Consider the following 48,933-nt stretch of genomic DNA (forward strand, 5'->3'; position numbering starts at 1 on the left):
TATGACAAATATTGATGAACAATTAAAAAATGCAATAATCAATAATGATATCCGTTTTTTAGAGATTAACGAATCAAAATATGATATTGACCATAGATTATATGCCTTAAGCTATCCGGGAAATGATATATACTTTTTTTCTTACTAAAGGAGCGAATGTGAATTTGGTTCAATAATAGCCCGCATAGCTTGTTTTGGGTCTTAAATGGAGAATAATATGAAAAAAATTTATTCTATTTTGATACTTACATTACTATTCTCTTGTAGTAACAAAAACAATGAGAAGGTTATAAGCAGACATATAGATTCTGCTGTAAATGAATTATTAGATTCAGAAATAAGAAAAGGAGTAAAAACATTATCAGAATTAGAAGAAGTAAGGATATCTCAAATTTCAATAAACAAAAGCTGCTTCATATTAGAATCTTGGATAGATGAAATTTATTCTGATTCAATTGTATCTCTTACTTTTAATACTTGTAGATTAGGAATTCCTGAATCTTACAAAGGGGTTATTTATGTAGATGGATATAATGTGGCAATATTTGATCATTTTAATATTCTCACTCCTTACTATAATAGTGATAGTTTACACCAAATTCCATTTGAGAACTTTATATGTTATCCATTAAACTACATTATTGAATGCCCATATAATATTAAAAATGGTGTATTAAAGGAAGGTAGGTTAAAGAAATAGCTCATATTGTTATTAACATCCCAACAAAAAAACGGTTGGGATGTTTTCTTGACATTTAATTCAGTAATGAATTTGCATGACATAATAACAGCAATCAACAATTTCGAATCCTGCAATAAACTAACCGAAACAACCAACTGGCCCAAACTTATAAAAGCCCTATTCACCCCTCAAGGAACAGAATTTTGCATAAAGAACAAGTTTGCCAGCCTTGAACAGTTTCTATCCATTAAAAATTATTGCAAAGCATATTTGTAACATTGCTAAGGAATTGGATATTCCTGTTGCTTGGGGTGGTAATTGGAAGATGAGGGATTATCCGCATTTCGAATTGGATTTATTAAAGTGGAAAATGCCTGTAGGGCATTCATATCAATAGAAAATAATATCATGACACAACTCTTAATCCCCATAGGGGATTCATATACAATCAATATACTCAATACATTATATAATTATGAACATCTACTTAAATAAATAATTATGGAGATAAAAATTCTATTAATAACAACAGTTTTATTCTTTATGAGTTGCAACAATCAGAAACAATCTCATGAAGAGGATTTAATGAATGCAATTATTGAAGTTATTGATTCAAACGCATTTCCAGAGAAAATTATAGCAGTTATAAAAAGTGAGTTTGATTATGAAGATTATCATCTTTATCGCATACGTGGTTTTAGAGACTACATGACTCCAGATCCTTATCCTTATAAAATAAAAGAGATAAAAAATAAAATAGTTTTTTTCTATTTTTCTGAAGAGGAAGAATTGGCAGAAGAACCTGTTGATAAAATCATAGAAGAACATTACGACTATGATTATTATAATATAAATTCGAGTACTGCTTTCTTTTTTGTACAATGTAAAACTACAGGCAAGAAACTTCTTCATCATGCAGTTAATGAATATATGCAACCTTATGAAATTCCTGAAATAAGAGATTTTTCTTGTTCTTCTGGGTTGATAAAGAAACAGTCTATAGAAGTTATAACGGATTTTTTTAACATATATGCTTTGGATTATCAAGGGTTGGGAAGTGATACTATAAGTAAACATCCCAAAAGTATTGATTTAGTAGTATATGTTTATAATAGAACAGACAGCTGTTTGTTTTTTGATGGCCTGAATACTTCGTTTGGAAAATTTATGTTGATAAAAGGAAATGATACACTACAATTTAATCCATCTCTATACGGTGGTAGCCGTATTATTGATGATTCTACATTCGTGGAAGATCCGGAAAAGAGTTTAGAACTGCGAATTGAATCCGATGAAAATCTATCTTTTTTCAATAAAATAAATCCAAATCATTTCCATGAGGATTTAATTTCTTTGATTCGAGATTCTTTATATTACATTCCCAATCAGGAGTTTTATGAATCGTCTAATCATCAATGTATTTCTCCTAAAGGTAAAATTAAAGTTTTTACGGCTCCGATAACAGCGTATAGGTATACAACGCCTAACTATGTGTATGCATACGGAAATGGAAAGTTTTTATGGAAAGATAAAAGGTGATACAATCAGAAACAATCTCATGAAGAGGATTTAATGAATGCGATTATTGAAGTTATTGACTCAAACGCATTTCCAGAGAAAATTATAGCAGTTATAAAATAAAAGGAAAATTATGACAAATATTGATGAACAATTAAAAAATGCAATAATCAATAATGATATCCGTTTTTTAGAGATTAACGAATCAAAATATGATATTGACCATAGATTTATTGATGAAGATAATGATACATTATTATTATATGCCTTAAGCTATCCGGGAAATGATATATATACTTTTTTTCTTACTAAAGGAGCGAATGTGAATTTGGTTAACAACGAAGGAGAAGGAGCCATACATAGCATTGTTTATTCAGGCAAATCGGAAAGACTAAGAGATTTAATAAAGAAAAAGCCCCAAATATTGGATTCAATAAATCTCCAAACAAATAATGGAACAAGCCCTTTGCTTTTATCCGTTTTATTAGAATTATATGATGTTTTTCATGTTCTATTAGAAATGGGTAGTAATATAAATTTATCAGACAACGAAGGGAATACACCTATACATCCAGCTTGTTTTCTTGGTTATGAACCAATGGTTCGCAAATTAGTAGAGAGAGGGGCCAATCTACATGTAAAAACTCATAAAGGTAATTATCCCTTGGCATTAGCAATAAATGGCGATCATGAGGAAATTGCAAAATATTTATTTAAAAGGACTTATCAAAGGATATAAAAACGATTTAAGAAATGATGATATGAAATTTTATTGGATATTTTTTTATATTATGATGTTTACAGGAACATTAAAAGCCCAAGAGAATAAATGGGAATGTATCAAGAAAAAGTTAGATCCTTTTTGTTATAGAATTCTTTGGGATAATTATTTTTATTACTATTTTGATTTTCCTAAATCAATAGAATCGTTTATAGATTTTCAAAAGGATATGTACCAAGCATATCCTAATGATTTTGTAGAAAAGTGCAAAAATGAGAATTTAATGTTTTTAATAAACTACAAAGAAGAGATTGAATTTAGAGAAGAAGATGGTGAAATTAATTTGTGGTTAGATGAATTGCAATTGTTAAAAACAAACAAACTGTTTCATCCATGCGAAGTATTTGATATTTCTGAGTCTGTTAAAGAATATTATGATTGGATAAAAAAGTATGGACCACCTCGGTTTTTTAATAAAAAAAGTGAAGCTGTCATTCATACAGAGAAACTTGATTCCATTTTTTGTTCTGAAAATAATTATTTGAAAAATAAGTTTTTGATAGATGATGAATTTACATTACCTAAATCCATTATCAAGAATGAAATGTCAAATGAAGATGAAGAATGTGTTTTGTTTACGTTTTTCATCTATAAGAGAGATGATAACTTTTATTATTTATGTGATAATAAAAAGTTTGAATCAGAGTTGTTGTATTGGAACATATTGAAAAAGTACCTCGATGTGTTTTGTAAAAACAACGAGATTGAGAAAATCATATTTGCGTCACCAGAATTTTCTCATAAATAGATTGGAAAATGGGAATAAAATTAGAAAAAAGGTTTAAATTTTTAACCAATAATATTATGGTAGGTAAAGTTTTAAAGATATTTTTTTTATTCTTATGTTTTTGCTTTAATAGTTGTGTTAATAATAACAATTCTATAATAGGGTTGATTGATCTGCAAAAATGGGAAGATATAACTGTTAATACAATCGTTGACAAATTAAGATTAGATACAATTGTTTACTATAAAGAGGGCTCACCTCCGTTATCTCCTGAATATGGTGATAGTATATATACTTTTGAAAGTCTGTTTAGAAAAGATCTTTCATTAAGAAAAGAGTTTCTGAAACAGCTAAAAGAAAATCCGATATTTGAAACTGCTAAATACATATATATTCAAGAATCTTGTGGTTCAGGAGGTGCGGCATATATTAAGACTTTTGCTGTTTTCCAGAAGCGAGGAGTTAGATATGAATTTATATATAATACGGATAAACAATGTTTTGAAATTAATGAATATCATCCAGATTATAACTATGAAAATTTCATAGGAGATACGATCTTACATGAAATGGAACATGATTTATATTCTCAATTTAATATCATAACGCTTATTGATAAGGATAAAAAGAATTTCTTGACCTACAAATTGAAATATGCTTATTTTGATTGATCTATAGTGTTGAATTTGAAAATAGCTATCCAATAGGAAAGAAAAAGTTAGAAAAAGCTCGAATTGAAAGAGAAAGAATAAGAAAGAAATGGAATGAAACCTCTAAAACTAGTTTTTCAATATATTAAAATGTTATGAAGAAATATTACTTAGTTATTGCTACCTTTATTATATCCTTTTATGGCTGTAATGGTATATATGAGAAAGTTATAGAGAATCAGGAAGAATTGATAGAATTGAGTTCGTATAAAGATATTACGAATGATGATGATGACAGGCATTATTACGAATTAATAACCTATTCTTCTGATTATAAACAAAAAAATTGGTTCGTTTTTGAAAAGCATGAAGAAAATCCTGTTTCTTATTCTCTTATACATGCCGAAATAGAAATTCCCATGGATACTGTTATTGGTATAGATATGACCTCGGAACACTATGTAACAGAAATTCTCGACTATTATGAGAAGGTATCTAAGATTATAAGATCATACAAGATAAAGAGTTTAGTTGGCAAAAGAGATCAAAGTACCCCAAATCAGAAATTAAAAATTTATTTGGAAGGGGGAGGGGGAATGAAGTATTATCCTAATGGAATAAGTGAAGCTGAAATTGAAGACATCGATGGCTACAAAGACATGGGAGGCGGTTGGTATTGTTATTGATAAACTAGTCCTAACATAAGTTGAATATTTAACATCCCAACAGACGTTTTCTGTTGGGATGTTTCTAACTCTCGAATAAAATCATGAACATACACAATACTATAACAGTAGCTCATAAACTATAGCCATACGAGAAACTAACCGAAACAACCAATTGGGCCAAACTAATCCTTTATGAACACCATAAATAAAATATATATGGATATAAGAAAAGAAGTAAGTATAAAGAGAAAACTAATAAATATATTTTTACTAGAAATGCCTAGGAATATAGTAGACATTAGTTATGAATATAATGATGTAAGTTTGAACATCCAAATTGTTTTATTGGATAAAACTGATTTGGATAAAACTTATGAAAATATTCTAAGAGAAGAATTTGATCATTTTGTTGTAAATGTAACTATTCTTTATATAGCAAAGGATGCATTTAATAAAAATATTGGTGAATGGTTACCAAGTGAGTATAATTGGCTATCAAATGTTCTATATTCAAAAGCAGAAATAATATGAAAGAAGATTTTATTACGCAGGTACAAATATGCCAGCTTGCAGACTCTTTGATAAGAAATATTAATGATAACTTTTTGAATGTATCTTTTGATATTCTCGATGATGGCTTTATACAAATTAGAATTATATTGGAAAAGTACACAGATATAGAAGATGATTATATTAATGATATTGGAGGAGAATTCTCAGCTGTACAAGGCTCTAATATAGTGAAAAAAATAGAAGTGACAACATGTAAACAAGCTTCTCCACGAGGTTATGTTGTTTATAGCAGACTGAATTCTATCTTATCCTAACTATCCCAATTGTTTAATGCGTTGGTTATGAAGGAATAAAAATAAGGATTATTGCTACAGCAAATAATATAATAACCGCATTTCCAATAAAATAATTAAGATAATTATGAAGAAGAAAAAATTATTTGAACTTTTATTTAAAGAAGCTGACAAATTAGGATTACCACAAAAAGACCTTGATGGAGCTAAAGAGTTATTCGAATATAATGAACAGGGCTTAGCTTTAGATATTATTGTCACTCAATTATTCGAGTATCAAATACCCATAAATCAAGATTTTTTCAATTTGGTAAATGAAATAGCTATTAAAATGGAATGGTCTCCTGACTTATATTTATATATAAAGGAATTAATAAAGTAAATTCTCTTATTATTGAAGCTTTAAAAATTTAATTTGTATGGTACTTTTTACTATATAGCTTGGCTATTTTAACTTTCTCAATTTTTAAATAAGATTATGAATGAAATCGTCTGAAACATTATTTAGAGTTACATAAAGGGAAATATTAAACGTATGAAAAAAGGTAATTTGATATGTCTATTTTTTATTATACTAATAATAGGTTGTAATAATCAAAAAAAGAATCAGGAAGTGGATCTGGATTTTGAAGATGAATATATTGATATTCCATTTAAATACGATCCAAAAGATTCTGTTATAGTTTCTTTGAAAATTTATGAGCCAAAAGAAGATATGAAAATCATATTAGATTCTATTGTTCAAATAGTTTGCGAATGTTCTCGGATTGATTTGAGTAAAACTGATTTTGTTTTGAAATATGATACAATTTCCTGGAAGAAACCTGTTATGAGTATATCAACAACAGAAACTAGATTTTACCATAATCCAGCCATTGACAATGGAATCTTTTATCATGAAGGTTGCCGATTCTATTACGAAGGAATTATATTAAAATCTTTTTTTAAATTCACGGGGAACTATGAGAAAGTGAAAGCTGTTAACCCCGAAGTCTTTGAAATGTTAGGAATAGATGATTCACAGTTGTATTGGAGGTATGTTGTAGTTGATGAGCAATTATTGAATTATCACTATCTCAATTGCGATACTGTCTTACCCTAACGCTTTTATTATAAATCAATCACCCAATGAAATATTTTACCCTTCCGGAACTCTGTCGCAGTGCTACAGCCCGGAAATATAAAATAAACAACGAATGTTCTCTCGACCACATTCAAAAGCTAACCAGTTTAGTAACCAACGTACTCGATCCGCTTCGCGAAGCTTGGGGCAAACCCATATTCGTAAACAGTGGATATCGATCGCTTGCATTAAACAGGAAATTGAAAGGAGCACCAAACTCGCAGCATTTAACCGGCGAAGCAGCCGATATTACTGCCGGAAGCATTGCAGGTAATAAACAACTGTTTGAGCTGGTGCAATCATTAAATCTTCCGTTTGATCAGTTGATTGATGAGAAAGGATTCAGGTGGGTGCATGTTAGTTATAGGGAAAAGGGGAATAGAAGGCAGGTGTTGGTGTTGTAAAAGACATATTTGGAAAATTCAGGGAAAGCTTATGATTAAAAAAGTATTTGTATTTAATATAGCATTAATTTGCTCATTAATATTGAAAGGTCAAAATCCGTTCATTGACTCTATATGTTGTGACAGTCTGGATGTTGTTATAAAAAACATAAAAACGGATATACCATTTATACATTCCATATATAGAAATGACTCACTTTTAATAATATGTTGTGAGCCGGACTTCTATGTTTTCTCAGATAAAGAACAAACCTTCAATAAATACCATTTGATATACAGCTCTTTTTTTGCGGTTGATTGCATACAACAAATATCAATTGTGTTGAAAGATAATACAAATGTTACCTTTTTACCATTTATTACAGCATTCGATTATATGTGTCCTATAGAGGATGCTGTGTTTGATAAAGATTTTTATGTTTTAAATATTGACTATGGTAAAATAATAGGTTTTCCGTTGCTTGATAATTTATCGGTATATAAGAAAAGAAATGATGTTTCAGAAATGAAATCAATAGTAGTAAAGAGAGTAGTAAATGCCTATAAATTTAAAAAAGGAAAAGGAATAAAAGAGTCTACGGATTAAAAATAGTTTTAGTAAGTTATATTTTTCGTATCTTTGTCAGACTTTGAAAACCTATTTTTTAAAATACACGAAGTTTGATGCAAACAAACCCCGAAATAGAATTAGCCTGGCAATGTATTGAAAAAACCGGCTCTCACCTTTTTTTAACCGGTAAAGCCGGAACAGGTAAAACAACATTTTTACGTAAACTAAAAGAACTTTCTCCCAAACGGATGATTGTGGTAGCCCCTACAGGTATAGCCGCAATTAATGCCGGAGGGGTAACCATACATTCTTTTTTTCAGTTACCCTTTGCACCCTACATTCCCGAAACAACTTTTAATACAGGGAAAACAGTATATAAGTTTGGAAAGGATAAAATTAAAATAATCCGCAGCATTGATTTACTGGTTATTGATGAAATAAGTATGGTGCGGGCCGATTTACTTGATGCTGTAGATTCTGTTTTGCGCAGATATCGGGACAGACACAAGCCTTTTGGCGGGGTACAGCTTCTTCTTATTGGTGATTTGCAACAGCTGGCTCCTGTAGTAAAGGATGAGGAATGGACGTTGCTTAGCAAGTATTATACTACTCCTTACTTTTTTGGTAGTCTTGCACTTAAAGAAACAACATTTATTACTATTCAGTTAGAACATGTATACCGGCAAAGTGATACAAAATTCCTGACCCTTTTAAACCGGATACGTACCAATGATATAGATCAGGGATTGCTTGCCGAATTGAATCAACGATACATTCCGGGGTTTCAACCGAAAGACGATGAGGGCTACATAACACTTACCACACACAACTATCAGGCTCAACGAATAAACGATAGGTATTTATCGTTATTGCCTGGGCGTTCTGTTACGTACAAAGCCGAAATCAGTGGGTCATTTCCAGAAACAGCATATCCAGCTGATGTAGACCTTACTTTGAAACCCGGTGCACAGATTATGTTTATAAAGAATGATTTGTCGAACGAAAAACGGTACTATAATGGAAAAATAGGAGAGGTGCTTTCGGCAAACGGAGATCAGATACGCGTAAGAGGAAAAGGAGAATCGCACGACTTTCTGCTTGAAAAAGAAGAATGGACAAATAGTAAATATACTTTAAATGAACAGTCGAAAGAGATAGTCGAAGAAGTAGAAGGTACGTTTAAACAATATCCTGTAAAGTTGGCTTGGGCAATTACAATTCATAAAAGCCAGGGGCTGACTTTTGAACGTGCTATTATTGATGCGTCTATGTCTTTTACACATGGACAAACTTATGTTGCCCTTAGCCGGTGTAAAACGTTAGAGGGTATGGTGCTTGGCCAACCATTAACAAAAGATGCTGTTATTTGCGATGAAACAGTGAACACTTTTACACAGAATATGGAAAAAACGGTTCCGGATAAAAATCAGCTAAATAAACTTATGAAAGCTTATTGTTATGATTTGGTATGCGAACAGTTTGACTATTCTTTCATAACAAGGCGGTTCTCAGAAATAAAACGTCTTTTTGACGAACATTTCTATAAGCTTTATCCCAAGCAATTAGAAAAATACAAGGAACATTATCAACGGTATACAGAAGAGATAGAAAAGATATCCAGTCGCTTTCAGATGCAATATTCTACATTGATTGATGGCTCGGACGATTATGGCACTGATGAAAAACTTCAGGAACGTATAAAAGCAGGTGCCAAATATTTCTTGGATAAAACAAAAGAAATTGTGCATTCGCTTCTACGCGAAACAGTTGTTGATACGGACAATAAAGAACTTGGAAAAAAGTTTACCGAATCCTATGATGCACTTTATGAATTATTGATCGTGAAAATGGGAACATTAGAACATACTTTTAGCCAAGGTTTTAATGTAACAAGCTATCAAAAGAAAAAAGCATATATCTTATTATCTATTGCTGATAAAACCAAAACCAATAGTAAAAAGCAAAAAAAGAAATCACAATCGCAATCGCAACCAGAGAAAGTAACTGTATCTGCCGATATATTACATCCGGAACTGTATGCGCGTTTGGTGCGTTGGCGAAAAGCCCAGATTGTGCGAACTAACCTTCCGGCCTATGTTATTTTGCAGCAAAAAGCATTGATGGGTGTAACCAATCTTTTACCTCTTACAGAAGATGAATTGGAAAGAATACCATACCTTGGAAAGAAGGGTGTTGAAAAATACGGAGAAGCTCTTATTGCAATAGTTGCAGGGTATGTAAAAGAATATAGTATACAAAAGAGTTAATATGAAAATGCTATGAATACACAATGGAAAATCTCATTATATAAGTGGACTTGTTATGTGTGCACTTTCTGTTTTGCACTTTTTGCTTTATATTGGATTTATGATTTTCATAAATATCAATTAATTGCTTTTCAGGAAGAAACTCAATTGTTCAGAACAGATCAGTCGTACTTATTTCATTATTTATCCATTCCGGGAGGGATATCCCGATATATTGGAAATTTTATTACGCAATATTATCAAAACCTGTTTGTAGGTTCTGTTATTCTAACACTGCTACTATTGCTGATGTTTATAATAATAATGAAATACAGCAAACGGTTGGGGAATGTTTATGCTGTTTTTATTTACCCTTTTATAGCTTATATACTATTACTGTTCTGGGTAACTGATCCTGATGTGCGACTGGGTGAGGTTTTGGGCATCTGTTTTACACTGCTTTCGTTTTGGTGTTATACAACTTTATCCGGAAAACACAGTTGGTTGCTGGGAATGGTTCTTTCTTTTGTTGTTTACTTTATTGCAGGAGGTCATTTTCTGCTTTTTCTAATGCTGTTGTTAATACATGCATTCGCCAATAAGCCTAAAGCATCCCACATTTTATGTACACTGCTGTGTGCTTTTGCAGTGCCATATCTGGCATATTTGTTTATTTATACAGTTACCTTAAAAGAAGCTTTTTTTGCATTAACCCCCTTTGAATCAAGTAGAGATAATACTATATATAAAATACTGTGGTTTTACATTCCTCTTTGTTTTTTAATATGCAGCTTATCGACACGTAAGAAGAAAAATAATCAGAAAATAGTATTCTGGAATGCAGTGTATGTATTAGCTATCATAGGCATAACCTTTGGTTGCATGTATAAAAAAGCAAACCCGGCAATAGAACATATTGCTGCAATGACCTATCATGTAGAAAAAGGTAATTGGGAAAATGTGCTTACATTGTCTCGTAAAGAAGAAAATAAGGAAAATGCATTGAAATACTACTATACCAATATTGCACTTTCCGAACAAGGATTGTTGTTGGAACAATTATTAAAATATCCGCAAATAGGACAAGCCGGATTATTTGTTAAGCGAACGCTGGCAGCCGATTTATTATATGCGCAGGGAGAACTGTATTATAGGCTAGGCTACTTATCAGCCGCCGAACAGGGAACTTATGAGGCATTGGTTAGTAATCGGTACGAATACGGTTCTAAAGCTTTAAAACGTTTGGTCGAAATTAATCTGTTGCAGCAGAATAAACAGGAGTTTAGAAAATATATTGGATTATTTAAAAACTCGCCCATCTATACAAATTGGGCTGTTGAACAGGAGAATAGATTTAATGAGATGCCGCCATATAAAAAGCAAACAGAAAGGTTTATGAACTATGGCAAACACGAAACCAATTTAACTGCTTTATTGAAGAATTGTCCATCGGATAAAAAAACATTTGAATACCTTATTGCTTCTTTACTGTTACAAAAAGAACTACGAACTTTTTTAGTAGCCATGGACCGTTATGCAAAAGATATGAATTACGATGTTTATCCACGTTATATTCAAGAAGCTTTGGTACTTTGTTTTCATAACATTGAGGGGCACGATGATCTTTTAGAAAAGTATACTATTGATGAAACAACAAACAATTTGTACCGGTTTTATGCTACTGAGTTGCAGGATATGAATAAATCTGCTGCTTATAAAGAAAATTTCAAGAATAACTTTGAAGATACTTATTGGTATTATTATCAATATGGTAAATCCATACCTTTGGAAGAAACAAAAGCAAAGGGAATATACTAAAAATATGGTTTTATGAAATACGCTATTTATTTATCGCTGTTGTTGCTGGTAGCATGCCACAATGTTTCTATACCATCTTATGTAGAAACAAACAAATATGCCATTATATATCCAGGTTATGAAGGCACTTATATACCTTATAACATTGCACCGTTAAATTTCCGTGTTGATGAAGAAGCAAATACTTTTCTTCTTCGTTTGGTAGCAGGAAAAGATTCGTTTGAAGTACAAACCAAACAAAACTTTGATATTCCACTTAAAAAATGGAAAAAGCTATTAGCAACCAATAAAGGGCAGAAATTATACCTGAAGTTGTTTGCTTTGAAAGAAAACTCATGGTACAAATACAAAGATATTGAATTTACAATTTCGGCCGATGCTATTGACCCTTATTTGGCTTATCGTTTAATAGAACCCGGGTATGAGGTATGGGGAGAAATGGGGATTTATCAGCGTTGTTTAGAAACATTTTGTGAAACTCCTATTTTAGAGAATTCACTAACAGATGGTAGTTGTATGAATTGTCATTCATTTAGAAACAATGATCCTACTACCATGACTTTTCATATACGAGGACAACATGCCGGAACCATTTTTGTGAAAAACGATGATGCTTATAAAGTAAATACTAAATCAAAATCAGCTATTTCGGCAGGAGTATATCCTCGTTGGCATAAAGATGGAAGGTATGTAGCTTTTTCTAATAATGCTACTAGCCAAAGTTTTTGGATAGATCATCCTAATAAAGTAGAAGTATTTGATGTTGAATCGGATATTTCTATTTATGACACCCGTACAAACAGGATGATAGCTAATAGCTTATTAAATTCCAAAGGCAGTTTTGAAACGTTTCCCGAATGGTCGCCTACTGGTGATTATCTATACTTTTGTAGTGCCCGGTTTACCAATATGCCTGCCAATTACGAAAATATAAAATACGATTTGTTACGAGGTGCGTTTAATACTGAAACAGCAACAGTATCTGCTATAGATACGTTGGTGTCGTCTGCAGTAACAAATAAAAGTGTATCTATGCCACGTGTTTCTCCCGATGGCAGATATGTTTTGTTCTGTATGGCCGATTATGGAACTTTTCCTATTTGGCACAAAGAAAACGATCTTTACACGCTCGATCTTCAAACCGGCGATATAACAAATCTAACCGAGGTTAATAGCGAAGATAGTGATAGTTATCATTCCTGGTCTTCGAATGGTAGATGGATTGTGTTTGCTAGCCGCAGAATGGACGGTAGGTATACACGCCCTTATATTGCGTATTTCGACGAGAAAGGACGTGCACATAAGCCTTTTGTAGTACCACAAAGTAATCCGGGTCATTATGATTTGTTACTCAAATCGTATAATATACCCGAATTTATGATTGATAAGGTGAGAATATCACCTCATGAATTGGAGAAAGTAGTGAAAGGTGAAGCCAAACGATTAGTGGAGTAATTCTTTTAAAACATCTCCTCTAATCCTTCTTCCAACCTATGTGGTGTATATCCAAGTTCGTGAGTTGCCTTTTCAATACTCAATCCACTGAAGCGGGGGCGGGGAGTTGCCTCTTTCATCTGTTCTGTAGTGACAGGAATTATCAGTGATTTATCCAGTCCCAGAAAGTTTGCTACCCGATTAGCTATCATAGCTATTGTTATACATTCAGGACCGCAGATGTGGAAAATGCCATTCTGATTGTGATTGAAAAGTTTTTCAATACCAAGCGAAATATCTCCAACATAAGTGGGGGTTCTCCACTGGTCCGATACCACTTGTATTTGCTCGCCGGCTTTTAGTTTGTTGGCTACCAATTGCACAATGTTGCCATGTTGGCCCGGAAGTGGAGCACCATAAACTACAACTACACGTACAATGGCATAGTTACTGCAAATAGATTCAATTTGCTTTTCACTTTCCCATTTGGTTATACCGTAATAATTAACGGGGTTGGGTGTATCAGTTTCGGTATATAAAGTGTTCGTATCTCCATCGAATACAAAATCTGTAGAAAGATGGATTAGCTTACTGTTATATTTTTCACAATACTGGGCAATATGTTCTACTGCTGTAACGTTTGTTGCCCATGCTTCTTCACGATGTGCTTCACAATAATCGGGAGCAGACAAAGCAGAGGTGTTGATAACTATATCCGGTTGCGTCTTTTCAAAAAGGTTGCTGATTTGTTGCTCATCTCGTATATCTGCCTGAACAAAACAATAACCGGAGGAAGGAGAGAGATCCTTGTTTAATGAACTTCCGGTTACATTATAAAGGTTGGTTTTTGCAGATAAGTCAATGAGCATTCTACGTCCGGTGAAACCATTAGCACCGATAATAAGGATTTTTTGCATATTATTAATTAAGGTAAATAAGGATTTCGTTCTCTGCGTACATCTAATCGTATGCCAAACCCATTATTGAATTTTACTTCCATACCACCAACAAATTTATTTTTATCCCATGGTAGGGCACTTCTGTCGGGAACACGATATCCATCCATGTTATATTGTCCGTAAAGCGTTATTCGGGTGTCGTTTTTCAATCGGAAAGTACTAATTTGCAACTGTTCTGTGCCTGAACTAAAACCCAATGAAGAAAATCTAGGATATGAAGTGTATAACATATTACCCTGAGTAACTGTCCATTTGGGATCAAGTTGAAAAATAGAATTGTAGTTTTTACTTATATCCGGGCCAAAAACAAACTCATGTGTTATTTGGGGCAATTGTGGCGTTTTCAATAAATTCATGTCAATAAGGAAATCACCAAATTGAATATGGTTTTCCGGTTGAAATCGTATACTGTCCGAAGGAACTTCGGATTGAGCTGAAACTGTCCCAGCAAAGCATATTAGTGATAATATAAAAACGAGTCTCTTCATTTTTTCGTCAATTGGATACATTCGGCATCAAAAGTACTAAGTTTTAATATTTTAACCGCAGAGTTTCGCGGATTAACGCGGAGTTTTTAATTTCTATGCAACATTGAATTTTAAACTCTGCGAAACTCTGTGTACTCTGCGGTTAAAAAATCAGAACTTAACAGCCCTGCCTATATGGGAAGGCCAGACGGTTATTCCTTTAACAGAATATCATTAATCGCTTGAACAAAAGTTGCTTTCGGCATAGCACCATTAGCCATTTGTGGTTTATCCTTCATTGGAACAAACAATAGGGTAGGGATACTGCGTATGCCAAATGCACTGGCCAATTCTTTTTCTTTATCTACATTGATTTTATAGATATATATTTGCCCATCGTACTCTTCGGCTAATTCTTCCAGAATGGGAGCAATTGTTTTACATGGTCCACACCAATCGGCATAAAAATCAATAATGGCAGGTTTGTCACCCAGGTATTTCCAGCTTTCGGGAGATTCTTCATAATTAGCTACTTTAGCTAAAAAATCAGCTTTGGTTAAATGTATTGTTTTCATTTTATTATCTTTTTTTTGTTGCTGAGACATTTCTGTTTTCTCAGATTTCTCATTGTCTTTTACTTTATTGTTAGCACATGATGTACCAACAATCATTATACTCACTAATACTAATGTTATTTTTTTCATTTAGGTAAATGTTATTACTCAGAAGGTTTACTCTCCTGAAAAGCATTAAAAACTACTGCTCCTAAAATAGCTCCCCAAATTGTTGTTGCTATTGGCGAAGAAGTAATTGGGCAACTTCCTGTTTGGCATCCTATATAATACCAAAATAAAAAACCTCCCATAGCTCCTGCCATTGTTCCAAGCAAAGTGAGACTATTTCTCTTTATCACTTTCTTTATCTTGTTCATAATTTACTCTTTTTTAGTTTCATTTTCCAAAATAACAAATTTCCATTGGAAAGTGTTTTATGAAATGATAAAGAATATATGTATCATTATGAACATTTAATTGATATTCTCAATATCGATGTAGATTTCCGGATTTAAAAAACAAGGAGTAAGAATACCACATCATATAGATTCCTACTCCTTATTTCTTAATTATGAATTTAGATTGTTATTTCTTCATTCGTAATACCCGGATACCCGTTATATGTTTATCGCGATCCAACTGTTTGTATAATGCAACTTGATCAACAATTACTTTTTTGTCGCGTGAAGAAGCATGTATCAGATGGAGATTACCTTTCAGGTAAATAGCAATACCCATGTGGCTGATATCTAATCCGGAAGTATTGGTGGTAAAAGCTATGATATCGCCGTTCTTGATCCAGGGAAAACCATCTTGCGGAAGTTTTTCTTTAGGAATATAGCTCACTTTTTGTCCGGAGATTTGTTTTTCGATCTGTGACATTTTAGCTACATTCTCGGGTGAGTTAGCCAAGTGTTTGTAACGATCGGGATGTGTAGACATGTAGTTTACAAATACAGGAATAACATCCTTGCTTTTTGATGCTGTAACATCTTCAATGGTTCCTTTCTTAATGTTATCGCTCACCCATTCGGTTATATAATGAAGGCGTGAAGTATAACCATCAATCTTTCCATTGCGGTAACGGATTTTTTCAAGATTTGTAGCAAAGTCACTTTCCATCATGTCATCACCTTGTTCATCGCAGAGAGCCATTGCCAGAACGTATTCAACAAAGGTTGTACAATCAACCTCGTCGGCGTTTACTATAAGCTCTTCGTTATTTGTAACATCCAATGTGTTTGCTGCATAAGGAGTATTTAAGAATAGTAAAGCGTTACTTAACATCGGATTAGCTTCCACAGTTACATCTTGTGCAATGGTATAGGTGGTGAGTGCACAAATTGCAAAAGCAGATAGAATGATTTTTTTCATAATTCTCTCATTTATTGTTATTAATTGATTATTTCTTCTCTCAACCACTTTTCCAATTCACCTGTCCATTGACGTTTGTAGATGAAATTATCGCGGAATCCCCATCCATGACCACCGATAGGGTAAGTATGGAAAGCGGCCGAAACATTGTTTTTTACTAATGCCATATAATAGTTTACTCCATTTGCAACAGGTACTGCTCCATCGTTAGAAGAAAATATTATAAATGCTTTAGGGGTTTCGGGAGTAACCTGTAATTCATTAGAAAACTTTTTAACCAGTTCTTCAGTAGGATTTTCACCTAACAGATTATTTCGTGAACCTTGATGGGTATAACCTTTATCCATGGTGATAACCGGGTACATAAGAATCTGGAAATCAGGACGGGTTTCTTTGCTGCTATAATGAGTAGCAAGTGTAGAAGCCAAATGTCCACCAGCTGATGCCCCCATAATACCTACTTTATTTGGATTGATGTTCCATGCTTCTGCATTTTTACGTGCAATCCGTATTGCTTGTTCGGCATCCGATAATGGCACTTCATAGTTACCATTTGGCATCCGGTATTTTAAAATAATATAAGTGATTCCTTGTGCATTGAACCAAGCGGCCATATCATGTCCTTCGTGATTCATTGCCAGATGGGAATATCCACCGCCGGGGCATATAATGATAGTGGGGCTATTAGCCTGTGCCGATTTATAAACTGTTAATATGGGCTGTTGTTCACTATCTGCCAGTCCGTTGCTATTAGGCAATCCGTCTGGCCAGAGAGGTACTTCGGTTTGTGCTCCTACGTTTACAGCTATACACATCATTAAAGCGAATAATACTTTTCTCATACTTATTTAGTTTTCATGCTGGCTTTTATAAAGTACCCAATCAACAGAGTATATGCAACCAATGCAAGAGCTTCCGACCATGAGTTAGCAAGCCATGTTTTATTAACCAGGTCTAATCCGGCAAAGCGTAAACCTGCACTAACAACACCCATCAATGCACCTCCAGCAATAAATCCGGAAGCAATCAGTGTGCCTTTTTCACCTCGCATTATATTTATAGACTGATCTTTGCTACGAGTTGTTACATACCAGTTAATAGCTCCACCTACAACTAAAGGAACATTCAGTTCAAGTGGAATGAACATACCTAATGCAAAAGCAAGTGCCGGAACTTTAAATAGTGTAAGGATGATAGCAAGTATAGCACCAATACCATACAACAACCAAGGAGCACCTACACCACTCATTAATGGTTCGATAACTGCTGCCATTGCATTAGCTTGTGGCGCAACAAGGGCATCCTCGCCTACAAATCCATATGTTTTATTAAGAATGATCATAACACCTCCTACTGTTGCTGCAGATACAACTGTACCAAGGAATTTCCATGCTTCCTGTTTGGCAGGAGTGGTACCAAGCCAATAACCAATTTTTAAGTCGGTAATGAATCCACCGGCCATTGATAGGGCTGTACAAACTACACCTCCCATAACCAGTGCGGCAACCATACCGCTTGTACCTTTTAATCCTACAGAAACCATAACAACAGAGGCAAGGATTAAGGTCATAAGAGTCATTCCCGAAACTGGATTGGTTCCAACAATTGCAATCGCATTGGCTGCTACAGTAGTGAATAAAAATGCAATGATAGCTACAAGCAAAATAGCAACAGCTGTATGTAGTATATTGCCTTGCATAACATCGAAATAGAAGAATAATGTGATAAGTATTAAGGTAATGATTGATCCTATCGCAATAATTTTCATGGATAAATCTCGTTCAGTACGTTTAACACTAGTCATTGCAGATGATTTGCCTCCCATTTCTTTGGCAGCTAAACCAACAGCACTTTTTATTATTCCCCATGATTTAATGATACCAATAATACCTGCCATGGCAATACCACCAATACCTATACTCTTTGCATAATTATTAAAGATAGCTTCGGGCGACATATCACCAACTGCTGTTGTTATGGCAGGGTTCCACATATTGAGTGTGGCGTCTCCCCAGAAAAGAGATATACCCGGAACAATAATCCACCATACAGCCAATGAACCAGCACAAATAATAGCAGCGTATTTTAATCCTACAATGTATCCTAAACCAAGTACAGCAGCACCAGTATTAACTTTGAATACCAGTTTGGCTTTTTCTGCCAGCATTTCTCCAGCCGGAATAACACGTGTGGTAAAAGTTTCGTTCCACCAACCAAAAGTAGCAACTATAAAATCATATAAACCGCCTACTAACCCGGCTAATAATAAAGGTTTAGCTTGGTTTCCACCTTTTGCACCCGATACAAGAACTTGTGTTGTAGCAGTTGCCTCAGGGAAAGGATATTTTCCATGCATGTCTTGCACAAAATATTTGCGGAAAGGAATGAGGAAGAGAATTCCTAATACACCTCCTAACAGTGAGCTAATGAATACTTGGGTAAAGGTTACAGTTATTTCGCTAGGATATTTGGTTTGAAGTATATATAGTGCAGGGAGTGTAAAGATTGCACCTGCTACAATTACTCCTGAACTTGCACCAATGGATTGAATAATCACATTCTCGCCAAGGGCATTTTTACGTTTGGCAGCAGACGAAACTCCTACAGCAATAATTGCAATAGGTATAGCTGCTTCAAAAACTTGTCCTACCTTTAAGCCCAGATAGGCTGCCGCAGCCGAAAATAATACTGCCATTGCTAACCCCCAAAGTATGGACCATAAGTTAACTTCGGAATATTTTTTATCAGGACTCATTAATGGATTGTACACTTCACCTGGCTTGAGTTCCCGGAATGCGTTTTCCGGTAGACCAGTGAATTTTTCTTCTTCGTGTCTCATATTATATTGAATTTTATTTCAAATAAGATTATTTATGAGGAATATTACTGCATATTTATTGTATATGCAGTCTAATTTGCAATTTGGGCTCAAAGAAAGCAAAAAAAAAGGAGAATCCGAAAGATTCTCCTTATGTTGTTATTCGTTTTAAAGCTAATTATTTTTTAGCAGTCATATCACCTTCGATATACAAACGCATCATTTCTGTTTTTGAATTGGTGCGTAATGTAATTGATTTTTTAAAATGTCCAGGGTAACGACCTGCACCATTATAAGTTACTTTAATTGTTCCTTTTTTGCCAGGTAAGATTGGTTCCTTGGTGTAGTCGGGTACAGTGCATCCACAAGAAGCAATGGCTTGATGAATAACCAATGGAGCATCTCCTATATTTGTAAATACAAATTCGTAACTAACAACAGGGTCGTTTTCTGAAAATGTACCAAAATCGTGCGTGGTGGTTTCAAATTTAATTTCTGGTCCTGATTGTGCAAATGTGTAATTGATACCTAGTGTCAATACCACAACTAAAAACAATATTTTTTTCATTTTAGGTTTTTGTTTAATACTTTACAAAGGTAAATCTTTTTTTTAAGGTATGCCTAAAGTGTACTGTTATTTTTTCTTTAACTCCAGTCCTACCATCATTCCTTCGTACGAATTGGCTAGTGTTGCAATGGCTTTTAATGTAGCGTTGTTGCTCTGTTGACTAAAGTAGTTAAGCAACAATAACAATTTATCGGCATCAAATAAAACAGTCATTTTGTTATTTGCATTTTTAACCTGAGCATCCAATGTGAAAAAGCCGGCAAAAATAAATGATGCACTTTTCGTTTCAGAGTTGTATGAATATGTACCTCTGAATGGACGGTTATTTACTGTTCCTGCAAATATATTATTCGCATTGAAAGTAAAACCAGCCAACCCTGATTTAACACCGAAACTTGCTAATTGTTCATCTAGTTTTGTTTTTAGCTGTGTGGCAGCAATAGCACCACCGGCTTTTTTAAGAAGATTATCCGATTTAAATTCAATAGCCGAACCTGTGTAAGTCCATTCGCCAACAATGGTTGTATTGTTACTTTGGGTGGTTTCGGTGGAGTTCGTAACCTTATCAAGCAAATCTTTTAAAGACTGTGCCTGAGCATCAGTAACTAATAATAAGCTACAGGCAATCAATACTATTAATTGATATCTTTTCATTATGAATTTATTTCTTTGTTAATATCTTCAATGTATTTTAGAATCTCATCTCTTCCTGTTCTGTCTTCAGCAGAAGATACAAAGTAAGGTGGTAATTCTTCCCATTGTTCTTTTAGCGCATGAAGATACGCATTTATTTGCGAACGCAATTTACCTGACTTCAGTTTATCGGCTTTAGTGAAGACAATTGAAAAAGGAATTCCATTCTCTCCAAGCCATTCCATAAATTCCAAATCAATTTTCTGGGGCTCTAGTCTACTATCAATAAGTAGGAACAGGTTCGTCATTTGTTCCCTTTCAAGAATATAGTTCTCAATGATTTGTTTTATTTGTTCCTGTCCTTTCTGACCTCTTTTGGCATAACCATATCCAGGTAAATCTACCAGATACCAGTTATTATTTATCAAAAAATGATTGATAAGCATTGTTTTTCCGGGAGTAGCCGATGTCATAGCAAGCCCTCTACGGTTGGTAAGCATATTAATCAAACTGGATTTCCCAACGTTTGATCTTCCGATAAATGCATATTCAGGCATGTTTCCTGTTGGACATTTGCTTAAATCGGTGTTACTAATGACAAATTCAGCAGATTTAATTTCCATGGTTTAAAGAATTTTGTTGTTTATAAGATAAAATGTATAGTCCGGCAAAGGTAAGCAATCCGTTTATCATAAGCATCTCATAGCCAAATTTATAAGATGTATTAGTGCGAACCACCCAGTCGGCCAGATAACAAATAACGGGCGATGCTATGGCGATGTATGGTACCCATTTGTCTTTTGTTTGTCGTTTTGTAAAAAGGCCAAAGGCAAACATACCTAATAATGGGCCATACGTATAAGATGCAATAATATAAATAGCATCAATGATACTATTGTTGTTTACTGCACGAAAAAAACAGATGAAAACGATTAGGATAACAGACATATAAAGATGTACTTTCTGTCGTTTTCTACGGGCTATCTCTTCCGGATATTTTTCTGTTTCCAGTATATCTACACAGAAGCTGGTAGTCATTGAAGTTAATGCCGAATCGGAGTTACTGAATGCAGCAGCAATAATACCTATGGTAAAGAGTACAAGAACAGCTTGACCCAAATGACCTTCGCTGGCTAACATTGGTAAAATATCATCGTTAACCGGTGGTAGATTAATGTCGGGTTGTTCTCCGAGAATTAGTAATAAAATACCCATGCACAAAAAAAGAAAGTTTAAAGGAATAAAGGCGAAACCATACCAATACATGTTTTTTTGTGCATCTTTCAAGTTACGGCAAGTAAGGTTTTTTTGCATCATGTCCTGATCTAAACCAGTCATCACAATCACAATAAAAATACCACTAATGAATTGTTTAAAGAAATTTTGGCGAGAGATCCAACTATCAAAAACAAAAATACGTGAATGCTCATTATCGCGAATAGCTTGAACCATTTCTCCGAAATTAAGATTCAACCGGCTTGAGATAGAGATTATGATAAATAGTAAAGCCAGAACAATACACATTGTTTGTAGGGTGTCTGTCCATACAATGGTTTTGATACCATTTTTTTGTGTATATATCCAAACAAGGGCAACAGCTCCGGTAGCTATAACCCAGAAAGGTATATTAAAATCGATAAAAACATAATTGTATAAAATGAGGCAAACCAAGTATAATTTGGCTGCCGTACCTAGCATTCGGGAAAGTAGAAAAAACAATGATCCTGTGCGATAGGAGCGTGTACCCAGTCTTTTACCCAAATAGGTATAAATACTTGTTAAATTGAGCTTATAATATAATGGCAGCAGTACATGGGCTACAAAAATATAACCGAAAAAAAATCCGGTAACTGTTTGCATATAGGTCATATCCATGCTTCGCACCATTCCTGGAACAGAAACAAAAGTAACACCGGATATAGAGGCACCTATCATTCCGAAGGCTACCAAATACCAGGGTGATTTATTGTTGGCCTTGAAGAAAGCGGCATTTGAACCGCCTTTACGACCTGTAATGCGGGCTATTAATAAAAGAATACTGAAATAGCAGATAATGGTAACAAGTATTATCATGTAGTGTTTTTTGGGAAAAGAAAAATCCCAAAGCGCTGAATTACAGTTCTTTGGGATTTAATTGGCGGTATGGACGGGTACACCACCCAAAACCGTTATTAGCCTATATATCAAATCATTGTAACATATCATAACCCCTATGGGGTACGAGTTAGGGATGAAACTCATTAACTCGCTGGTATTTAATATTTTAGCTCCAAAAAGGATTTTTACCCCTTTTATGCGGAACGGACGGGACTCGAACCCGCGACCGCAAAACGCATATATTCAGTGATTAAAAATCTTTTTTTGTTTATGTGGTACGAATTGGAGCAATATCCTTTTCTGCCTTATTTTCTTGGCAGTTCTGGCTGCTATTGACGCCAATTTGTCTGCATAAAACTTGGGTTCAAAGTTACTACAATTTTTGAAATCACCAAAGGTTTTGAAAAATAATCTTTTAGACGTAGTGCAAGGTGCAAGTTTATCTATATATAGATACTTGCACCTTGCACCAACAATCTCAACTGGAAAGACTTTAATACCTTAAACTAATTTGGTATCTTTGCACCAGATAAATAGAATTTTAGCGGATTAATTCCGTTTATATATAACATAACGTTCGCTGAACGTCTCGATACGAAAACTGGTAATTTTCAACTGAAAGGGACAGATAGCGCAATGTTCATGCTATACGAGAGTATGGCGTGGGCTTGCCTGTTTCTTTCAAAGGTATACCAGTACCTCGTATCGGAGCAGTGTGAGTTCCACGCTTCTTTTTTGAGATACAGCGAGCAATGGTATAAACAATTAAATTCAGTAGCATGAAAAAAATTATCCTTTACATCGCTGCATCACTTGACCAACGGATTGCAGAGCCAGGCGGCGGATTGGAATGGCTTACCGGATGCCCAAATCGTGAAAAGACAGATTACGGTTGCAAAAATCTATCAGCTTCGGTTGATACGGTTATTATGGGCGGTCGTACTTACCGTGAAATTATGAACATGGATGTAATTTGGCCATATTCGGAACAGATGGCTTATGTTGTATCCCACCATGAATGGGATACAAAGGAGAATGTACGTTTTATCACGGAGAATATTATTGAAACGATTTCTGAACTTCGCAATCAGGAAGGTAAAGATATTTGGTTAGTTGGAGGCGGAGAATTAATTTCAATGTTGCTCGCCGCAGATTTGATTGACGAAATGCAAATTTGCTACTTCCCCATAATTTTGGGCAAAGGCATATCTTTATTTCCTGAACAAAACAAGGAATCTAAGTGGGAAATAATAAAGACAAAAGTATATGATTCGGGTGTGTTGAAAGTTGATTACCAAAAATCTTTATAATTTCATGTAGGGTATTTATATCTTCATGCGGTATAATAGTAAAATGTCCAACTGGATGATAAGCAAAGCAGAGTTCAAACAATTATTCGATAAGTATTTTGATACGATTCGAAGTTTTATCTTCTATCGCTGTGGCGATAGGGATGCAGCATCGGATATGGCACAGGATGTCTTTATGAAGATTTGGGAGAAACGGGAACAACTGGATAACCTTAATTTAAAACCATTGCTTTATAAGATAGCAAACGATATGGTTATAAGCAATTATCGAAAAAGTTCTACCCGTTTAGATTATGAGGTGAGTATGAGTATTCAGATTGATAGTCCCTTGTCGCCCGAAGATGAATTAAACTTTGAAGAATTGGCATCTACTTATGCTAAAGCATTAGAAAAGATGCCGGAATTACAAAGGGTTGTTTTCCTGATGAGCCGGAATGATGAACTAAAGTATAGTGAAATAGCCCAATGTTTGGATATAAGCGTAAAAGCTGTCGAAAAACGGATGAGCGCTGCTTTGCAATTTCTTAGGACAGAACTATTATAATTAAAGAAGATATGAAAACGGATGATATTAAAATAACCCCTAAATGGAGTAAAAGCAAAGAAGATATTTGGGATAGTGTCTTTGAAGGATTGGAAGAAACTCCCAAAGTTATTGAAATGGCTCCCCGAAAAAGATCATTGTGGTTTTATGCGGCTGCATCTATTGCTGCAATAGCTATAATTCTACCCTCCATAGCATTTTTCTATACAAAAAATGAAGTTGCTGAAAGAGGTACACATCTGGCGGTGGTTTTACCCGACGGCTCTAAAGTAGATTTGAATGCCGAAAGTAAAATCGGCTATAAACCTCTCTGGTGGTTTATTTCCCGTGATGTAGAACTGAAAGGCGAAGCATATTTTGAAGTTGAAAAAGGAAGCACATTTGATGTACGTTCCGGGCAATACACTGTAAGTGTACTGGGAACAAGTTTTAATGTGTTTTCCCGTGCCGAAAATTTTAAGGTAACCTGTCTTACCGGAAAGGTGAATGTTTCGGATAAATCGGAATCAGTAATACTTACCCCGAATATGCAGGCATTATTAAGTAATGGCAAACTTACCACTAATGATGTCGAAGATGCGAAAGAATCTATTAATTGGAAACATGGTAAATTTGTTTTTGTTAGCGTACCTTTGCAAGATGTAATTCAGGAGATTGAAAGACAGTATGATATTGAAGTATTGCCTAATTCAAATCTGAATTATTCATATTCAGGTAATTTTACGAAAGCTAAAGATCCGAATGATGTGCTTAAAATAGTAGGTAAACCGTTCGGAATAGAATTTAAGATAAAGTAATTGAAGAAATTTATAGTTATACTTATAATAACCCTTACAGGCACAATTGCAGCTTTTTCACAAGAGCTGCATTTGGTCGTTAATGACAAGCCCCTTAACGATGTTCTGCGGGGATTACCCGTAGAAATTTCTTTTGATGATAATGCCCTTTCCCAATATAAGGTAACGGTCAATCGAAAATTTAATAATCCTCAAAGCGCACTTGATTTTTTGCTGAAAGATAAACCGTTTCGCCACGAAAATATAAACGGAGTTTATGTTATCGCTTCCTATACTGAAAAGATAGAGCAACCGCCTGTTGTTGAAGTTAAGCGGTACTATACGTTTTCAGGGACAATAAGGGATGCAGATAGCGAAGAAGGTTTACCTTACGCTTATATCACTACTCCCGAAAAGACCGTTTCAACTGATGAAGCAGGTTATTTTTCTTTCAAAACCGAGAAAAAAGGAAATCAGCGTGTACAAGTGCAGTATTTGGGCTATCAGGCACAAGATACTATTCTTTCTCCCGGACTAAACGAAATCCGGCTACAATCTGCTGTTTTTACTATGGATGAAGTAATCGTCAGTCCTGCTCCCGCCACAATGCTTATCCAATCCGGCAATAGTCCCGGCGAAATCCGCATCAATCATCAAATTTCAAAATATATTCCCGGAAGCAATGATAATTCCGTATTTAACCTTATGCGGATGATGCCCGGAGTAAGAGCATCGGGCGAGCCATCGGAAGACCTGATTGTGTGGGGCAGTAATATGGGTGAAAGCAAGATAACATACGACGGATATACGCTATTCGGTATAAAGAACTATAACGACCATATAGGTTCGGTCAATCCCTATATGGTAAAAGACATACGCATCTTGAAAGGCGGGTACGGCTCCAATCAGGGCGGACGTATCGGTGCCATTACGGAGATAACAGGTATAGACGGTAATTTTAATGCTCCGTCTGTAAAAGCAACTGTCAGCAATTATACAATGAACCTTTTTGCTTCGGTACCCTTGACAAAGAAATTGAATATCTCTGCTGCTTACAGGCAGACTTTCTATAACCTGTATAACAATGAGAATGTGGATTTATCCAATAGTGAAAATAATCCACAAACGATTTATTCAAGCATATATATAAAGCCTGATTACCATTTCAATGATGCCAATTTAAAGCTATCAGGAAAAGCATTTAAGGATGATTCCTATTACATCAGCCTGTATGGAGCTAATGACCGCTTTAAATACTCGGTAAATCAACCAAACGAGTATGATGTCAATGCTTCTGAAAAGAACAGGCAATATGGTGGGGCGGCTTCTTATAAACGGGTATGGGAAAACGGCTCAACTACAAAAGTTGTGGCTACATTCTCACGGCTTACCTCTTTGTTGGATAATCTCACAATACTGGGAGATAAAAAGCCGACAACAGACGATGTTAGTCATCTGGATAATGAGGTACAGGAGTTTTCGGTAAGACTTAACCATGACTTTAATATCGGAAGCCGTAACAAAGTACAAGTTGGCGGGGAGTGGCAACAATACAGGGTAAGTCTGAACGAGCTATGCGGAGAACTGGATAAGCCGACAGTCTATATTACAGATAATATATTATTGGATAATTTGACTTTAAGTGCAGGTGTACGGGTGGATATGCCATTGAATAAAAAAGTCTATGTACAGCCCCGTTTATCCGGCACATATAAAATATCGGAAGAACTAACTGCAACTGCTTCGTGGGGACTATACAATCAGTTTCTTACCCGTACCGCATACCAATATGATGAATCGGGATTTCAAACCGTATGGACTATGGCAGACAGTACCTTTACAAAGGCAATGCACACTACCGCAGGTATTGCATACAGTAAAAACGGCTTCTTGGTCAGTATGGAAGGATATTATAAGACTACAAAAAACAGTCAGTATTTTTTGGATAATACAGTCTATAAAATAGATAATACGATTTTAGGAGCAGACTTGTTTGCCAAAAAGCTAATCAGAAATCATACTTTATATGGCTCGTATTCCATCAACCGCCTTAGTAAACCGCAAAACGAACTTTCGCATGAAATAAAAGTCGGAGGTATCGGGGCATTCGATCCTTTCTATTTTTCGTTGAGTTATGTTTATGGTACAGGCTTTTCTTATATTTCCACTGGAGGGCACGGACATGGACAAGGCAATGAGGAAGGACAGCATGGCTCCGAACACGAACATACGGATTATTCCGATGAGCCATACAGCCGCTTTGATATAGGTGCTACATACAGGGCACAAATAAAGAAAGTAAGGCTGCAAGCAGGCGTATCGCTATTGAATGTGTTTGGTACTAAGAATATAAAATACAACTATCAGATTTCCGGTCAAAATACTGCAACAAATATCTTCACAAAAGCAACTCCATTTACTCCAACGGTATTTCTTGAAATTATTTTTTGATTTATGGTAGGGTAAACCCTGCTTTATGCGGTTACTATTACGAAAGCGCTTCAGAAAAAAACAAAGTACAAATTCGTAAATTAGTAGATCAAATGAAAAAGTTATTTTATTCGTTGGCAGTAGTTTTATTTGCAGTAACATTCGTTGCTTGCAGTAATGACGACCATGAAGATTTTGGGACATCAGCAAAACAAGATATTGAAGCCAGAGCTGCGGCTTTAGGATTTGATGATGTTGCAGCTTACCAAGCAAGTGTAGCAGAGCAATGTTCAGCGGGAAATCATGAAAATTGTGATATTTATAACGATGGCACTCACGAAGCCTGCGCATATTCCGACCATTCAGGGAAAAACCATGACGGCACCCATCACAATGGAACCGATCATGGAACACATGACAAAGATGGTCATTCACACGGTTCGCATGATGGTAAACACCATTAATAACCTTTATGTACGATGGGATTCAATAAAGGGGAAACAATTTCTTTATTGAATCCCTTTTTTAAAACACATTGCCTATAATAAAATTATCTAACCACAGTTAAGATATTAAGTTTGAAAAATAAATGTTCCATATCCGCTATTGTACTCTCAACCATACTATTTTTGGTTTTTGCAGTTATTCCACATCATCATCATGGTGGGAAAGCCTGCATTGTTATCGAGTTGTGTGAGTTGGATAATGCAATAAACGATGAACATACACATCACAGCGATACGGATAGTGAGCAAAATCACGATGAAACCTGTATTGCTAAATCAAAATTCATCATTCCTACATCTGTTGATGAAACAAAACTAAAAGTATCAGATAATCAAAATGATACTGTTTTATTTCCTATCTTTTTCCTTGTTGGAAATTTATTTAATTATAGTTTAGATAGTTCATTTATCGAATCTGATTACGGTGAGTATATACTAAGCTATAAATCCGCAGCAGCAAATCAATTTCATGGTTTGCGGGCACCTCCTTTCACCTTTTCATAACAGAAAGACTAAATTATAGTCTTTATCCTTTGTGCTTGTAATCTATCTTCCGGTAGATACTAAGCCACCGCTATATCTAATTTTCCGAACAATCCCAAAAAAATAATATAAATAAGATGTTTTTAAAATTGACAAAAGCATTGTGTACCATTGTGTTATTACTTTCGGTTTCACTCCCAAATGCTTATACCCAAACAAATAATAACACGCTTTCTGAAAGCGATAGTATTCAGGTAAATGACTATAAATTCTCATATAAACAATTAATAATACCTGCATCCCTGATGTTGTACGGAACAATAGAAGCAACATTAGCGCCCAAAAATCGCCTATTAAACTATGCCATAGGGCATGAAGTAATAACACACAAACCTGAAAAGTTTCAGATTGATGATATAACGCAATATGTACCTGCGGCGAGTGTATATGCTTTAAACTTAGTCGGGATAAAAGGCAAACACAATTTCAAAGACAGGACGATTATTTTAGGAATGGCAAGCCTGTTCACGGCGGCTTCAGTGAATGGTTTAAAATATACGGCACGAGTTGAAAGACCAGATAAATCCGCAAAAAATTCTTTTCCGTCAGGGCATACGGCAATCGCTTTTATGGGTGCTGAATTTCTTTGGCAAGAATATAAAGATGTTTCAATCTGGTATGGAATAGCGGGATATACTATCGCTGCGGGAACCGGAGCATTCCGCATATACAATAATAAGCACTGGGTAGGCGACGTCGCATTCGGTGCCGGGCTTGGCATATTAAGTACAAAACTTGCCTATTGGCTCTATCCTACTGTTGAAAAGAAAATATTTAAAGGTGGTCAGGAGAAAAAGAACAAACGAAATCTTGCTTTTTACCCCTATTACACAGGTCAGCAGGGTGGTTTATCGCTTTCAATGCAATTTTAAAATATAAATGATATGAACTCTACAAAAGATTATGATTTAACCATAATAGTTCCTGTTTATAATGAAGAAGAAAATATAAACAAACTTGAAAAGGAACTATCTGAATATGTATGTTCTTCATCAGTAAAAACCTGCATACTATTCGTTGATGATGGATCGAAAGACCAAAGCAAAACATTGATACAGGAAGTGTGTCAGCGAAACCGTCATCTTTTTTATATAAGTTTTGCTCGAAATTGCGGATTAAGCGCAGCTATAAAAGCAGGGATAGATATAGCCCAGTCGTCATTTGTCGGATATATAGATGCTGATTTACAAACAGCGCCTAAAGATTTTGAACTTTTATTGCCATATAGAAATGAATATGAAATGGTAATGGGTATCCGTACAGGACGCAAAGATAGTTTAGGAAAAAAACTATCGTCGAAAATAGCCAATAGTTTTCGCCGCATGATGACTAATGACGGCATAGAAGATACGGGGTGTCCACTAAAAATTATTCATACCGAATACGCTAAACGCATTCCGATGTTTACGGGGATGCACCGTTTCCTACCTGCTCTCCTTCAGTTACAACATGGCAGGGTAAAGCAGGTTCCTGTTAGGCATTTTGAACGTACCGCAGGTCAATCAAAATTTCATTTATGGAACAGGTTGGTTAGTCCTTTTATGGATTGCTTTGCTTTCCGATGGATGAAGAAACGGTACATAAACTATACTATTGAAAAAGAAGGTATTAATTAAGCCATAGCAAAAAGTGAATAACGACATTTGGTATTTTGTTTTAGGTTTTTTAGCACAGGGGTTATTTTCTGCCAGAATGCTTATTCAGTGGATTTTATCGGAAAAGGCTAAAAAAGTTGTATCTCCGACTATCTATTGGCAGTTAAGTTTATTAGCTTCTATATTATTTTCTATATATGGGTGGCTAAGGGGAGATTTTGTAATAATTCTCGGACAACTATTCTCCTATTATATCTATATATGGAATTTGAATAGTAAAAACAACTGGAAAAAAATCCATTTAGCTATAAGAACAGTAATTCTCTTAATACCTGCTGCCGCACTTTGCTATGTGCTATATAACAATGAAGTAAGCATTGACAGGTTATTTTCAAATATATCGTTATGGTTACTTCTATTTGGTTCCGCAGGTCAGATAATTTTCACTTTCCGCTTTGTTTATCAATGGTGGCATTCAAGATTGAGAGGTGAATCTGTCCTTCCCTTAAACTTTTGGCTGTTGAGTATAATAGGTTCTCTGATAACTATTGCATACGCAATATTCAGAGAAGATCCGGTATTGCTTATTGGTCAAAGTTTTGGTTTTATCACATATTCCAGAAATGTGTGGTTGATTATAAAAAACTGTAATGAGGATGAATCTAAAAAAGAGATTAAATGAAAATATTAGTTACAGGCAGTGCAGGATTTATCGGATTTCACTTGGTAAAAGCATTGGTTGAAAATAAAGAGAATTTCGTTGTGGGAATAGATAATATAAATGACTATTACGATGTAAACCTAAAATATGGCAGGTTGTCTGAATGTGGAATAGGAAAAGAGGATATAACAGAAAATGAAGTAGTCCATAGTTCATTTTATTGCAATTATGATTTTGGAAAGATTGATCTTACGGACTTTATACAATTAGGTGTTCTTTTTAAGAAGTATCAATTTGATTATGTTATCAATCTGGCAGCACAAGCGGGGGTTCGGTATTCTTTAGAAAATCCCCATGCTTATATCAACTCTAACATTCTTGGCTTTGTAAATATCTTAGAGTGTTGCAGGCATAATAATATCAAGCATCTTATATATGCTTCCAGTTCTTCGGTTTATGGATTGAACAATAAAATTCCTTTTAAGGAATCTGCCACAGTTGATAATCCTGCCAGTTTTTATGCTGCAACAAAAAAAAGTAATGAACTGATGGCTCATTCTTATAGTCATTTGTTCAATTTGCCCTCCACAGGAATAAGACTTTTTACTGTATATGGAGCATGGGGAAGACCTGATATGGCTCCGATGATTTTCGCAAGATCTATTCGGGAGGGCAGAACAATCAAGGTTTTTAATAATGGGGATATGCTTAGAGATTTCACCTATATAGATGATGTTATAAAAAGCATCGTCTTACTCTTGGATAAAACTCCGGATAAAAATTCAGATTCCGCTTTCTATCAGATTTTTAATATCGGCAATTCAAAGCCAGTTAATTTACTCCAGTTTATAGAAGCGATTGAATATGAAATGCAAAAAGACGCTCATTTGGAAATGTACCCTTTTCAATCCGGTGATGTAAAGGAAACCTATGCTGATATAAGCAAATTGACCAGATACATTCATTATAAGCCCAAAACAGTATTACCGGAAGGAATAAAATCATTTATTGAGTGGTTTAATTCAATGGAAAATCAATAGGTGTTAATCCTTAATTATTAACTATGACATTAAAACGATTATTTACGATTGACCACATCTACTATATTCTTGTTTTTGCATTAATGTTCCCATTAATCCTACTCCGGGATTATACGCCTGCAAACGAACTTAGATATTTGAATATAGTTGATGATGCCTTAAAAACAGGGAATTTTTTCTCATTTTATAATCATGGTGAAATATATGCCGATAAACCGCCTTTATATTTCTGGATTATAATGCTCGGAAAAAAGATATTCGGAAGTCATCAAATATGGTTCTTGTCGCTATTCTCATTACTACCCGCTTTTGTCATTCAGTTTACGATGGACAGGTGGACACGAGCTGAACTTCCAAACGAATATCAATCCAGTGCAAAACTATTATTGTTCACAAGCGCTCTATTTATGGGTGGAGCCATTATTCTAAGAATGGATATGTTAATGTCTATGTTTATAACATTGGCATTATATGTTTTTTATAGAATGTATTCAGGCAGAGAGAGAAAATATGATAAGTATTTGCTTCCTCTTTGTATTTTCCTCGCAATATTCAGTAAAGGGCCAATCGGAATAATTATTCCGGTAGTCTCTATACTGACATTTCTAACTATAAAAGGGAAAATTAAGGATAGTGGAAAATATTTAGGGTTTAGAACTTGGGGAATACTCTTATTGCTTTGTTCTGTTTGGTTCAGCTTAGTGTGGGTTGAAGCGGGAAATAGTTATTTGAACGATTTACTCTTTAATCAGACATTCAACCGTGCTGTTAGCTCATTCCATCATAAGGAGCCGTTCTATTATTATTTTCAGGTATTTTGGTATTCCTTCGCTCCTTGGTCAATTTTATTCTTTGCCCTTATCCTGTTAGGGATTAAAAATAAGCTGATAAAAACAGATATAGATAAATTGTTTTTGACTGTTGTTTTAACGTCATTTCTTGTCTTATCTATTGTAAGTGCAAAGATTGAAATTTATATGTTGCCTGTATTTCCTTTTGTGGCTTATCTGTCAGTTATTATATTGATGAGATTAAAGAATAAGAAATGGATTGTATATTTTATGATAGCGTTATCTCTCATAGCAATAATGGCTTTGCCGTTGTTTTTATTGAGTAAAAATGATATTACATTTTCTTGGTTGAATGAAATTCACACTTCCATAATATGGGGATTAATTTCACTTGCTCTATTTGGATTCCTTTCTTTATATTTTCTGATTTTCCGAAAGAATATAATTCGTTCGATTAACAGCATATCAATAGGGATTTTAACCGTGATATTTATTGTATCCTTTGAAATGCCTTTTCTGAACAGCTATGTCGGTTATGAAAATATGTGTAAGAGTGGGATTGAGTTATCAGAAAATTCAAAACAATACATTGTTTATGGAATCCGCCGTCCAGAGAATATGAAAGTATATTTAGGAGAGAGTGTTATCATAGCTGAAAAGGATGATATTATGTCCGATATTTATGGCGGTTCAATACTTTTTATTTCTGATAGAGCATTGAGAAAAGATTTTTCATTACGGGAGTATATTGAGAAAAAGCCCTCTACAAAAATAGGAGATAATCTTGTGGTAAAATTATGAGAAGTGTCTTTCTCCGTTCAAGTTAAAAATTATTTTATTTTTTGGTAGGGTATAATTACTCTTATGCGGTATATTAACATATAACATTTTAACAATAAAGGAATATGAAAAGAGTATTTTATTCATTAGCGGTTCTCGCATCGGTTATCACATTCGTTTCTTGTAGCCAGGATGATGATAGCAACTTTGGAGATATAGATCAAAGTTTGGAGCTTCGTGCATCTACACTCGGTTTTTCAAATGGCGATATCTACAAAAGCAGCGTGCTGAATCAGTGTGCTGCCGGAAATCACGAAAACTGCGATATACTTGCAGACGGAACACATCAGGTTTGTACAAATTCCCAACATTCAGGAATTAAACATGACGGTACCCATCACAATGGCACAGGCACAGGACATGGAGGAAATAACCATGATTCCAATACCTGCATGGATGTAAGCCACAATCATAACAACACACAAAACCACGATGTGAATACTTGTACTGATGCAAACCATAATCACAATAACGGACAAAACCATGATGTGAATACTTGTACAGATACAAGCCATAATCACAATGGAGAACAAAACCATGATGTGAACACTTGCACTGATGCAAGTCATAATCACAATGGGGAACAAAATCATGATGTGAATACCTGTACTGATAAGAGCCACAATCACAATGGAAGTGCCGATGGCTCTCATAATAAGGGCAACCATCATAATTAAGATATTATATGCAAAAAGGATGTGCAGTGATTTTAAAATCAGCATCATTTGACACATCCTTTTTGTTATAGAATAAATAACATAAATAATCTTTGAAATACGTGGACGATTTTATCATAAAATTATTAGAAGGAAAAGGCATAAAGCCCACATCTACACGGATTTTAGTATGGGATACAATGCTAAAGTTCACCGAAGCATTCAGTTTAGGGGACTTAGAGAAAAAATTATTGAGCATTGATAAATCGACTATTTCTCGTATAATTCACCTCTTTAATGATAATGGGCTGATTCATAAATTTGACGACGGATCAGGTTCGGTTAAATATTCGGTTTGTCAGGAGGATTGCGGTTGTAGTGAAGGTGATTATCATTTACACTTTTACTGTAACTACTGTAAAAAGGCATTTTGTTTGGAAAACGTGCCTGTTCCTCAAATAGAACTACCGGGAAATATGGAATTGGAGAGCGTTAATTTCGTAATTAAAGGCTATTGCGGAAAATGTGATAAGATTGCAACTTAGTTGCATGACTTTTTATTTTATCTTTGCACAGGTAAAAAAAGATTTAGTGAAACGAATTATTTCCATATCGTTTGTTGCATTGTCAAGTTTAGTATTACTGATACTTGCAATAGTACCACATCATCATCATGAGGGATTGGTGTGTATTGTTATGGAGATATGCGAACAGGATAATCAGGTAAACGATGAACATACAGACCATCGTGAGTTACCTAATGACAGTGACCATGAACAATCTTGTATTGCTGAATCTAAATATACTTCACCCAAAACGACAAATGAAACTAAGTGCAAGGTTTCTTCTTGTCAAAACCATGATCTTACACATTTATTCCCGATATTCTTTTTAGCTGCGGATTTCTTAATCTACGATTCGGGAGAATCAACCTCCGACTTTGAGTACGGAGAATTTATTTCATTCTATAAATCCGCAGAAGCAAACCAATTTCACGGTTTACGCGCCCCTCCTTCCATAATTTCCTGATGTTTTGACTTACAGGCTGTAAGTCATGCTGCTTTGTGCATTTGGATATGTTCAAGGCATAGGGTATTGGTATATACATATCAACCCATAAAAATCAATATTTCTCACGAGAAGCAAAGCAAATATCAGGATATGCTTTACTTCCCCCAATAATTAAAAAATAAAATGAAAACGTACATAATAGGATTATTCGTTGTTATCGCAATATTATTAACCGGATGCAATTCCGGTCAGGGAAAAAACAATCAAAAATCAAGTGATAAACATGAGCATGTTGATGGTGATGGACATGACCATTCTAATGAGAAAGAGCATGAACACTCCGAAGGTGATGGACATGACCATTCAAACGATAAAGAACATAAACATACTGACGGCGATGGGCATGACCACGCTAACGAGAAAGATCATAAGCACTCCGAGGGCGACGGACATGACCACGGAGCAGAAGCAATGGAAGACAGCCATTCGGATGAAATACTTTTCACCAAACAGCAAGCGCAACTTGTTGGATTGAAGACAGAAACCGTTGCTCTTGGTAGTTTCTACAATTCCATTAAAACCAGTGGACAGATACAAGCCTCGCAGGGTGATGAAGCTGTTATTGCAGCTACTTCCAACGGTATTGTATCTTTCACCAATCCGTCCATAACAGACGGTACAGCCGTACAAGCCGGACAATCCATTGTAACTATTTCAGCAAAGAAACTGTTGGAAGGCGATCCGTCCGTAAAAGCGCGGATTGAATACGAAACTGCACAGAAAGAGTTCCAACGTGCCGAATCATTGGTAAAAGACCAGATTATTTCCGCTAAGGACTTTGAACAGGCTCGTTTGCGTTATGAAACAGCGAAAACAGTATATCAGGCACAGGCAGGCAATATGACAGCCACCGGGGTAAGCGTTACAGCTCCCATTGCCGGATATATTAAGAACAGGCTTGTTGCACAGGGGGAATACGTTTCAGTAGGTCAGCCCATTGCAACTGTATCGCAGAATAGGCGTTTGCAGCTACGAGCCGAAGTATCAGAGAACAATTTCAAGATACTTAAAAGCATCAGTAGTGCTAACTTTAAGCCTGCCTATGACAATCAGGTATATAAACTTTCGGAACTTAACGGCCGGCTTTTATCTTTCGGTAAAGCATCCACTGACCAATCTTTCTATATTCCTGTTACATTCGAGTTTGATAACGTGGGCGATATTATTCCCGGAGCATATACCGAAGTATATCTGCTTTCGACCTTACAGGATAATGTAATATCCGTTCCCGTTTCTGCTATTACCGAAGAACAGGGACTTAACTTCGTGTATCTGCAAATAGGCGACGAAGAATATAAGAAACAGGAAGTAACCCTCGGACAGAATAACGGCGAAAGAGTGCAGATCCTTTCAGGTCTTCAACGCGGAGCCAAAGTAGTTACCAAAGGAGTATATCAGGTGAAACTGGCAGCAACTTCTTCAGTAATGCCCGAAGGACATAGTCACTAACCATTAAAACACGAATCAGTATGTTGAACAAGATAATAAAATTCTCGCTGAACAACCGTGTCGTTGTTTTAGTGGCATCCCTGCTGCTTATGCTGGCAGGAACCTATACAGCCGTCAATATGGAAGTCGATGTATTTCCCGACCTCAATGCACCCACCGTTGTGGTGATGACAGAGGCACGAGGTATGGCTCCCGAAGAAGTCGAACGGCTCGTTACTTTCCCTGTCGAAACCGCCCTGAACGGTGCTACTGATGTACGCCGTGTGCGTTCATCCTCTACCACAGGCTTTTCTATCGTATGGGTAGAATTTAACTGGGGAACGGACATCTACCGTGCCCGTCAGATTGTATCCGAAAAGTTAGCCGTTGTCAATGACCAGTTGCCGTCTAACGTTGGTAATCCGACGTTGGGGCCGCAATCGTCCATACTGGGTGAGCTTATGATTATCGGAGTAACCGCCGATTCAACCTCATTACAGGATTTGCGGACATTATCTGACTGGACTATCCGCCCCCGTTTATTATCAACAGGTGGAGTGGCACAGGTAACCGTTCTCGGTGGTGAAATCAAGGAATACCAGATATTGCTCGATCCCGGAAAGATGAAACATTACAACATCGGACTCAATGAAGTAATCGACGTCGTTACCGAAATGAACCAGAACGCCGCAGGTGGTGTATTGTATGAATACGGAAACGAATTTATCATCCGTGGCGTGCTTTCAACAAATAAAATACCATCATTGGGAAAAGCTGTTATCAAAACAGTAAACAATGTTCCTATCCTGATAGAAAACATTGCTGAAGTAAAAATAGGAGATAAAGCACCTAAACTGGGTATGGCATCCAACGACGGCAAAGCTGCCGTATTGATAACTGTTACCAAGCAACCGGCTACAAGTACGCTCGAATTGACAGACAAACTTGACGCTTCGCTTGCCGATTTACAGAAACAGCTTCCGGCAGATGTGAAGATAACAACCGACATCTTTCGTCAGGCACGTTTTATAGACAACTCCATCAATAACGTACAGAAATCATTGTACGAAGGGGGTATCTTCGTGGTTATCGTTCTCGTTATCTTCCTGATGAACGCACGTACAACCATTATATCACTTGTAACGATACCGTTGTCATTAGTCTTTGCAATACTCTCCTTAAAATTCATGGGGCTTACTATTAATACCATGAGCCTCGGAGGTATGGCTATTGCTATTGGCTCGCTTGTGGATGATGCCATTGTCGATGTAGAAAATGTGTTCAAGCGATTGCGGGAGAACAGGCAGAAACCAAAGGAACTGCAAAAAACCGTACTCAACGTCGTGTTCGATGCTTCCAAAGAAGTGCGTATGCCAATTCTATACTCCACATTTATCATCATCGCCAGCTTCGTTCCCTTGTTCTTCCTTTCTGGAATGGAAGGTCGTATGCTTGCACCGTTAGGAGTAGCCTTTATTATGGCATTGATAGCTTCTACCGTAGTAGCCTTAACCCTTACTCCAGTATTGTGTAGCTACCTGTTGGGTAAACCACGAAAAGATGATAAACCGGAACGTGAACCGTATATAGTAAGGAAACTGAAAATCGTTTACGAGGTAGCCCTTAAATGGACACTCAAATACAAGAAATGGGTACTTGGCGGAACAGGTGTTGTTTTAGTGATTGCCGTTATCATTTTCTTCTCATTAGGTCGTAGCTTCCTGCCGCCATTCAATGAGGGTTCATTTACCGTAAGCATCAGTAGTATGCCCGGTATATCGCTTGAAGAATCCGACAAGATGGGGCGTATAGCAGAAGATATCTTGCTTTCCATACCCGAAGTTCAAACCGTAGGACGGAAAACAGGACGTGCCGAACTCGATGAACACGCACTCGGTGTAAACGTATCGGAAATCGAAGCACCGTTCATCCTCGATAAACGTTCCAAAGATGAAGTGCTTGCCGAAATACGCGAAAAGATAAAAGTGTTGCCGGGAGTGAATATAGAAATAGGCGCACCCATTTCGCACCGTATCGACGCTATGTTATCCGGTACACGTGCCAACATCGCTATCAAGTTGTTCGGAACAGACCTCAATAAAATGTTCTCCATCGGTAACCAAATAAAAGCAAACATTCAGGACATTGAAGGTATTGCCGATCTGAACGTAGAACAACAAGTGGAACGTCCGCAGTTGAAGATAGAACCCAAAAGGGAAGTAATGGCGAAATACGGCATAACCTTACCCGACTTTGCGAAGATTGTAAACGTCATGCTCGCAGGTGAAGTCGTTTCACAGGTGTACGAAGAAAACCGCTCGTTCGACCTTACCCTAAAAGTAAACGACGATAGCCGTGAAACAGCCGAAAGGATAAAGAACCTTATTGTTGATGCCAACGGACGTAAAATTCCATTGAGTAATATAGCCGAAATAACATCGTCCACAGGCCCCAACACCATCAATAGGGAAAACGTTGCCCGTAAGATTGTAATATCGGCTAACGTTGCCGGACGTGACCTGCGCGGAGTAGTAAATGACATTCAGGACATCGTAAACGAAAAGATAGAACTGCCCGAAGGTTATCATATTGAGTACGGCGGACAGTTTGAGAGCGAACAGGCAGCATCACGCACCCTGCTTATTACCTCAATCTTCTCCATTCTTGCTATTTTCATGCTTCTGTTTGCGCAGTTTAAGAGCATAAACCAGTCCGTTGTTATCCTGCTTAACCTGCCGCTTGCCCTTATCGGCGGAGTGTTTGCCATTTTCTTTACTAACGGCGTTCTGAGCATACCGGCTATTATCGGGTTTATCTCCCTGTTCGGTATCGCTACACGTAACGGTATGTTGCTTATCTCACGATACAACGACCTTGTGGCAGAGGGGTATAGCAAACTTGATGCGGTAATGACCGGCTCGTTAGACCGTCTAAACCCCATCTTGATGACCGCATTAACCTCCGGTCTTGCACTGATACCGCTTGCATTGGGTGGTGATTTGCCGGGTAACGAAATACAAAGTCCGATGGCAAAGGTTATCCTGGGCGGATTGCTCACATCGACTTTGCTCAACGGCTTTATTATTCCTATCATGTACTTAATTACAAACAGGAAAGTAGTTGAAACCGAAATTCTGGACAACGAGGAACCTGAAGTAAACAACACTAAATTAGAATTAGAATGAGAACAATCATAATAACCATGTTGGTACTCTTCGCAGGCATAACGCTCAATGCGCAGAATAATATCAACCCTGTATTGTCTTCGATAGAAGAGAACAATACAACCCTGAAAGCCCTCCGCGAACAAGTTGAAGCGGATAAGCTGCAAAACAAAACGGGCATCTTCCTTGATGATCCGGAAGTGGGCTTCAATTATCTCTGGGGTAACCCTTCAAATATAGGTAATCGTACCGATTTTAGCGTATCGCAGACATTCGACATTCCCACCATTACGGGAATGAAAAGTCGGTTAGCAAACGGTAGAAACAACCTTGTGGAATGGCAGTACAAAGCCGACCGTATGAATATATTGCTCGAAGCAAAACAATACTGCATTGAACTGATATATTACAATTCCCTGCTTAAAGAACTTTATTTGCGTCTGGAACATGCAGAAACCATTGCCAAAGGTTATAAAGACCGTATGGACAGGGGCGACGTAAGTATCTTGGAGTACAACAAAGTAAACCTGAACCTTTCTACCATACAAGGAGAAATATCGCGCATGGAAGTAGAACGTGATGCACTCCTTGCCCAGTTGAAAAGGCTGAACGGCGGTATCGACGTAGTCTTTAATGATGCAGACTACGGCAGCCGTGAGCTTCCGTTGAACTTTAACGACTGGTATGTACAAGCCGAAGATAAAAACCCGGTGTTGGCATACGTGCGTAACGAAATCGAAGTAAGCCAGAAACAGGTATCACTAAGCAAAGCGATGAACCTGCCTAAGTTTACCGCCGGATACATGAGTGAAAAAGTAGTCGGACAACGGTATCAGGGTGTGTCGCTTGGTATATCCATACCGCTATGGTCGAATAAAAATCAGGTGAAACAGGCAAAGGCATCTGTTGCTGCTGCCCAAAGCCGCGAAGCCGATACCAAGCAACAGTTTTTCAGCCAACTGCAAATACAGTATTCCAAAGCAATGGGACTGAAAACTACTGCCGACAAATATCGTAAATCGCTGGCAAACGTAAATAATACCATCCTGTTGAAAAAAGCACTTGATGCGGGTGAAATATCCTTGCTTGATTACATGGTTGAAATGGGATTGTACTACGACAACGTAAACCAGACGCTTGCAGCCGAAAGGGATTATCAACTGGCATTTGCCGAACTTGCAGCCGTAGAACTCTAAAAAATGATGTCATGAAAAGACAGCAAAAGAAAAAAAAGAGTAAGGTCATTGCAAAGAAAAAAATGATTAGTTCAAGAGCAAAAAAATGGATTGTAGCGTTAAGTATAACCATTGGGATTACATTAGGTTTTTTGTTATGGTATTATGTAACCAGATGTCCCCATCATCATTGTTTCTTTCATAGATGGCCGTTAAAGGAAGTCTTATTCTTTGGGACTTTGTTTACACTATTACCATTTGTGTTTTTGAATGAGGAATTGTATAAAAAGAAGTATAAACGATAAATTAAAATAATTATGGGAAATTGCAATGATGGGGCTTGTGTTATAGACAAGACCAAACAGGAAATGGATACCTCACAGAAAAGAGGTTACATCCGGGCGGCTATCTCCTTTGTGATGCTGATTGCAGGCATCATCTTTTCCGCTGTCGGGCTTTCGTTCTTTGCCGATAAGTGGGTACAACTCGCATGGTATATCATCGCTTATATTCCGGTAGGCTTACCGGTGATAAAAGAAGCATGGGAAGCCATTCGCCAGAAAGACGTATTCAGCGAGTTTACATTGATGAGTATAGCTACCATCGGGGCGTTCTTTATCGGAGAATACCCCGAAGGCGTTGCAGTAATGCTGTTCTATGCCGTAGGCGAACTCTTTCAGGATGCAGCGGTAAACCGTGCAAAAAGGAGCATTAGTGCATTACTTGATGTCCGACCAGAAACAGCGACAGTTATTAAGATGGATAAAACTGAAATAATGTCGCCGGAGAATGTAAATGTAGGTGATATTGTGGAAGTCAAGGTAGGCGAAAGAGTGCCTCTTGACGGAATTTTACTGAATGAATCGGCATCTTTTAATACTTCGGCATTAACTGGAGAGAGTGTTCCCAGAACGATACGGAAAAATGAGGACGTATTTGCAGGTATGATACTTACCGACAATGTTTCAAGAATTGAAGTAACGAAACCATTTGGTATGAGTGCTTTGGCTCGTATTCTTGACCTTGTTCAGAACGCCACAGAAAAAAAGGCACCCGCAGAACAGTTCATACGCAAATTTGCCCGCATCTATACTCCGATAGTGGTGGCACTGGCTGCGCTTATAGTGTTATTACCACTGGCATACTCTGCTATTAATCCGGCATTCAATTTTGTGTTGTACGACTGGGTTTATCGTGGATTGGTATTCCTCGTTATTTCCTGCCCGTGTGCTTTGGTTATCAGCATACCGTTGGGCTACTTTGGTGGTATCGGGGCGGCAAGCCGTAAAGGAATACTATTTAAAGGAAGCAACTATTTGGAAGCCATTACCAAAGTAAATACGGTGGTGATGGATAAAACCGGAACACTGACACAGGGAGTTTTCAAGGTACAAAAGATTGTTCCGGCAGATTTTCTGCTCGAAACAGACCTTGTGAATTTAGTGGCTTCGGTTGAAACGCAAAGTACGCATCCCATAGCGAAAGCTATTGTGGAATATGCAAAAGAGCAGAATATCGAAGTAATTAAGCCGGAGATTGTGAATGAAATCGCAGGGCACGGCTTACAGGCTTCTATCAATGGTAAAATAGTTCTTGTGGGTAATCCTAAATTATTGATAAAAAACAATGTAGAGTTCCCGCCGGAAATAGCGACTATACCCGAAACGATTGTTGTTTGCGCTATCAATGGCATCTATTCCGGATATATTCTGGTAGCCGATGCTCCGAAAGAGGATGCAGCTACAGCCGTGAACGCTTTGCGTGAGTTAGGAATTAAGAATATTGTAATGCTGTCAGGAGATAAACAGGCCATCGTTTCGCAGCTTGCCACAGAGTTGAACGTTACGCAAGCGCATGGCGATCTGCTGCCCGAAGGAAAGGTTGAGTATGTAGAGCAGTTGAAGTCCGATCCGGGTAATAACATTGCTTTTGTAGGCGATGGGATAAACGATGCGCCTGTTCTTGCCATGAGCGACGTAGGCATTGCAATGGGTGGACTGGGTAGCGACGTTGCCATAGAAACGGCAGACGTTATTATTCAGACAGACCAACCGAGCCGGATAGCAACGGCTATAACAATAGGCAAAGCTACACGCCGAATTGTTATACAGAATATAAGTCTGGCTTTTGGTGTAAAGCTCATTGTGTTGATTTTGGGTGCAGGAGGTGTTGCAACCTTATGGGAAGCGGTATTTGCTGATGTTGGGGTATCGTTATTGGCGATATTGAACGCTATTAGGATTTTGAAAATGAAATTTTAATTATGCCCTGTTGGGGTTTGTACCTAAAATATAGCCTTATGAATAAACACGTCAATACTATAATCGAAAAAGTGAATGATCAGCTTGAAGCTATTGAACTGGAAGAAGAAGCCTCTTTAAGAAAAGCTAAAAAAGCAGTTTTGTTGCTAAAAGGAATTATGCAACAGCTAAAGATGAAACTGAACGATTATAAGTTCAAAAGTGATGATGAAGAAATATGTTTTTTTAAAGAGTACAAACCCCAACTTTTCAGCAAATTAATCTATTACTCGGAGATTTATAAGATAGAAACTAATCGACCGACTGGAAGTGATACGGCACAGAAAAATTATATAATAAGGGAATTAGACAGGATAAAAGATTATTTTGATAAAAACTTAGATTTCTACCAGTATTACAGGACAGAGAAGACTCATCTTGACCGTTATTATTTTCTTCGGGTAGAGCCGAATATTGAACTTAATGTAGATTGCTTCTACTTTGAAAGGGATAATAATTTTTCTACCAGTTTTGATTACAAAGTTTCTAAAATATTAGCCAATGAGATGCTCCGTATTTATCTCAATGCTGAATTAAATAAACTGGAAAAACATCCTGAAAACGAAATGGATAACTCTAAATTTCCCCGTATAAAACATACTTGGACAGGAACTAAAACAGAACTTGTCGAACTGATTTATGCTATATATGCAAAAGGAAGCATAAATTATGGAAACATTGATATTAAAGAGTTGATAGATTATTTCTGTAATGTTTTCAATACCGATGCCGGAGAGTTTTACCGCATCTATTTGAATATCAGAAACCGGAAAGAAAGCCGGACTTTATATCTTGATTCATTGCGAGATAGCCTTAACAAAAAAATGGATGATGACGATAACAGGTAAAATGTCAGGTGGTCAATAAAAAAACAGCAGAAGTAATTATAAAAATCAATTCATTATCAATAAGTTATGAGAAAATCAATATAAAGATGATATAAAGTTTATCTTAACGGATTTTCCCTCTTTTAGCCCTGAAAAACTATCATTTTCAGGGCTTTTTTACGTCTTTTTCTTCCAAAAATACCCAATGTAAAGATTCTCACTTTACATTCCTAAAAAAACAAAACTAAAACATTCTGATTATTAGATATTTAGAATGAAATTTCAAAAATAGTTATAGCAACTTGTCATTCTACGTTTTTGCAACTTCCGAACTTTGCATCAATTCAATAAGTAGCAATTATGGATGTCATTACAATAGAATCACAGGCATACAAAGAATTAGTTTCCAAAATTAATGCCATAGCGAAATTCGTGATAGATCATCAGGATGATGATACTACCAACCCGGACGAAATGTGGGTGGACAGTTACGAAGTTTGCACCTTTCTCAAAATCAGCGAACGAACACTTCAACGTTTGCGAAGTAACCGGATGATTTCTTATTCCATTATCTCCGGCAAATCATATTATACCATTGCTGAAATAAAACGGATGCTTACTGAGAAAAGAATCCGCAGCACCGATGAATGTATGAATGACCTTATAAATAATCATAAACTCCATGCTCAACAAAGACGAATTATTAAGACGGACGAATAACGGTTTGGACGTATTCAAACACTATATCCCAGTCCAATGGAAAACAGGACGTAATTTCCTTAATCCTTTGTATGAAGACCGTAAAGCATCGTGCAATGTATATTTTGACCGTCGTAATGGCGTTTATAAAATTAAGGATTTCGGCAATGACGATTACAGTGGCGATTGCTTTTTCTTCGTTGGAAGATTGAACGGTTTGGATTGTAGCAATGGAGCTGATTTTGTCGAAATATTAAAGACAATAAACAGGGATATGGCATTAGGACTGGGTGATTCCGATTACTCTCATACTCCGCAGCCAATCACATCGAACAAACAACAGCCTACGCCTGAACTACCCAAAAACAAACCGTATAATATCATTCAACAAAAATTCACTCAAAAAGAACTGGATTTTTGGAAGCAATCAGGTATTACGCCCGAAATATTGAAATACTACAAAACAGTTTCCCTGAAAGAATTTAGAAGCGAAAATAAAGACAATAAACCATTCTACTATACTTCATCAGAAAATGAGCCTATTTTCGGATATATGAGTAAACGGTATGTGAAGATTTACCGTCCGTTTTCGGAAGTCCGTTTTTTATATGGTGGTAATATCGGGGAGAATTACTGTTTCGGACTGGAGCAATTACCCGCCAAAGGAGATACGCTGTTTATCACCGGCGGAGAAAAAGACGTGATGACACTTGCCGCTCATGGATTCCACGCTATCTGCTTTAATAGTGAAACCTCTATAATCCCGACAGGGATCATCTACAAACTGACATTCCGGTTTAAACATATTGTACTGCTCTATGATGCAGATAAAACAGGAACAGATAGTGCGGTGAAGCATGAAAAGGCATTGTCCGAATATGGTGTTAAACGTCTTGTACTCCCACTTTCGGGAGAAAAAAAGGACAAAGATATTACCGACTATTTCAGTAAGGGTAATAGCCGGAAAGAGTTCCGACAATTATTTCTCGATTTTCTTGATAACCTATATAATGAAACAATGACCATGCTGAAATCATGCGAAATTGATTTTAACAATCCTCCGGCAAAAGCAGAAGAAGTTATATCTGCCGGCGACGTACCACTGGGCACACAGGGTAACATACTTTGTATTACTGGCGGTGAAGGCACAGGAAAAAGCAACTATGTTGCTGCCCTGATTGCAGGTTCGATAAGAAACGACAATCGTCCCATTGATACGTTAGGCGTTGATGTACGGGATAATTCCGACCATAAAGCGGTTTTGCTCTATGATACGGAACAATCGGAAGTACAGCTTTTCAAAAATGTATCAAATCTTTTAAAGCGTGCTAAACTGGAAGAAAAACCGGAAGAACTACGGGCTTTTTCTCTTACGGGAATGTCCCGAAAAGAACGGTTACAAGCTATTGTTCAGAGTATGGATAAGTACCATTACGAATATGAGGGCATTCGCTTAGTTGTCATTGACGGGATAGCAGATTTAGTGTCATCGGCAAATGACGAAGTTGAAAGCATCAGGATTATGGATGAACTATACAGGTTGGCAGGAATATACCGTACCTGTATTATATGTGTGCTTCATTATGTACCCAATGGCTTGAAATTGCGTGGGCATCTTGGTTCGGAATTACAACGCAAAGCTGCTGCAATCCTTAGTATAGAACTTGACAGCGATCCGTCAATATCAGTGGTGAAGGCGCTCAAAGTAAGGGACGGCAGTCCTCTCGACGTTCCTTTAATGCAGTTTTCGTGGGATAAAGAATTAGGTATGCACATATATATCGGAGAAAAACCACGAGAGGAAAAAGAAAAAAGGAAAGAGAAAGAACTGGCGACAGTTGCCCGTGAGATATTCGATTCACAAAGGCATCTGACCTATATAGACCTATGCGACCGCATACAGCAGATAATGGATGTAAAGGAACGTACCGCCAAAAGCTATATTAAATATATGCGAGAGAAAGATATAATTATAAAAGATCCGTCCAATCAAAACTACTTTATGATAGGGCATATCATCTAAAAACGAAATACTATGTATATAGATAGAGAAAATTTTGAAGCATGGATGGAGCGTATCATGGATCGCTTCGACAAAATAGATAAAATACTTGATAAAATGAGTAAACGTAGGAATATGTTAGATGGAGAAATTTTGCTTGATAATCAGGATTTGTGCATGTTGCTTAATGTAAGTAAACGCACCCTGCAACGCTATCGTAGTACCGGAGAACTGCCTTTTCAGACAGTTTATCATAAGACATACTACAAAGAAAGTGATGTTCATATTTTCATCAGGGAAAACTTTAACAAGAAAAGGGGCAACAATAAGAAAAACCCGTGAGGGCATTACTATTTCCATATTTATAGTTTTTATGAATTTATATTCAAAAGCCCGTACCGTCGTGATGACAGGCACGGGCTTTATTTTTACAGTTTGAAATTTTTAGAAGAATCCTTTTTATCCACTTTCGGCGGACTACCACCCACCGATGCAATAACAAGCCTATCGCCCATTATTTCTTTAACTCCCTGCAAAGTATTTGGCAATGGTGCATCCCGAACAGTCGATGTTTCGGTCTTGCCTTGCGACTGGTTCTGATTGGTAGTAGAAACAGTCTTATCAGGTACAGTTTCCGCTTGTCCTTCAGTTTCACTGATTGGAGTAAGTGAGAGCTGAATTTCCCTATCCAACTTTATTAACTCGTCTTTCAGGGTTTTCAGTTCCGGTTCCTTACGCCAAGTACCTTCGACTACTTCTTTCAGTACAGGTATATCCTTTTGCAACTTCTCATTATCCGCTTGATACTTCTCCAAAAGTTTAGGCATGGTATCGAGTGCATTCAGGAAATTTTGTGCTGCGGTCTTCGGATCAGTAGCCATTACCCCGTGATTATAATTGTAGAGAATATTGCCCTCTCCCTTAATAAAGAAACGATTTTGTATAACATCGAAGCCATCTTTATTAGTGGTTTCAGATTTTACCATTAAATCAAAACCGTAAAGTGTACCAATTTTCTCATGCGCTCCATGTGTGCGGGCTTTGTCGGCTATTTCATTTAGCTTCAGCCCGACTTCTTTTGGGTTACTGCCCTGTAATCCGTCTAACTGAACAGGATTCAGGCGGGTAATACCGTCCGGCTGATGCTGAACACGGGTGTTAAACGCTTCAATATCTTTGGATATACGGCTAATAAACCCGTTGTTTTGCTCTACATTGGATATAATATCCTCCAATTTGTAACGTGATGATGACTTGCCACGCATGAATGCCTGTCGTTCGGATTCCAAAGAAGCGATTTTCTTTTCCAATCGTGCTTTCTCCAGTAATTCGGTATTGCCGGAAAGAATTGCCACATATTCAGAGAAGTTCATACCGCCTTTTTCGTCCATACTTCCCTCGTCGATAGTACGGCTACCCAGTGAATTATTTTTCAACTGGCGAATGAAAAGCTGCTTGTTGTGAAGTAAACCGAACTTGTACGCATCTAACGATTTTTCCACAGCATAGATAAGTACATCTACTTTATTATCCGCATATAGCTTCGCAATTTCATTGCCCTTGCGAATGCCCCGACCGTCCCGCTGTTCCAAGTCTGACGGTCGATCGGGTAGGTCAGCTCCCTTACAGGAGCTTTCCCCCCTAAGAACCGTACGTGAGCGTTTCCACTCATACGGCTCAAGCAACTCTAAGTTTCTC

General features: G+C 36.6%; 50 protein-coding genes and 1 pseudogene. 39 read left to right on the forward strand and 12 right to left on the reverse strand.

The annotated features are described in order from the left end of the window. Window positions 1-217 precede the first annotated feature (217 nt). From D0T85_RS18740 to D0T85_RS18815, 16 genes are all read left to right on the forward strand, one after another. Window positions 218-700: a hypothetical protein gene (locus D0T85_RS18740; RefSeq protein ID WP_163215059.1), complete on the forward strand. Its 483-nt coding sequence runs from the start codon at window positions 218-220 to the stop codon at window positions 698-700. A 211-nt stretch (window positions 701-911) separates the two neighbouring features. After that, window positions 912-1,079 carry a M15 family metallopeptidase gene (locus tag D0T85_RS23250; protein ID WP_370460011.1) on the forward strand — a complete coding sequence of 56 codons (168 nt, stop codon included), beginning with the start codon at window positions 912-914 and terminating at the stop codon, window positions 1,077-1,079. A 104-nt stretch (window positions 1,080-1,183) separates the two neighbouring features. Continuing rightward, window positions 1,184-2,221, forward strand: a complete 1,038-nt coding sequence (locus D0T85_RS18750) for a hypothetical protein (protein ID WP_163215061.1) — start codon at window positions 1,184-1,186, stop codon at window positions 2,219-2,221. 112 nt (window positions 2,222-2,333) lie between these two features. Further along, a complete protein-coding gene (locus tag D0T85_RS18755; protein ID WP_163215062.1) occupies window positions 2,334-2,939 on the forward strand; it encodes an ankyrin repeat domain-containing protein in 606 nt (201 codons plus the stop codon). Continuing rightward, window positions 2,890-3,729 (forward strand): hypothetical protein, encoded by an 840-nt coding sequence (locus D0T85_RS18760; protein WP_163215063.1) that lies wholly within the window; start codon window positions 2,890-2,892, stop codon window positions 3,727-3,729. Before D0T85_RS18755 ends, D0T85_RS18760 begins: the two co-directional genes overlap by 50 nt. An 8-nt stretch (window positions 3,730-3,737) precedes the next feature. After that, complete coding sequence (locus tag D0T85_RS18765; protein WP_163215064.1) at window positions 3,738-4,379, forward strand: hypothetical protein; 642 nt, start codon at window positions 3,738-3,740, stop codon at window positions 4,377-4,379. 134 nt (window positions 4,380-4,513) lie between these two features. Further along, window positions 4,514-5,044, forward strand: a complete 531-nt coding sequence (locus tag D0T85_RS18770; protein ID WP_163215065.1) for a hypothetical protein — start codon at window positions 4,514-4,516, stop codon at window positions 5,042-5,044. A gap of 198 nt (window positions 5,045-5,242) precedes the next feature. Continuing rightward, on the forward strand, window positions 5,243-5,557 hold the full coding sequence (locus D0T85_RS18775) for a hypothetical protein (protein WP_163215066.1): 315 nt from the start codon (window positions 5,243-5,245) through the stop codon (window positions 5,555-5,557). Continuing rightward, window positions 5,554-5,853: a hypothetical protein gene (locus tag D0T85_RS18780; protein WP_163215067.1), complete on the forward strand. Its 300-nt coding sequence runs from the start codon at window positions 5,554-5,556 to the stop codon at window positions 5,851-5,853. The genes D0T85_RS18775 and D0T85_RS18780 overlap by 4 nt, the downstream gene beginning before the upstream one ends. 106 nt (window positions 5,854-5,959) lie before the next feature. Beyond that, the gene (locus D0T85_RS18785) at window positions 5,960-6,214 is read left to right on the forward strand and encodes a MafI family immunity protein (protein ID WP_163215068.1); all 255 of its coding nucleotides are present in this window, start codon (window positions 5,960-5,962) and stop codon (window positions 6,212-6,214) included. 153 nt (window positions 6,215-6,367) lie between these two features. Beyond that, complete coding sequence (locus D0T85_RS18790; protein WP_163215069.1) at window positions 6,368-6,934, forward strand: hypothetical protein; 567 nt, start codon at window positions 6,368-6,370, stop codon at window positions 6,932-6,934. Window positions 6,935-6,960: 26 nt separating this feature from the next. Then, window positions 6,961-7,359, forward strand: coding sequence for a D-Ala-D-Ala carboxypeptidase family metallohydrolase (locus tag D0T85_RS18795; protein ID WP_163215070.1), 399 nt, complete (start codon window positions 6,961-6,963; stop codon window positions 7,357-7,359). A gap of 31 nt (window positions 7,360-7,390) precedes the next feature. Then, the gene (locus tag D0T85_RS18800) at window positions 7,391-7,945 is read left to right on the forward strand and encodes a hypothetical protein (protein WP_163215071.1); all 555 of its coding nucleotides are present in this window, start codon (window positions 7,391-7,393) and stop codon (window positions 7,943-7,945) included. 77 nt (window positions 7,946-8,022) lie between these two features. After that, entirely contained in the window at window positions 8,023-10,176 is a 2,154-nt protein-coding gene (locus tag D0T85_RS18805; protein ID WP_163215086.1) for an AAA family ATPase, read from the forward strand. Window positions 10,177-10,188: 12 nt separating this feature from the next. After that, the gene (locus D0T85_RS18810; RefSeq protein ID WP_163215072.1) at window positions 10,189-11,973 is read left to right on the forward strand and encodes a DUF6057 family protein; all 1,785 of its coding nucleotides are present in this window, start codon (window positions 10,189-10,191) and stop codon (window positions 11,971-11,973) included. A gap of 12 nt (window positions 11,974-11,985) precedes the next feature. Next, complete coding sequence (locus tag D0T85_RS18815; protein ID WP_163215073.1) at window positions 11,986-13,428, forward strand: PD40 domain-containing protein; 1,443 nt, start codon at window positions 11,986-11,988, stop codon at window positions 13,426-13,428. 5 nt (window positions 13,429-13,433) lie between these two features. Here D0T85_RS18815 and D0T85_RS18820 read toward each other — a convergent pair whose 3' ends face one another. The 11 genes from D0T85_RS18820 to D0T85_RS18870 all read right to left on the reverse strand — a co-directional run bounded on the left by D0T85_RS18820 (window position 13,434) and on the right by D0T85_RS18870 (window position 22,853). Next, window positions 13,434-14,324 (reverse strand): NAD(P)-dependent oxidoreductase, encoded by an 891-nt coding sequence (locus D0T85_RS18820; RefSeq protein ID WP_163215074.1) that lies wholly within the window; start codon window positions 14,322-14,324, stop codon window positions 13,434-13,436. An 8-nt stretch (window positions 14,325-14,332) separates the two neighbouring features. Further along, on the reverse strand, window positions 14,333-14,854 hold the full coding sequence (locus D0T85_RS18825; RefSeq protein ID WP_163215075.1) for an occludin: 522 nt from the start codon (window positions 14,852-14,854) through the stop codon (window positions 14,333-14,335). Window positions 14,855-15,045: 191 nt separating this feature from the next. Beyond that, entirely contained in the window at window positions 15,046-15,537 is a 492-nt protein-coding gene (gene trxA / locus D0T85_RS18830) for a thioredoxin (protein WP_163215076.1), read from the reverse strand. 14 nt (window positions 15,538-15,551) lie between these two features. Then, window positions 15,552-15,764 carry a hypothetical protein gene (locus D0T85_RS18835; RefSeq protein WP_163215077.1) on the reverse strand — a complete coding sequence of 71 codons (213 nt, stop codon included), beginning with the start codon at window positions 15,762-15,764 and terminating at the stop codon, window positions 15,552-15,554. Between the two features lie 208 nt (window positions 15,765-15,972). Then, window positions 15,973-16,761 carry an N-acetylmuramoyl-L-alanine amidase-like domain-containing protein gene (locus D0T85_RS18840; protein WP_163215078.1) on the reverse strand — a complete coding sequence of 263 codons (789 nt, stop codon included), beginning with the start codon at window positions 16,759-16,761 and terminating at the stop codon, window positions 15,973-15,975. A gap of 20 nt (window positions 16,762-16,781) precedes the next feature. After that, window positions 16,782-17,603, reverse strand: coding sequence for an alpha/beta hydrolase (locus tag D0T85_RS18845; protein ID WP_163215079.1), 822 nt, complete (start codon window positions 17,601-17,603; stop codon window positions 16,782-16,784). A 2-nt stretch (window positions 17,604-17,605) separates the two neighbouring features. After that, entirely contained in the window at window positions 17,606-19,600 is a 1,995-nt protein-coding gene (locus tag D0T85_RS18850) for an OPT family oligopeptide transporter (RefSeq protein ID WP_163215080.1), read from the reverse strand. A gap of 157 nt (window positions 19,601-19,757) precedes the next feature. Beyond that, entirely contained in the window at window positions 19,758-20,147 is a 390-nt protein-coding gene (locus D0T85_RS18855; RefSeq protein ID WP_163215081.1) for a DUF1573 domain-containing protein, read from the reverse strand. A 66-nt stretch (window positions 20,148-20,213) separates the two neighbouring features. Next, window positions 20,214-20,801, reverse strand: a complete 588-nt coding sequence (locus tag D0T85_RS18860) for a DUF4923 family protein (RefSeq protein ID WP_163215082.1) — start codon at window positions 20,799-20,801, stop codon at window positions 20,214-20,216. Continuing rightward, the gene (gene yihA, locus D0T85_RS18865; protein WP_163215083.1) at window positions 20,801-21,403 is read right to left on the reverse strand and encodes a ribosome biogenesis GTP-binding protein YihA/YsxC; all 603 of its coding nucleotides are present in this window, start codon (window positions 21,401-21,403) and stop codon (window positions 20,801-20,803) included. Before yihA ends, D0T85_RS18860 begins: the two co-directional genes overlap by 1 nt. After that, window positions 21,393-22,853: a sodium:solute symporter gene (locus D0T85_RS18870; protein WP_163215084.1), complete on the reverse strand. Its 1,461-nt coding sequence runs from the start codon at window positions 22,851-22,853 to the stop codon at window positions 21,393-21,395. The genes yihA and D0T85_RS18870 overlap by 11 nt, the downstream gene beginning before the upstream one ends. Before the next feature lie 803 nt (window positions 22,854-23,656). On the opposite strand from D0T85_RS18870, the gene D0T85_RS18875 reads away from it, so the two are divergent. From D0T85_RS18875 to D0T85_RS18985, 23 genes are all read left to right on the forward strand, one after another. Further along, the gene (locus D0T85_RS18875) at window positions 23,657-24,187 is read left to right on the forward strand and encodes a dihydrofolate reductase family protein (protein ID WP_129733360.1); all 531 of its coding nucleotides are present in this window, start codon (window positions 23,657-23,659) and stop codon (window positions 24,185-24,187) included. A gap of 55 nt (window positions 24,188-24,242) precedes the next feature. After that, window positions 24,243-24,731 (forward strand): RNA polymerase sigma factor, encoded by a 489-nt coding sequence (locus D0T85_RS18880; protein ID WP_129733359.1) that lies wholly within the window; start codon window positions 24,243-24,245, stop codon window positions 24,729-24,731. Between the two features lie 11 nt (window positions 24,732-24,742). Next, window positions 24,743-25,528: a FecR family protein gene (locus D0T85_RS18885; protein WP_129733358.1), complete on the forward strand. Its 786-nt coding sequence runs from the start codon at window positions 24,743-24,745 to the stop codon at window positions 25,526-25,528. Next, window positions 25,529-27,958, forward strand: a complete 2,430-nt coding sequence (locus D0T85_RS18890; RefSeq protein ID WP_129733357.1) for a carboxypeptidase-like regulatory domain-containing protein — start codon at window positions 25,529-25,531, stop codon at window positions 27,956-27,958. A gap of 92 nt (window positions 27,959-28,050) precedes the next feature. Beyond that, the gene (locus tag D0T85_RS18895) at window positions 28,051-28,401 is read left to right on the forward strand and encodes a hypothetical protein (protein ID WP_129733356.1); all 351 of its coding nucleotides are present in this window, start codon (window positions 28,051-28,053) and stop codon (window positions 28,399-28,401) included. 114 nt (window positions 28,402-28,515) lie between these two features. Then, window positions 28,516-28,947 (forward strand): DUF6769 family protein, encoded by a 432-nt coding sequence (locus D0T85_RS18900; protein ID WP_129733355.1) that lies wholly within the window; start codon window positions 28,516-28,518, stop codon window positions 28,945-28,947. A gap of 116 nt (window positions 28,948-29,063) precedes the next feature. After that, window positions 29,064-29,858: a phosphatase PAP2 family protein gene (locus tag D0T85_RS18905; protein WP_129733354.1), complete on the forward strand. Its 795-nt coding sequence runs from the start codon at window positions 29,064-29,066 to the stop codon at window positions 29,856-29,858. A 12-nt stretch (window positions 29,859-29,870) separates the two neighbouring features. After that, entirely contained in the window at window positions 29,871-30,602 is a 732-nt protein-coding gene (locus D0T85_RS18910; protein WP_129733353.1) for a glycosyltransferase family 2 protein, read from the forward strand. 76 nt (window positions 30,603-30,678) lie between these two features. Further along, window positions 30,679-31,263: a lipid-A-disaccharide synthase N-terminal domain-containing protein gene (locus tag D0T85_RS18915; RefSeq protein ID WP_203558323.1), complete on the forward strand. Its 585-nt coding sequence runs from the start codon at window positions 30,679-30,681 to the stop codon at window positions 31,261-31,263. Then, on the forward strand, window positions 31,260-32,282 hold the full coding sequence (locus D0T85_RS18920) for an NAD-dependent epimerase/dehydratase family protein (RefSeq protein ID WP_129733351.1): 1,023 nt from the start codon (window positions 31,260-31,262) through the stop codon (window positions 32,280-32,282). The genes D0T85_RS18915 and D0T85_RS18920 overlap by 4 nt, the downstream gene beginning before the upstream one ends. Before the next feature lie 23 nt (window positions 32,283-32,305). Then, on the forward strand, window positions 32,306-33,874 hold the full coding sequence (locus tag D0T85_RS18925; protein WP_129733350.1) for a glycosyltransferase family 39 protein: 1,569 nt from the start codon (window positions 32,306-32,308) through the stop codon (window positions 33,872-33,874). Between the two features lie 104 nt (window positions 33,875-33,978). Next, on the forward strand, window positions 33,979-34,590 hold the full coding sequence (locus D0T85_RS18930) for a hypothetical protein (RefSeq protein ID WP_129733349.1): 612 nt from the start codon (window positions 33,979-33,981) through the stop codon (window positions 34,588-34,590). 101 nt (window positions 34,591-34,691) lie between these two features. Then, window positions 34,692-35,114: a Fur family transcriptional regulator gene (locus D0T85_RS18935; protein WP_129733348.1), complete on the forward strand. Its 423-nt coding sequence runs from the start codon at window positions 34,692-34,694 to the stop codon at window positions 35,112-35,114. A gap of 46 nt (window positions 35,115-35,160) precedes the next feature. Further along, on the forward strand, window positions 35,161-35,598 hold the full coding sequence (locus D0T85_RS18940; protein WP_129733347.1) for a DUF6769 family protein: 438 nt from the start codon (window positions 35,161-35,163) through the stop codon (window positions 35,596-35,598). A 165-nt stretch (window positions 35,599-35,763) separates the two neighbouring features. Beyond that, complete coding sequence (locus D0T85_RS18945) at window positions 35,764-37,089, forward strand: efflux RND transporter periplasmic adaptor subunit (protein ID WP_129733346.1); 1,326 nt, start codon at window positions 35,764-35,766, stop codon at window positions 37,087-37,089. Window positions 37,090-37,109: 20 nt separating this feature from the next. Next, a complete protein-coding gene (locus D0T85_RS18950; protein ID WP_163176181.1) occupies window positions 37,110-40,253 on the forward strand; it encodes an efflux RND transporter permease subunit in 3,144 nt (1,047 codons plus the stop codon). Beyond that, window positions 40,250-41,428 carry a TolC family protein gene (locus D0T85_RS18955; RefSeq protein WP_129733344.1) on the forward strand — a complete coding sequence of 393 codons (1,179 nt, stop codon included), beginning with the start codon at window positions 40,250-40,252 and terminating at the stop codon, window positions 41,426-41,428. Before D0T85_RS18950 ends, D0T85_RS18955 begins: the two co-directional genes overlap by 4 nt. Before the next feature lie 11 nt (window positions 41,429-41,439). Beyond that, window positions 41,440-41,712 carry a hypothetical protein gene (locus D0T85_RS18960; RefSeq protein WP_129733343.1) on the forward strand — a complete coding sequence of 91 codons (273 nt, stop codon included), beginning with the start codon at window positions 41,440-41,442 and terminating at the stop codon, window positions 41,710-41,712. 12 nt (window positions 41,713-41,724) lie between these two features. Beyond that, complete coding sequence (locus D0T85_RS18965) at window positions 41,725-43,668, forward strand: heavy metal translocating P-type ATPase (RefSeq protein WP_129733342.1); 1,944 nt, start codon at window positions 41,725-41,727, stop codon at window positions 43,666-43,668. Window positions 43,669-43,706: 38 nt separating this feature from the next. After that, on the forward strand, window positions 43,707-44,555 hold the full coding sequence (locus tag D0T85_RS18970) for an RteC domain-containing protein (RefSeq protein WP_163176180.1): 849 nt from the start codon (window positions 43,707-43,709) through the stop codon (window positions 44,553-44,555). A 339-nt stretch (window positions 44,556-44,894) separates the two neighbouring features. Continuing rightward, window positions 44,895-45,254 carry a helix-turn-helix domain-containing protein gene (locus D0T85_RS18975; protein WP_129733340.1) on the forward strand — a complete coding sequence of 120 codons (360 nt, stop codon included), beginning with the start codon at window positions 44,895-44,897 and terminating at the stop codon, window positions 45,252-45,254. Beyond that, window positions 45,217-47,256 (forward strand): AAA family ATPase, encoded by a 2,040-nt coding sequence (locus tag D0T85_RS18980; protein WP_163176179.1) that lies wholly within the window; start codon window positions 45,217-45,219, stop codon window positions 47,254-47,256. Before D0T85_RS18975 ends, D0T85_RS18980 begins: the two co-directional genes overlap by 38 nt. 12 nt (window positions 47,257-47,268) lie before the next feature. Then, a complete protein-coding gene (locus D0T85_RS18985) occupies window positions 47,269-47,577 on the forward strand; it encodes a helix-turn-helix domain-containing protein (protein ID WP_129733338.1) in 309 nt (102 codons plus the stop codon). Window positions 47,578-47,663: 86 nt separating this feature from the next. Here the strand turns inward: D0T85_RS18985 and D0T85_RS18990 are convergent. Continuing rightward, a pseudogene (locus D0T85_RS18990) lies at window positions 47,664-48,933 on the reverse strand (DNA methylase); the annotation flags it as partial.

The sequence above is a fragment of the Bacteroides sp. 519 genome (genome assembly GCF_010500955.1).
Taxonomy (GTDB): Bacteria; Bacteroidota; Bacteroidia; order Bacteroidales; family Bacteroidaceae; genus Bacteroides.

Excerpts from the sequence above, each read along its gene's own strand:
- D0T85_RS18740 (WP_163215059.1), top strand. The coding sequence starts at position 218 with ATGAAAAAAATTTATTCTATTTTGATACTTACATTACTATTCTCTTGT.
- D0T85_RS18750 (WP_163215061.1), top strand. The coding sequence starts at position 1,184 with ATGGAGATAAAAATTCTATTAATAACAACAGTTTTATTCTTTATGAGT.
- D0T85_RS18755 (WP_163215062.1), top strand. The coding sequence starts at position 2,334 with ATGACAAATATTGATGAACAATTAAAAAATGCAATAATCAATAATGAT.
- D0T85_RS18760 (WP_163215063.1), top strand. The coding sequence starts at position 2,890 with ATGAGGAAATTGCAAAATATTTATTTAAAAGGACTTATCAAAGGATAT.
- D0T85_RS18765 (WP_163215064.1), top strand. The coding sequence starts at position 3,738 with ATGGGAATAAAATTAGAAAAAAGGTTTAAATTTTTAACCAATAATATT.
- D0T85_RS18770 (WP_163215065.1), top strand. The coding sequence starts at position 4,514 with ATGAAGAAATATTACTTAGTTATTGCTACCTTTATTATATCCTTTTAT.
- D0T85_RS18775 (WP_163215066.1), top strand. The coding sequence starts at position 5,243 with ATGGATATAAGAAAAGAAGTAAGTATAAAGAGAAAACTAATAAATATA.
- D0T85_RS18780 (WP_163215067.1), top strand. The coding sequence starts at position 5,554 with ATGAAAGAAGATTTTATTACGCAGGTACAAATATGCCAGCTTGCAGAC.
- D0T85_RS18785 (WP_163215068.1), top strand. The coding sequence starts at position 5,960 with ATGAAGAAGAAAAAATTATTTGAACTTTTATTTAAAGAAGCTGACAAA.
- D0T85_RS18790 (WP_163215069.1), top strand. The coding sequence starts at position 6,368 with ATGAAAAAAGGTAATTTGATATGTCTATTTTTTATTATACTAATAATA.
- D0T85_RS18795 (WP_163215070.1), top strand. The coding sequence starts at position 6,961 with ATGAAATATTTTACCCTTCCGGAACTCTGTCGCAGTGCTACAGCCCGG.
- D0T85_RS18800 (WP_163215071.1), top strand. The coding sequence starts at position 7,391 with ATGATTAAAAAAGTATTTGTATTTAATATAGCATTAATTTGCTCATTA.
- D0T85_RS18805 (WP_163215086.1), top strand. The coding sequence starts at position 8,023 with ATGCAAACAAACCCCGAAATAGAATTAGCCTGGCAATGTATTGAAAAA.
- D0T85_RS18810 (WP_163215072.1), top strand. The coding sequence starts at position 10,189 with ATGAATACACAATGGAAAATCTCATTATATAAGTGGACTTGTTATGTG.
- D0T85_RS18815 (WP_163215073.1), top strand. The coding sequence starts at position 11,986 with ATGAAATACGCTATTTATTTATCGCTGTTGTTGCTGGTAGCATGCCAC.
- D0T85_RS18820 (WP_163215074.1), bottom strand. The coding sequence starts at position 14,324 with ATGCAAAAAATCCTTATTATCGGTGCTAATGGTTTCACCGGACGTAGA.
- D0T85_RS18825 (WP_163215075.1), bottom strand. The coding sequence starts at position 14,854 with ATGAAGAGACTCGTTTTTATATTATCACTAATATGCTTTGCTGGGACA.
- trxA (WP_163215076.1), bottom strand. The coding sequence starts at position 15,537 with ATGAAAAAAATAACATTAGTATTAGTGAGTATAATGATTGTTGGTACA.
- D0T85_RS18835 (WP_163215077.1), bottom strand. The coding sequence starts at position 15,764 with ATGAACAAGATAAAGAAAGTGATAAAGAGAAATAGTCTCACTTTGCTT.
- D0T85_RS18840 (WP_163215078.1), bottom strand. The coding sequence starts at position 16,761 with ATGAAAAAAATCATTCTATCTGCTTTTGCAATTTGTGCACTCACCACC.
- D0T85_RS18845 (WP_163215079.1), bottom strand. The coding sequence starts at position 17,603 with ATGAGAAAAGTATTATTCGCTTTAATGATGTGTATAGCTGTAAACGTA.
- D0T85_RS18850 (WP_163215080.1), bottom strand. The coding sequence starts at position 19,600 with ATGAGACACGAAGAAGAAAAATTCACTGGTCTACCGGAAAACGCATTC.
- D0T85_RS18855 (WP_163215081.1), bottom strand. The coding sequence starts at position 20,147 with ATGAAAAAAATATTGTTTTTAGTTGTGGTATTGACACTAGGTATCAAT.
- D0T85_RS18860 (WP_163215082.1), bottom strand. The coding sequence starts at position 20,801 with ATGAAAAGATATCAATTAATAGTATTGATTGCCTGTAGCTTATTATTA.
- yihA (WP_163215083.1), bottom strand. The coding sequence starts at position 21,403 with ATGGAAATTAAATCTGCTGAATTTGTCATTAGTAACACCGATTTAAGC.
- D0T85_RS18870 (WP_163215084.1), bottom strand. The coding sequence starts at position 22,853 with ATGATAATACTTGTTACCATTATCTGCTATTTCAGTATTCTTTTATTA.
- D0T85_RS18875 (WP_129733360.1), top strand. The coding sequence starts at position 23,657 with ATGAAAAAAATTATCCTTTACATCGCTGCATCACTTGACCAACGGATT.
- D0T85_RS18880 (WP_129733359.1), top strand. The coding sequence starts at position 24,243 with ATGATAAGCAAAGCAGAGTTCAAACAATTATTCGATAAGTATTTTGAT.
- D0T85_RS18885 (WP_129733358.1), top strand. The coding sequence starts at position 24,743 with ATGAAAACGGATGATATTAAAATAACCCCTAAATGGAGTAAAAGCAAA.
- D0T85_RS18895 (WP_129733356.1), top strand. The coding sequence starts at position 28,051 with ATGAAAAAGTTATTTTATTCGTTGGCAGTAGTTTTATTTGCAGTAACA.
- D0T85_RS18905 (WP_129733354.1), top strand. The coding sequence starts at position 29,064 with ATGTTTTTAAAATTGACAAAAGCATTGTGTACCATTGTGTTATTACTT.
- D0T85_RS18910 (WP_129733353.1), top strand. The coding sequence starts at position 29,871 with ATGAACTCTACAAAAGATTATGATTTAACCATAATAGTTCCTGTTTAT.
- D0T85_RS18915 (WP_203558323.1), top strand. The coding sequence starts at position 30,679 with ATGCTTATTCAGTGGATTTTATCGGAAAAGGCTAAAAAAGTTGTATCT.
- D0T85_RS18920 (WP_129733351.1), top strand. The coding sequence starts at position 31,260 with ATGAAAATATTAGTTACAGGCAGTGCAGGATTTATCGGATTTCACTTG.
- D0T85_RS18925 (WP_129733350.1), top strand. The coding sequence starts at position 32,306 with ATGACATTAAAACGATTATTTACGATTGACCACATCTACTATATTCTT.
- D0T85_RS18930 (WP_129733349.1), top strand. The coding sequence starts at position 33,979 with ATGAAAAGAGTATTTTATTCATTAGCGGTTCTCGCATCGGTTATCACA.
- D0T85_RS18945 (WP_129733346.1), top strand. The coding sequence starts at position 35,764 with ATGAAAACGTACATAATAGGATTATTCGTTGTTATCGCAATATTATTA.
- D0T85_RS18950 (WP_163176181.1), top strand. The coding sequence starts at position 37,110 with ATGTTGAACAAGATAATAAAATTCTCGCTGAACAACCGTGTCGTTGTT.
- D0T85_RS18955 (WP_129733344.1), top strand. The coding sequence starts at position 40,250 with ATGAGAACAATCATAATAACCATGTTGGTACTCTTCGCAGGCATAACG.
- D0T85_RS18960 (WP_129733343.1), top strand. The coding sequence starts at position 41,440 with ATGAAAAGACAGCAAAAGAAAAAAAAGAGTAAGGTCATTGCAAAGAAA.
- D0T85_RS18965 (WP_129733342.1), top strand. The coding sequence starts at position 41,725 with ATGGGAAATTGCAATGATGGGGCTTGTGTTATAGACAAGACCAAACAG.
- D0T85_RS18970 (WP_163176180.1), top strand. The coding sequence starts at position 43,707 with ATGAATAAACACGTCAATACTATAATCGAAAAAGTGAATGATCAGCTT.
- D0T85_RS18975 (WP_129733340.1), top strand. The coding sequence starts at position 44,895 with ATGGATGTCATTACAATAGAATCACAGGCATACAAAGAATTAGTTTCC.
- D0T85_RS18980 (WP_163176179.1), top strand. The coding sequence starts at position 45,217 with ATGCTCAACAAAGACGAATTATTAAGACGGACGAATAACGGTTTGGAC.
- D0T85_RS18985 (WP_129733338.1), top strand. The coding sequence starts at position 47,269 with ATGTATATAGATAGAGAAAATTTTGAAGCATGGATGGAGCGTATCATG.